The sequence below is a fragment of the Sphingomonas beigongshangi genome, from assembly GCF_016820445.1.
GTDB lineage: Bacteria > Pseudomonadota > Alphaproteobacteria > Sphingomonadales > Sphingomonadaceae > Sphingomonas > Sphingomonas beigongshangi.
In genome coordinates this window covers 278,081-333,039 of sequence record NZ_JADHDT010000005.1, presented here as the reverse complement: position 1 = coordinate 333,039, position 54,959 = coordinate 278,081, and the positions used below count along the sequence as shown (strand labels likewise).

Genomic DNA, 54,959 nt, shown 5'->3' with positions numbered 1-54,959 from the left:
GTTTGACTGCGTTGGCAGCGGTAGCCATGCCGGCATTGATAGCAGGCACAGCAGCGGCGCAGACCACGATGGCAGCCGCCGCAACACCCGTCCCCGTGCCCGACGCCACCTCGGCGCCGGCCGTTCCAGACGCTGCCGCCCAGTCCGCCGCGACCCGGCCGCAGGATCAGGCCACCACGCCGGCGCCGCTCGATGCCGGCGGCGACATCGTCGTCACCGCCCGCCTCCGCAAGGAAGGGCTGCTCGACGTGCCCGTCGCCGTCTCGGTGCTGTCCGCCGCCGACATCGGCAAATACAATGCGACCGACCTCACCAAGATCGGCGAACTGACGCCCACGGTGATCGTCAGCAACTATCGCACGATCGGCGGCGGTTCGATCGCGATCCGCGGCATCAGCTCGCCGCCGACGCAGGTCGGCTACGAACAACCCGTATCCGTGGCGATCGACGGTATCCAGTCGTCGTCGGGCCGCGTCGCGACCTTGGGTTTCTTCGACATTCAGCAGGTCGAGGTGCTGAAAGGTCCGCAGGCGCTGTTCTTCGGCAAGAACAGTCCGGCCGGCGTGATCTCGATCACCACCGCCGGCCCTACCGACCGGTTCGAGGTCGGCGGCCGCGTCGGCTACGAATTCGTCGCGGACGAGGTGTCGGGCGAAGGCCATGTGTCCGGTCCGATCACCGACACGCTGGGTGGCCGCGTCGCGATCAAGTATCGCGATGCCAAGGGCTGGCTATACAACAACGCGCAGGCCGCGCCGAACCCGTTCTTCCCCGCGGCGCTGCCCGCCTCGACCGGCACGCTGCCCGGCGCGCCCGACCGCCGTGTCGGCGATGACGAGACGATGGGCCGGGTGACGCTGGAATACAAACCGGTCAGCAATTTCTCGGCGACCGCCAAGCTGTTCGCGCTGCTCGCGCACGACCAGGGCGGCGGATCCTTCTCGCAGAATATCGGCCCGTGCAGCGACGGGCGGCCACGCTCGTTCGGGGTCGTCGATCCGTTCGGCGATTGCCGTGCCGACAACCAGACCAGCTTCAGCAACATCGTGCCCGCGATCGCTAACCGCATCCCGCAACTGCACGGCGACAACCGCTCGCGCGGCGTCAACGTCGCCTACACCGCGTCGCTGGTGATGAAATACGACTCCGACGCCTTCACGCTGTCGTCGCTGACCGGGCGCATCTTCAACCGCTATCGCAGCGTCTCAGGGTTGACCCACACCGTCGACAACGCGCTGACCACCTATGAAAATACAAGCTACGAGAGCTTCAGCCAGGAATTCCGCCTGCTGACCAAGTTCGACGGGCCGGTCAACTTCCTCTTCGGCGCCTTCTACGGCAGCACGCGCGACGCCTTGTTCAATAATACCAATTTCCGCGCCGACCTCAGCTACAATGCCGCAGCCGACCAGGTCACGACCTACATCAAGGACGCCTATCTCACCGGTAAGACCTATTCCGCCTTTGCGCAGGCAACCTGGCTGATCCTGCCGCGGCTCGAGCTCGCCGCCGGCGGCCGCTACACGTCGGAAAAAAAGCTGACCCGCAACCAGAACCTCTATGGCGTCAACACCGCGCTCGGCCGGTTCAACACGGCGAATACCGTGTTTCCGGGGTCGACCGACTCCACACCCGGCATCCTCGCGGGTCGGTTCAAGGACGACAATGTGTCGCCCGAGGCGACCTTGTCCTATCACCCCGTCGCCAATTCGACGCTCTACGTCGCATACAAGACCGGTTTCAAATCGGGTGGGTTCGGTATCACAAGTCCGATCCAGACCAGCACGACACTTGCCGATATCGACTTCGGTTCCGAAACGGTGAAGGGGGTCGAGGCGGGCGCGAAAGGCGAGCTGTTCAACCGCCGGCTGCGGCTCACCGCCTCGGCGTTCGACTACAACTTCCGTAACCTCCAGGTCACCCAATACGACGCCAGCACGATCCGCTTCCAGATCAGCAATGCCGGACAGGTGCGCCAGCGCGGCGCCGAGTTGGAGGCGTCGTTCGATGCCACGCGCATGCTGCGGCTGCACGGCGCGATCGCCTATGTCCACAACCGCTTCCGCGACTATACCGGCCAGTGCTACGGCTACACGATTCCTGCTGCGGTCGCGCTGACCGCCGCCGCGCCGCCGGGATGCTCGTTCGTCACCAATGCCGCCGGCAACCGCCAGCTCACCGCTGCGGGCACGCCGGTCCTGCAACAGGTGCTCGACGGTCGCGCGCCGGCCCGCTCGCCCGACGTCACTGGCAACGCCGGCTTCGAGCTGACCGTGCCGACGGGCCGCGACCTCGAATTCGGCGTCACCGGCGACACCTTCTACAGTTCGAGCTATTACGCCAGCGACGCCTTCGCGCCCGCGTCGCGCCAAGACGCGTTCTGGCGGTTCAACGCCAGCGCCCGCATCGGCGCCGACGACGGCCGGTGGCAACTGTCGCTGATCGGGCGCAACCTCACCAACAAATATTATCTGCTGTTCGCGGGCGATCGCACCGGCGGCACCAGCGTTCCGCTGACGCAGGGCGAACAGCGCGGCGTCGTGGCGCGTGGGCGCGAGGTCTTGCTACAGGCCAGCTTCCGCTACTGATCGGGGCGGCAACGGGAGAAACGCTTTGGCACCCATCTACATCGTCGCCGGCGTGCGCACCGCGATCGGCACGTTCGGCGGCAGCCTCAAGGATCACGCGCCCGCCGATCTCGGCGCCGCGGTGATCGGCGAGGCGGTTCACCGCGCCGGGCTGACACCCGACGATGTTGGCCATGTGGTGATGGGCCAGGTGATCCAGACGATGCCGAAGGACGCCTATCTCGCCCGCGTCGCCGCGCTGAAGGCCGGCGTCCCGGTGCGGGTGCCCGCGCTGACGCTCAACCGCCTGTGCGGATCGGGGCTGGAGGCGATCGTCGCGGCGGCCAAGATGATCGCACTCGACGAGGTCGACATCGCCGCCGCCGGTGGCGCCGAGGTGATGAGCCGCGCCCCCCATCACGTCACGGCGGCACGCTTCGGGCAGAAGATGGGACCGGTCGTGATGGCCGACGCGCTGATCGAGGTGCTGAGCGATCCGCTCGACGGCTATCACATGGGCATCACCGCAGAGAATGTCGCGCGCGACTATCACATCACCCGCGCCGATCAGGACGCCGCCGCCGTCGAGAGCCATCGCCGGGCTGCGCAGGCGCAGGCGGAGGGACGCTTCAATACGCAGATCCTGCCGATCGAGGTCAAACATGGTCGCGGCACCCGGCCCTTCGCGTTCGACGAGCATGTCCGCCCCGACGCGGACCTCTCCGCGATGGCTGCCCTTCGCCCCGCTTTCCAGAAGGAGGGCACCGTCACCGCAGGCAACGCGTCGGGCATCAACGACGGCGCCGCCGCCGTGATCCTCGCCTCGGCCGCTGCGGTGGCGGCGCGTGGCCTTACACCGATGGCGCGCATCCTCGGCTGGGGCCATGCCGGCGTCGCGCCCAGCCACATGGGCCTGGGGCCGATCGAGGCGGTGCCCATCGCCCTTAAGCGGGCCGGCCTCTCGCTCGACCAGATCGACGTCATCGAATCAAACGAAGCTTTTGCGGCACAGGCGTGCGCGGTTGCACGGTCGCTCGGCTTCGACCCGGCGAGGGTCAACCCCAACGGATCGGGCATTTCTCTCGGCCATCCCGTCGGCGCGACCGGCGCAGTCTTGACGGTCAAGGCGCTTTACGAACTTCAAAGGATGGACGGCCATTATGCCTTAGTCACTATGTGTATCGGAGGAGGGCAGGGCGTCGCAATGGTGATCGAACGTGAGGTCAATTAAACGAAGTGACGCGGTGTTGCAGCCTTATGACACTGACCGTTCATAACTCACGCGCACGATAGGGCTTTGCTGCCGAGTAAAATTTTGAGGCTTAGGCCATCGCTTTCAAAAGGCACACCGTCCACGATGATTTGTGGGTGACCGCATTCTATTCTATTAATCAAGAAGCCGTCAGGCCATTGGATAAGTCGCCCCGAAGCGAACAGGCGCCTTTTGTCTATTCTAGTCGTCAGCCACCTACCTGCCAGATCAACGAAATTGCGCTTTTTCAGGGCCGACGCCTGAAAGCAGCCATGCCGCTTAGTACCAACGGCCGGTGTCCGGGTGCCCCGCTCGACCGCGTGACCAAACGGGCGTTTAGATCGGCCGAAATCCTAAAGCTGATGGGGTGGACGCCCCCCGACGGCATCGATGTGCCAGAATGGAGGTGTTGAAGCACCACTGAGGGAGGCGTCCGTGTCGCAGGCTACCACAATCGGGCTGGATATCGCGAAGACCGTTTTTCATGCGCATGGCGCTGACGGGCGTGGCACCATGGTGTTCAGCCGCAAGCTGAGCCGGGCGAAGCTGCTCGACTTCTTCGTGAAGCAGCCGAGATGCCTGGTTGCGATGGAAGCGTGCAGCGGCGCACACCACTGGGCGCGTGAGCTGATGCAGATGGGCCACGAGGTGCGGCTAATCCCGCCGGCCTACGTCAAGCCGTTCGTGAAACGGCACAAGAACGACGCGGTCGATGCCGAGGCGATCTGCGAAGCGGTGCAGCGTCCGGGCATGCGCTTCGTGGCGATCAAGAGCGAGGAGCAGCAAGCGGCCGGCATGGTGTTCCGCACCCGCGACCTGGTGGTTCGGCAGCGCACGCAACTGGTCAACGCATTGCGTGGCCACCTCGCCGAATTCGGCTGGGTTGCACCGCGCGGCTTGGCGCAGGTCACAATGCTCGCCGACCTGCTCGACGAGGAGGAGATGGCATCGTCGCTACCCGAGGCGGCGCTGGCCATGCTGCGCGTCATGGCCGACATGCTCGCCGGACTCGATGACCGCATCGCCGACCTCGACAAGGAGATCGCCAAGCGCGCCCGCGAGGATGAGGTGGCACGCCGTCTGATGACCATCCCCGGCATCGGCCCGATTGCCGCCACCGCAATCGTCGCTCTCGCGCCGCCGGTCGAGACCTTCACCAAGGGCCGCGATTTCGCCGCCTGGCTCGGCCTCGCGCCGCTCCAGCACTCGACGGGAGGCAGGCAGAAGCTTGGCCGGATCTCGAAGATGGGAGAACGCACCATCCGGCGGTTGCTCATCATCGGCGGCAGCTCGGTCGTCAGACAGGCGGCTGTGCGCGGGGCGCCGGCAGGCTCGTGGCTGAAGCGGATGCTGGCACGCAAGCCGCGCATGCTCGTCGCGGTGGCGCTGGCCAACAAGATGGCGCGCACGGCGTGGGCGCTCATGACCAAGAGCGAGGATTACAGGGCTCCGGCAGCGGTCGCGGCATAAGCCGGGGCGGCGGTCAGAGGCGTCGGGGACGTAGGCGGTCGAAGGAGGGTATGGCACAACGGTCGGCGAGACGGGGCCGGAAGAACCAGGGAATGGCCGAGCGCTACCCAAGCGCGGAAAGCTGATGTGGTTCCGGTCCGCGAACTCCCATACTGGCCCGCAGCTATGGCGCTGCTCATCGAGGCCGGACAGATGACAGCATCCGACTACGTGCCGATCTACCCCGATTTACCGCTTGCATCCGACGGGGCGTCCACAGAGGCCATTCCGCTTTCCACCATCCACGGGCGTCCGAGACCCCCTGCCCTCATCCTGAACCAACGGCAGCTTACCGCGCCGGCTCGCCCAGAAGCGGACAGACCGCTTTCCCCCCATTACTGCCCGTTTACTCCCCTAATCTGGCGCCAGCGCAACGCAGGGCATGCCCCCACCTGCAGCGCAGTTCGCAGCGTTCCATGCAGGTCGGAAGCAAGACCTACAGCTGTCATCCTCGGTAACGCTGGTGCCAAGTGACAGTGGTCACGTGCGGCCGCGGGCACGAGGCTGCGGCGGTGAGCCAGGCGTGTTCGGCGGCTTCTTCTTTGGTGGCGACTTCGGTCCACCAAACCCGTTGTTCAACGTGCCAGCGATACCCCCTCGCCTTCAGGGCATTCTTGGCCTCGAAGGGCGCGTTCGTCGCCTCAATCCTGACGCTGGGTTGCTCAGCCTGACGAATAAGTTTGGCGAGCGCAGTCTCGCCATCGGGCATGACGCTGCTCAACAGGTTGATCGTTGCCCAAACGTCAGCTGCAGCGCGGTGACCATGGTGGAACATGCCTTGCTGCATGAGGAGATGCCCGAGCTTGCGCCCATCAAACCCAAGGTCGGGCCACGGCACCTCATTACACGAACAGGCCCAGCCATGGCCGGCGATGGCAGGGAGGCGCCGCTCGACCCGAGGTGCATCAAACGCCGCGTTGTGAGCAATCGCTAAGGTGGTGCTGGCGATCAGACTAACGGCCTGTTCCTCGTCGATCCGTTGGCCTGCGACATCTGCATCGGTGATGCCGGTCAACCGGACGATTTCTGCAGGCACCGGCATGCCGGGATCCTCGAACCATTGTCGGGGCTGGCCCACCCGAACAATCCTGCCACGCTCATCGAATGCGATACGCTGGATCGCCAGATCGATAATCGGATGCTCCGGGTCGAGGCCTACTGTCTCCACGTCGATGACGGCAGCGGTGCGGACGACGCCTTCAGGCTCAGCCAGGACGTAGTCTTCTGGCGAGGGCAAGGCACGCAACACCCGGTAGCCCGGGTGTTGCGACAACAAGTCAGCCGCCTGCGCATGAGCGGAAGGTTCGAAGCTCATCGACGGCTTGTCATCTTGCGCATTGGACCGCGTGTTTGACACCCAAGCTCGCGGCGCGAGGGCACAGGATGCCGCACACGATCAGGCGTTCAATGCGTCTTTAACCGCCTTCGCCGGGACGAAGGTCAGCTTGCGCGATGCTGCAATCTGCATGGTTTCGCCTGTGCGCGGATTACGGCCTTCGCGCGCCGGGTTATTCTTGGTCTTGAATTTGCCAAAGCCCGCGAGCGAAACCTCCTCGCCCTTGCCGGCGGCAGTGACAATCGCAGCCATGATGTCATCGACCACCTTGCGCGCATCGGCTTTGTTCATGCCATGATTGGCAACCAGGGTCTCAGCGAGTTGGGCGTTGTTCATAGATGCTTCTCCAGATTAAGCTCCCCCTTAGGGGCGGAGACGCTTGCCCGGCAATCGAAGCACGCAACGCCGGGCACGGTTGATGACGATCTCGCGTTGAGCGAGGCCACCGCGCCCGATCGCCACACCATGGATGTCAGCCCTCGGCTTTGTCCGCCTTTGCCGACGCTCCAGGCTTGGCAGCACTCTTCGGCTTCCCCTTCTGGCCCGGCTTACGGCCAAGACCAATTTTCTTCGCTGTAGCGCGACGTACCTCTGAATAGGCCTCGGAAACCATCGGGTAATCGGACTTCAGACCGTAGCGCTGACGATATTCGTCCGGTGTCAGTCCGTTGCTCGACAGATGGCGGCGCAGCGTCTTGTACGCCTTGCCGTCGATCATCGAAATGATGTGATCCTTCGACGCCAGCGACTTGCGCACCGAAACTGCCGGCACATAGGTAGGTGCTGCTTCCTCGCTCGTGGTCGCCCCCTCGCCGCCAATCAGCGAGACAACCTTCTGGTGGATCGATCTGAGGAACGGGGACACATCCTCTGCAGACACCCGGGTGTGGGGGTTACGCAGCCACGCGACCGTCACCTCCGCAGCTAGATTGATCGAATTCGCTCCGGTGCCGTCGGCCATCAAATCTTCGCCTCTTTTCAATCAAAACGCCCGCACGCGCTGGATGTGGGATCAGCCTACAAGCGGTATCCTGCCGGCTTGTCAATTGTGAGGAGCAATAAAGCTCAGTCCCGAAGGGGGTTCCGGGCAAATTCAAATTGCCAGCCTCGCCGGATATGACATACAGTGAACGCCGTCTCATCGCATTTATAGCAATGTACCTGAGAAAGAGCTTCGATACAGGTGCGAGACTTGTTTTTTGTAGAACATGCTCCTTCGCTGCACATTCCATTCGACTTCGCAGCGAAGCAGAGCAACAGCGGTGTCAGACGACGCGCAGGAGTTTTACCCCCTGCCCCCCGCCCCAGGTGAGCCGCTCACCGGGGCTCTGGCTGGTGGGGCAGCATCAGGGCTGCTCCCAAGCCGGAGTACAACCACCATGATCAAGCTCAGTGATACCCAGCGCATCCTCCTCGCTACTGCATGCCAGCGCGAGGACGGCAGCGTGCTACCGCTGCACGGCAGCGTCCCCCGCGGCGGCGGCGCTACAAAGGCGCTGGCGGCGCTCCTTCGACGAGCGATGCTGATCGAACGGCAGACGACGAATGCGGCCGCCATTCACCGTACCGACGGCGATCTGACCTACGGCCTCTTCATCACCAAAGCAGGGATGGCGGCGATCGGCGTCGATGACGACATCGATGCGGGAACATCAACGGCGATCGGTGAGCTGCCTGCGGTGATCGCTGTCGACAAGGCACCCACCAAGATCGCGCTGGTTATCGAACTTCTCGCTTCGGCCGAGGGGGTACCCGTGACCGAACTGATGGCAGCGACCGGATGGCAGCCGCATACAACACGGGCCGCACTGACGGGCTTGCGCAAGAAGGGGCACAGCATCCAGCGGATCAAACGCGACAGCATTACCTGTTACCGCCTGCTGGGGGCGGCATAATGGTGTCCGCCCCCGATCTCGCCGCACTGGAAACCTTGTCCTCCGCGACGCTGCGGGAACGCTGGCAAACGTTGGTCGGGACCACGGCGCCCAGCGTCAGCCCGAAGATGCTGCGGCTGGCGCTTGCCTGGGAGATGCAGGCGCGAGCCTCTGCCGGTCTCGCCCGCGCTGCCACCCAGACGCTCGACCAACTTGCCCGCGGGCAGACCCGTACACAGGCAGCCACGCCTGGCATGCGCCTGGTGCGCGAATGGCAGGGCCAGGTACATGTGGTCACGGTTGGTGAAGATCAGATCATTCGCTGGAATGACCGCGAATGGCGATCGCTCTCCGAGGTTGCACGCGCAATCACGGGGACGCGCTGGTCGGGTCCAGCGTTCTTCGGTCTCAAGAAGAAGGTGGCAGCATGAAGACGGTCCGCTGTGCGATCTACACGCGAAAATCCTCCGACGAGGGGCTGGAACAGAGCTTCAACAGCCTCGACGCGCAGCGCGAGGCGTGCGCCGCTTACATCCTCAGCCAGGCCAGCGAGGGCTGGACGGCAATGCCCGAGGTCTATGATGACGGCGGGCTATCTGGCGGCACGCTCGAGCGCCCTGCCCTCAAGCGGCTGCTTGCCGAAGTAGAGGCCGGTCGGATCGACATCATCGTCGTCTACAAGGTCGACCGCCTCACCCGCTCGCTCTTCGACTTCGCCAAGCTCGTCGAGACCTTCGATGCCGCGGGGACAAGCTTCGTCTCCGTCACTCAGTCGTTCAACACGACGACCAGCATGGGGCGCCTTACCCTCAACATGCTGCTGTCGTTTGCGCAGTTCGAGCGCGAGGTGACCGCCGAGCGTATCCGCGACAAGATCGCCGCATCCAAGGCACGCGGCATGTGGATGGGGGGCACCCCGCCGTTGGGCTATGCCCCGCACGACCGCAGCCTCGTCGTCGTCGAGGAGCATGCGATGCTCATCCGTCACATCTTCACCCGCTATCTTGCGCTGGGTTGTGTGCGGCGCCTGATGGAAGAGCTCGCCCGGAAGGGCATCACTGTGCCTGAGCGGGTCACGGTCGGTGGCAAACCGCTGGGAGGGGGCACCTTCACTCGCGGCCAGCTCTACCATATCCTCAAGAACGTCACTTACGCCGGCAAGATCGGTCATAAGGACAAGGTCTATGCCGGCCTTCACCCAGCCATCATTGATACGACGACCTTCGATGCCGTGCAGACGATGCTCGCCGACCATCGGCAGGGCCAGCGCAGCCGGGCGGTCACCGCCGAGAGCAGCCTGCTTGCTGGTCGTATCGTTGATGGGAACAACGCGCCGCTGGTCGCGACACACGCGAACAAGAACAAGGTGCGTCATCGCTATTACGTCAGCCGCGCCCTGCAATCGGGTGCGAGTGCTACCGGTCTGCGCATACCCGCACGAGAGATCGAGGGGCTGGTGATCGCGAAATTACAGGAACTCCTCCGCCAGCCGATCGAGCTTGCGGCACTGGCGGAGCTAGACGTCCGTGTTCATCAGATCACCGAATTTCACACACGCTGCGAGGCGCTTGCCGCGAGCAAGGGCACCGAACGCTACCGCGCGATGCTGGATACCGTGCGGCAAGTGCAAATTGGCGATGCCGCGATTACCCTCACCTGCGACGCTGCTGCCTTTGCCAACCTCCTTGCGCTTCCCCGACGGGATAAGGGGATGGCAACCTTCGAAGTAGGTTGCGCGGCACGACTGACCCGTTCGGGTCGCGCTTTGCGCCTCGTACGAGACGGTGGCCGTACCGCACAGGCAGCACCGGACAAGTCGCTCATCCGCCTGCTGGTTCAGGCCCGGCGCTGGTGGGGCATCCTGCGCGCGGGCGCGATCAGCACGACCGAGCTTGCCGTCCGCGAGGGCGTGACCAGATCTTATGTCTGCAGAGTGATCCGGCTGGCTTTTCTTGCACCGGCGGTCACCGAGGCGATCCTGGCGGGGCGACAGCGCGCCGGCGTGACCGTCGCAAGCCTCACCGCCGAAGGCGGCATCGCCGCCGACTGGCGAACGCAGATCGCGACGCTCCTGCCGACGTGACCCTCAGTCTAGGCGGGCGGAAAGGCTAGGCCCGACGGATACGGTCAACGACGTCGGCGATGGTGGAGAGGTCCCCGGCGAGCTCGCGCAGTTCCCGCGGGCGAGCGGGATGCAAGGGGTCAAGCACCACCTTTGCGGACAGATCCTCCATCAGCATGCCCGCGGCCGTCATCTGCACCCTGATCATCTCATCTGCAGTCATTGTCTGCCTCCTGCCCGCGACCAAAGCCGCGGAGAGGGCCTGAAGTCGAGACGCAGCTTTCCGCCGCTCCCGCAATCAGGCGATGAGGTCGCTCGCCGTCACGCCGAAAGGTACCGCAAGCTTCTCGACCAGCGATATCGTCGGGTTGCGAGCAGCACGCTCAAGGTCGCTTACATAGGTGCGATGGATGCCGGCGCGATCGGAATAATCCTCCTGGCTCCACCCGTGGTGGTTCCGCAAACGACGAAGGTTTGTGGCAAGGCGCTGTCGGACATCCACGGGCCTGGAAAGACGCCGCTGTCGACGATTAATCTACAGACGATCAGTGACATTCCAGTTGCTTTGTCCCGTGCGTCGAGCATGACGCGTGTCACTGATTGTCGACATTCCGTCGTAGAGCGAGGGGGAATAATGAGCGTTTTGAGCTATAAACATGTCACTGACATACGTGCCCGTAAGGCGCCGACGTGGAAGCATGCCGGGCGGCCTGGCGCGGTCGCGTTGCTACTGAGTGCGGCCGGTTGTGCGACATCCCCGTGGGGGTTTCCGGTGCCAACCATGATCGGCAACGAGCAAGGCGTCGCGATGACCGGCGTCGTCAAGGCGCGCGACGAAGACGATGTTCGCCGCAAGCTCGCGCAAAGGCTTGGATGCCCCGACAGCATCCATTTCGCCAGCCTCGCAACAGAACGCGCCGACAGCAACATCGGCACAAGGATGATGCTCTACAAGGCAGTGATGAAGTGCGACCGCACGGGCCAGCGTGCCACGTCTGCAAGTGCGCAATAAGATGCGCTGCTATCCTTGCCGCGCCATCGCGCCCGCAATCGAGGCCAACTGCCTAGTGGAGCCAGCCCTGCATCGTGCCACCACGCCCACGCGGAAGGATGTTCTATGGAACCGCTGATTGGCCTCATCGTCATCATCGCCTGGGCAGCCCTAAATGCCGTCATCGCATCCAAGCGAAATCGGTCTGGCCTGGCGCTGTTTGCGCTTTCTACCGTTCCTGTGTTGCCATTGATCATACTGGTGTCAGTTGGCACCGGTGGCAACAGCGAGAGCATGGCCTGGGCGGCGTTTGCGAGCCCATTGGTTGGATTTATCGTCTCATTGACGATGGCAGGCGGAAAAGAAGCCGCGGTTCGCCGCGGTCAGCACGGCGACTATGTGCGCTGCCCCTCCTGTGCCGAGCCAGTACGCAAGCTGGCGACCAAATGCCGCTATTGCGCGAGCGCGCTGTAAGCGGGCAACAGCGCGCCGGCTTCGGGTCCGCCCGCAAGCCATCAGGGCGCCCATCCATGCGATGAAAGAGGACCGGCGGACGCGATCACCCACGGGCGCGTCCGGCCGGTCGCGGTGGATCCCGCCGGCCGTCAGGGCGCGATTGTACCGATGCCCCTCCCCCGCTGGCTACCCGGCCCTGTCGCTGTTTAACCCAAAGAAGGAATTGGGACACGCTGTCGACTTGATCGTCATGGACAAGGTTCGGGAAGCCCATCATCTCCCGTTTAAGCTCTGCAAGCCAGCGTGCCTTCTGGGGGAACTTGGCAAGGCCCGAGTAAAGGCGCTCCACGCCGACAACCAGCCGCTCCTCCTTGCTCATTACTGGTTGAGAGGCGTAGCGATTGCACTGCGGCGCGTGGTGTTCAGGCTCGCTGAGACAGCGGTGATCGCGGGAAAGGTCTTCAAGCAGTGCGTGTCCTGTCGCTGCCTTTTCGATGATGATGGTGTCGGCCTGCCATTTCATCCGCTGGCGCCGTACGCGCGCCAGCAAGTCCGGATACGACAAGCGGACGCGCTGGAGATCGAGCAGCAGCCAAGCCCCGTCGTGAAAGCCCCAGGTTGTGCCCACTGAAAAATCGGCCTTCGGACCATCTGTGAATGCGGTATCCCAGCTCTGGACGACGTACTGGAGGCGTTCACGCGCGGGTGCCTCGCTATAGGTTTGGATCCGCGACCATTCGATAAGCGCGCTGTCGGGTGGTGTCGGGTTCTGCTGATATTGCGCTTCGAAGTCGGAGCCCCCCATCGCCTGCCTGAACTCGTCCAGGATCGGACGCGGCTCGGTGCGAGGTTTCAGAAGGTCACCAGGTTCGCGCACATGGACGCGACCCGTCGTAAGCACGAACTGCTGCCGCTCTTCGGCGATCGCGGGAAGGTTGAGGTGGGCGTAGCCCATGGTCTGGAGATGCGCGGCGAGGTCGTCTTCGTGCAGTCGCTGTTGCACGGCGATAATGATGCCTTGCGATTTGTCGTTAAGACGGCTGACCAGGCTGTTGCCGTAGAAGTGGCGTACGTTGTCCCGTTGCACCGGGGAACGTGCATCTCCGGCCTTCATCAGGTCGTCGATGATAATGACATCAGCACCGAAACCCGTCAGCGACCCGCCGAACGAGGCGCCGCGACGAAATCCGTTTTGCCTCGTGCGGACTTCCGAGATCGTATTGCGCGCAAGGCTCCTCGCCGTCTCCGGGAAGGTATGGGCATACCAGCCAGAGCTGACGACGCGTTGGAAATTACGGGAGTGCTCCTTGGTGAGATCGTTCGAATAGCTGACCGTGAGGATGCGCCGGGTTGGATCACGCCCTAGCATCCATGCAGGTAATGCCACGGAGGTCGCGATCGACTTGAGGTGTCGAGGCGGGATCGTGATCAACAGACGACGGACCTCGCCTCGCTCGGTACGAGCGAGGTAGTCGCTAAGGATCTCGAGATAGGGAGCACGCTCCAGCTCGGCAGCAGGATCAAGCGTCGCGAACACCCGCTCGACGAACACCTGAAAATCCCGCCGACAAAGCTCGCTTAGCGCTGAAGAGATGTCGGCGGGCGGAGTCATGCTGTCCCCCCTGACGGAAACCGGGCGAGGTATGCCGCCAAGATGGCGGCGTCCCGGGCCGGATCGGTGTCCATGGGGGGCAGCGCCTGTGTACTCGCCGCGGTTTCCCCGGCGTATTGCAGCACGGCATCGATGGCTTTCAGGTTCCCGCGCATCGCCTCGCCGACGAGCCGGACGGCCATCGCTTCGCGCTTGGTCATCCGGACCGCGCGACCATTGCTGGTCCCAGTGATCTGCCGGTCGAGCTCGCGCTGGAGGAGCGTCTTGAAGTTCAGCGACCCTTTCGGTCTGCCGGACGGATTGCCCGATTTGCCGGGCTTGAACTGATGCTCGCGCGGCGGCTTGCCGCGCGTGACGACATAGCCGTCGGCAGGTTCGGTCGAGCGCGGAGAGCCACTGGTGGCCTGATGTTCAGACATAGCATCCTCCTCAAGCCGCGCGGCGCGTGCGAACGCGGGCCGGAGGCGCCGCCTGGGTCAAGTCGCTTGTCTGTCGCGCAGTAGCATTACACGCCACGCGGGCAGCACGCTCGGCTCGCACCTCGCGGAAGGTCCGTCCGCTCGATGCCAGAACCGCTTCTTTCCCGCTGTGCTCCTGCCACCGCAATATGGTCGTGTCGGTGTAAATCGGGTCGAGCTCCATTGCCGCGCCCCTGCGTCCAGTATCATCCGCAGCAAGTATCGTAGTGCCGCTTCCGGAGAAGAGATCGAGCACAAGATCCCCGCGCTTGGTCGAATCGAGAATGGCATCCTTGACCAACGCCAGCGGCTTGACGGTCGGATGGAGTTCGCGTGCGCGCTTTTGTTCGTGACCCGAGCCATGCATGCCGCGATAGGTCCAGACGTTGCTGCGGTCGCGGCCATGCTTACCGAGCTGAACGCGATTGAGGTGCGTCGCCCCCTCGTGCGCGAACAGGAAGATGAGCTCGTGCCGGGATCGGTAAAAGCTTCCCATGCCGCCGAGCCCCTTGTCCCATACGATGAGGTTCAAAAGCTTCAGCGGGTTCTTGTCTGCCGCGTCCAGCATGTGCCGCATGTGACGGAAATCCATGCACATATAGGCAAGGCCGCCGGGCATCAGGCTCTCGCATGCGCGGGCAAATACCTTGTTCAGGAAATCGGTGAACTCGTCGTCCGACATCTCGCCGGATGCCATGACGAACTCGCGACTGTCTTTCGACGATGTGACGTTGCCTGCAATGCCTACATTATAGGGAAGATCGCTAAACGTGATTCTGGCTTCCTGACCGTCCAGTAACCGGGCCACTGATGCCTTATCGGTGGAGTCGCCACACAGGAGCCGATGGCGGTCAAGCAGCCACAGGTCACCGATCTGGCTGGTTGCAGTCGTAGGCGGTACGATTTTTGGCGAGCGTTCCGGCTCTTCCTGGCACAACACCAGGGCGTCGATCTCAGGATCCACAAAGCCGGTGACGTCGAGATCGAAATCCGGGGCGATCTCAAGAAGCTCCTTGAACTCAAGGCTCAGCACCGCGCGGTCCCAGCCGCCAGCGGTCGCAAGCTTGTTCTCAGCCAGCACGAAGGCGCGCTTCTTCTCAGTTGTCAGATGCGAGATGGTGATGACAGGCACCTCAGCAAGACCGAGCTGAATGGCCGCTTCGAGCCGGGCATTACCGGCTATGATCTTATTTTGCTCATCGACAAGCAGGGGAACCGAAAAGCCAAATGTTTCGATGCTCTTTGCTATCTGCGTAATCTGATCTTTAGAATGCGTGCGTGCACGCCGACCAAATGCAGCCAACGACGAAGGAGTGACAAAGCGGATTTCGGACGATAGACCGGAAAGGAGGTCGAGCTTCCCCGCCTCCACGAACTGTGGATTGTTCATCATGACGATGACCCCCAAATGAGGAGTCACCTTTGCTATGCTCTGGTTTCGAAAGCGAAAATGTGAGCCACGGCAAGGTGACGGGATTATGGCATGGACTCCGCGCTTTGGCGGGACACTGCCATTATTTTGAGTTGAACCTGAAGCTGGTTCGACTTCCCGTCACGCCATAGGCATACCGCACTTTTGTTGTTGACAACCGCAATGTATGCCCGTGAAGCAGTCCTTCAACCCTGCATACGCTCTTTTCCACGCTGCTGCGGAACTTTTCTATCCCTGGTGTAAATTGGCCATTTGACGATGCAATGGCCCGTCGCACGAGGGCGGGCAGCGGGCTTGCCGCATCAGCGCCATGCTCCAGAGCTTACCCCAACCCTGTTTAATTCTGTATTTTGAGCATGAAGCGTCGCGAATGATGGGCAGATCGCAGTTCGGTACTGCGCCCTCATGGACCGGAGAATATCTCCCGATTGGCCTGTAGAAACCTCATCCACCAGGTTTCTCTGCTACGCAATTCACGCGCGGCGCTACGCGAAACTCGCGGGAACGCGGGCACTATCGGGCGCGCTCCCCAGATGACTACGGATACAGAGGACTGTGTGGCGGAGAGGGTGGGATTCGAACCCACGGTACCGTTGCCGGCACGCCGCATTTCGAGTGCGGTGCATTCGACCACTCTGCCACCTCTCCGCGAGGACGATCCGTTGACGTGCGAAAACGCCTGCGGGGCCGGTCGAGGGCGCGCCTCTAACCGCTTCGTTCCGGGCATGCAAGCACTCACGTGCGCTTGTGCGACGCGCAAACAGCATTAAATTGCCGTTATGCCGCGTCACGACATCGTCAATTCCGCCACCGCCCAGGACATCGTCGCGCCGCCGATCGCGCACGCGCGCTTTTCCATCGGCGACGTCGTGCGCCATCGCCTGTTCGACTTCCGCGGCGTGATCTTCGACGTCGATCCGGTCTTCGCCAATACCGAGGAATGGTATGAGGCGATCCCCGAAAGCGTGCGGCCGCGCAAGGACCAGCCCTTCTACCACCTGCTCGCCGAGAATATCGAATCGAGCTACGTCGCCTATGTCAGCCAGCAGAATCTGGTACCCGACGAAAGCGACGAGCCGGTCGACCATCCCGCCATCTCGGGCCTGTTCACCGACTATGCCGACGGTCGCTACGCGCTGCGTCGCGAGCATCGTCACTAAGGCCGCCGCCGCGGCGCCAAAATAGCGGTTGGCGGTTGACAGCCGCGCCGTTCTTGCCTAGCTGCCGCGCTTCATCCCGCCGGGCTATGCTCTGCGCGGGCACATATTTCTTGGGAAGTGATAAGAGCCATGTTCGCAGTCGTGCGCACGGGCGGCAAGCAGTATCGCGTCGCCGCCGGAGACAAGATCGTCGTCGAGAAGCTGGACGGCGAAGCCGGCGCGTCGATCACGCTGGGTGACGTCCTGCTCGCGGGCGAGGGCTCCGAGCTGAAGAGCGTCGAGGGCCTGACCGTCGCCGCCGAGATCGTCGCGCAGGCGAAGGGCGAGAAGGTCATCGTCTTCAAGAAGCGCCGCCGTCACAATTATCGCCGCCGCAACGGCCATCGCCAGAACCACACGATCCTCAAGATCGTGTCGGTCGGCTGATCCCCGACGCGCGAACACAGGAGTAGAGCAGCATGGCACATAAGAAAGCAGGCGGTTCGTCGCGCAACGGTCGTGATTCGGCCGGCCGTCGCCTTGGCGTGAAGAAGTTCGGCGGTCAGGAAGCGATCGCGGGCAACATCCTCGTGCGTCAGCGTGGCACGAAGTTCTACCCGGGCCGCAATGTCGGCATGGGCAAGGACCACACGCTCTTCGCGCTCGTCGATGGCCGCGTGGCGTTCCACGAGGGCAAGCTCGGCCGCAAATTCTGCTCGGTCGAGATTATGGCCGAGGCGGCTGAATAACATCGGGCGACCAACCGGGTTGCCCACCAGGGTGACCCGGTCGCACCGCCCAGGCGGTGCCAACCAGACAAGGGAGGCGGGTCACCCGGCTCCCTTTTTTTCGTGCTCCCTCAACCCTGTCGCGCCCGCGTCACAGACGCGTGGCAGCGGCGCGCACGAGGAGAGCGACGAGACATGTTCGCCAGAACACAAAGATTGACGCTGCGGCCCGGCTGGCCGGAAGACGCGGCATCGCTGGCCCAGGCGATCGGCCATGACGCGGTCGCGCGGATGCTGACCCGGGTCCCCCTTCCCTATCGTACCGACGACGCCGCGGCCTTTCTGGCCCTGCCACGCGGCCCGCACGAGCCGCGCTTCCTGATATTCGCGCACGATAGCGGCGAGCGCCCCGCCCTTGTCGGCGGAATCGGCATCACGCCCTACGACGCGGGTCCCGAACTCGGCTACTGGCTGGCACCCGATGCCTGGGGTCGGGGCTATGCGACCGAAGCCGGACGTGCAGTGGTCGCGATGGCGCGGCACAGCCTCCCGATCACGCGGCTCGGCGCATGGCATTTCATCGACAATCCCGCCTCGGGCCGCGTGCTGCGCAAGCTCGGCTTCCAGCCGACCGGACGCGCGATCACGAAGCGGTCCGCCGCGCGCCCGGACGCGGTCGAATCGGTGGAATATGCGCTCGACCTTGCCGAGGAGCAGCGAAGCCCGCTGCCGATCGCCGCCTGATGTGCGATCCAGCAAGGCTGGATCGAGGCGGTGTGCCCCTCACCCCACCCTGCCGCCATCGGGAGCCGGCCGGTCGGCGGTGAGGGCCACTGCGCTTCCACGCCTGTGGATCAGCCTCTGCTGCGCGGCGCGCAAAGGAAACCGCCGCCCGTTCGACCATCAGGGATGCTGCGGTGTCACATCGGCAAGCACCGCGGCATCCTCTCTTCTAAATCACCGTCCGCCTCGCTACCCGCGGACGGGTGACCACGCGCAAACGCCTGTCCCCGGATGAATCCCGCGACCTCGCCCTCGAGGCCGCGAGACGCCTGCTCGTCGAGGAGGGGCCGCAGGCCCTGACCCTGAAGGCGGTCGCGGCGGCGATCGGCCGGACGCACGCCAATCTTCTCCACCATTTCGGCTCGGCGGCGGGGCTGCAGCGCGCGCTGATCGCGCGGATGGCCGGCGGAGTCACGGCGACGATCCGGGACGCCGTATTGCGCAACCGCGGCGGCGAGCCAGACCCGGGCCATATCGTCGATCTGGTCTTCGACGCGTTCGACTCGGGTGGCGGCGGCGCGCTTGCGGGCTGGATGATCCTGTCGGGCAATCGCGACGCGCTCGATCCGATCCTGTCGGCGATCCACGATCTGGTCGATGAACTGGCGGTCGGCGCCCCGCCATCGAAGCGCTCGATTCAGGAGGAGACGCTGCACCTCGTGCTCATGGCGCTTGGCGATGCGATGCTGGGGGCACCGATGGCGCGGGCGCTAGACCTGCCGCGCGGCAAGGCGCGTGCGCTGGCGGTCGCGATGCTGACCGCCGATCGCGAAGGCTGCCATGGCGACACGTCGGATGCGCCGCACCACGGACTCGAGGCATGACGCATCGTCCGTGAAGGCAGGTCGCTGCCATCGCTCCTAAGTCTCCGACGAGTGCCAAGCCGATCCCCATCGCTCCACCGGGGTGGTGGCGTCCGCCGCGATGCGACGGCGGCGCTTCATTGAAGGATCGCGGCAAGGCCGGTCATGGACGGGTGAGGCACCCCCCGTACGGGGCTGGTCGTTCGCCGTCATCGCGCTAAAGAGCCATCATGCATTTCCTCGACCAAGCCAAGATCTTCGTTCGCTCCGGCGCGGGCGGCCCCGGTGCCGTCAGCTTCCGCCGCGAAAAATACATCGAATACGGCGGCCCGGACGGCGGCAACGGCGGCAAGGGGGGCGATATCGTCTTCGAGGCGGTCGCCGGGCTGAACACGCTGATCGACTTCCGCTACACGCAGCACTTCCGCGCGGCGCGGGGCCACGGTGGATCGGGCAGCAACCGCACGGGCGGCGGCGGCGACGACTTGATCATCAAGGTTCCCGTCGGCACGCAGGTCCTCTCGGAGGACAAGGAGGAGGTGCTGATCGACTTCACCAGGGTCGGTCAGCGCGAGGTATTCCTGCGCGGCGGCGACGGCGGTCGCGGCAATGCCAGCTACAAGACGTCGACCAACCGCGCTCCGCGCCAGCACGGCACCGGCTGGCCCCATCAGGAGGCGTGGGTCTGGCTGCGCCTGAAGCTGCTCGCCGATGCCGGGCTCGTCGGCCTGCCCAACGCGGGCAAGTCCACCTTCATCAACGCGGTGACGAATGCACAGGCGAAGGTCGGCGCCTATGCCTTCACGACGACGCGTCCGCAGCTGGGCGTCGTGCGCCATCGCAACCGCGAGTTCGTCGTCGCCGACATTCCCGGCCTGATCGAGGGCGCAGCCGATGGCGCGGGGATCGGCGACCGGTTCCTGGGTCATATCGAACGTTGCCGCGTGCTGCTCCATCTCGTCGACGCCAATGACGCGGACGTGACCGAGAGCTATCGTGTCGTCCGCGAGGAGCTGGAGGCCTATGGCGCCGGGCTGGTCGACAAGCCGCATGTCGTCGCGCTCAACAAGATCGACACGCTCGACGACGAACTGATCGAGGCGCTGTCCGCTGAACTCACCGAGGCGAGCGGCGCAGAGGTGATCCCCCTGTCGGGCGCCGCGGGTACGGGCGTCGACTGGGTGCTCGACCGGTTGCTGGACGCGATCGGCCCGGCGGCCGAGGCGCCGGTCAGCGACGATGGCGAGGAGGACACCGTCGAATGGTCGCCCGTCTGACAAAGGGGAAGTTCCGGCCGGTCGGGCGGCGTACGTCGCCCATCGGTACGGTTTCGGTCGATTATCAACGAAATTATTGATCGAGATTGGATACGATCGTATCGTGATGCTGTAGGGAGCTACCCATAATGGGGCCGGAGAGTAAGCGCGTGATCGATACGGAAGCCCGTCGCCTCATCCGCCTTCATCTCGACCAGGCCTTGTCGCTCGCGGTCATGCTCGAGGAAACGCTCCTGGTGGCGCTGATCACCGAGGCGTCCGAATATTGCGACTCGCGCGGTTTCGCCGCCTCTTCGGTCACTGGCACCCACGCCTCGATGCAATAGCGCGGACCGACCGTCGCAAGACGGCGTCTAGCCGGTTCACGCGCCGACGGTTGCCATGCCGCTCAAGCCCTCTCCAGGTCGTCCCGGTCGGAGCGCCGGCTGGTAAGCGTGTCACCGCGACCAGATGCATCCGGATCGGAGCGGCTAACCGATAGAGAAAAGACACCGGTACAAACCATTGCCGTGCCAGCCGTCCGCCGCCGTCAAAATGCCACGGGATCGGAGACGACCCTGCTTCGGCTCGAAGGAGGATTCTGGCGGCTTCGTCTCGGGATCGTCATGACGATGACCCGAAGGAGGAGGCGAACATCATGGTTGATACTTCGCAGGACTCCCTTGCCACGGCAGCCGAGGAACTGCCGCAGTTGCTTGGCGAACGCATTCCCACCGAAGCGATCGACAGCGCGGTCGCGCATCTCGACGCCGCCGCTAGCGGGACGGGCGCAAACCGGTATCCGGCCAGGGGCAGCATCGCATCGGCGGTAATCCTGACCAAGTGCCAGTGTACGGTGACCAACGGCAAGACCTTCAAAGGCGACGTATGGGGCCTTGCCACGCCCGGCGGCGGCGCACTGATCGGCGATGTCTATACCGACAATATCGACGCGTTATATGCGAACACGACGGCGTTCACGCTCATCGCCACGCCGGTCTACACGACCTTCATCTTTCAAGACCGCAATGGCGCCACCTTGGGGTCGTTCCAGGCTGGCTCGATCTCGACCGTCATCCACCCCCCCGGCGGCGGTGCGGGATCCTGGCACTGATCGGCTGACGATCGATCCGCGATCGCAATGGAGTTGTCGCGCGCTGGTCGCTACAGCGAGGCGATGTCCCTCTTCGCCCCCCTCGTCTGCCAGCGTATCGTCGTAAAGGTCGGCTCGGCGCTGCTCGTCGCGCCGGACGGGTCGGTCCGGCGCGACTGGCTGGCGACGCTCGTCGCGGATATCGCGGAGCGCATCGCGGCGGGGCAGCAGATAGCGATCGTCTCGTCGGGCGCGATCGCGCTCGGCGCGCGGCGGCTCGGCCTGGCGAAGGGCGGTCGCGCCAGCCTCGAAGACGCGCAGGCTGCCGCCGCCACCGGCCAGATCGCGCTCAGCCAGACTTGGGCCGAGCTGCTCGGCGCCCATGGGCTGACGGCCGCACAGATGCTCGTGACGCTCGGCGATCTCGAGGACCGGCGGCGCTATCTCAACGCTGCCGCGACGCTGGGCCGGCTGCTGGGCCTCGGCGTCGTTCCCGTCATCAACGAGAATGACAGCGTCGCGACGGAGGAGATCCGGTTCGGCGACAATGACCGTCTCGCCGCGCGGATCGCCCAGGCGGCGGGTGCGAGCGGCGTGGTTTTGCTGTCGGACGTCGACGGTCTCTACGACGCCAATCCGCATACCCACCCCAACGCATGCCACATAGCGCGCGTCGAGCGGATCGAGGCGGTCGCGGGCATGGCGGACGCCGGCTCCGCCTCCGGCATGGGGTCCGGCGGCATGGTGTCGAAGGTCGAGGCCGCGCGGATCGCCACGGCTGCGGGCGCCGCGCTCGCCATCGCCTCCGGGCGGATCGATCATCCGTTGCGGGGCGATGTTCGCCATACGCTGTTCGTCGCCGAGCGGTCCGCCTCCGCCCGCAAGGCGTGGCTCGCTGGCGGGCTGACCGCGCGCGGCAGCATCCATGTCGACGCTGGCGCCGCGGAGGCGCTGCTGCACGGCGGCAGTCTGCTGGCCGCGGGGGCGACGCGGGTGGAGGGGCAGTTCGCGCGCGGCGACCTGGTGACCATCGATGGGCCGGCCGGACGGCTGGCACGGGGGCTGGCGGAATATGACGCGACCGAGACCGCGCGGCTGCTCGGCCGCCGCACGGAGGAACAGGCGGACATTCTCGGCTATGCGCCGCGCGCCGCCCTCGTCCACCGCAATCATCTCGCGCTGCTCTGATGCATCGGGACTATCCCTCGTCCGCGCCGTCGCATCCGTTCCGCGTGCTGACGCTCGCGATCACCGGCGCGACCGGATTCGTCGGAAAGGCGCTGCTGGACCGTGCGGCGGCGGCGGGTCATCACGTCCGGGCGCTGACCCGCCGGGCGCAGCCGCCGCGTGAGACCATCACCTGGATAGAGGGCGCGCTCGATCGCCCCGCCGCGCTCGAGTCGCTCGTCGCCGGCGCGGATGCCGTGATCCACGTCGCCGGCGTGGTGAACGCACCGAACCGCGCGGGCTTCGTCGCGGGCAATGTCGAGGGAACACGCGCGATGCTCGCTGCGGCGCAGGCGGCGGGCGTGCGCCGCTTCGTCCACGTCTCGTCGCTGTCGGCGCGCGAGCCGCACCTGTCCGACTATGGCTGGTCCAAGCGCGAGAGCGAGGCGGTGGTCGAGGCGGCGCCGCTGGACTGGACGATCGTGCGGCCGACCGGCGTCTACGGCCCCGCCGACATGGAGATGCGCGACATGTTCCGGCTCGCGCGCTACGGGCTCGCGTTGCTGCCGCCACCGGGCAAGGTGTCGTTGATCGCGGTGGACGATCTCGCGCGGCTGCTGCTCGCGCTTGCCGAGGCGGACGGGCCGCGCGCCGTGCTGGAGGCGGACGACGGCCAGGTGCTGACGCATGCCGAGATGGCGCGGCTGATCGGGCGCGCCGTGGGGCGGCGCGTGCTGCCGATTCACCTGCCGGCCGCCGCGCTCCGCCTCGGCGCCAGGCTCGACCGCGCCCTGCGCGGCACGGAAGCGAAGCTGACGGCGGATCGCGTCGGCTATCTGTGCCATGACGACTGGACCGCCGACCCGGCGCGGCGTCCGCCGTCGGACCTGTGGACGGCGGCGACGCCCACCGCACGCGGACTTGCCGATACCGCACGGTGGTATCGCGCCAATCGGCTGCTATAGCGCCGCAACCCTGCCGCAATTGCCTGCCAACGGAATCGCCATCATGACCGACCGCACCCAGATCCTCGACACGATCAAGGCCCAGATCGAACCCTTCAACAAGAAGGGCGTCGCGCTGACCGAGGCCACGACCTTCCAGGGCGACCTGGAGTGGGACAGCCTGACCGTCATGGATTTCGTCGCCGCGATCGAGGACGAATTCGACATCATCATCACGATGAACATGCAGGCGGAGATCGAGACCGTCGGGCAGCTCGCCGACGCCGTCGCCAAGCTGAAGGCCGGCGACGCATGACCGAGACGGGCCTGCAGCCGGAGGCACCGGCACCGCTCGCCGCCGAGGGCGGCCGCGACCTGATGAGCAAGTTCGACGGCCTGATCGCGGAGCGTCAGGCGCTGATCGACACCGGCGTCACCGACCCGTTCGCGATCGTCATGGAGCAGGTGAAGTCGCCGACCGAGGCGGTGATCGCGGGTCGCGATACGATCCTGCTCGGCACGTACAATTACATGGGCATGACGTTCGACGCGGACGTGCTCGCCGCCGGCCATGCCGCGCTCGACCAGTTCGGCTCGGGCACCAACGGCAGCCGCATGCTCAACGGCACGTTCCGCGACCATATGGCCGTGGAACAGGCGCTGCGTGACTTCTACGGCGTTTCCGGCGCGATCGTCTTCTCGACCGGCTACATGGCCAATCTCGGCATGATCTCGACGCTGGCGGGCAAGGGCGACTATGTCATCCTCGACGCGGACAGCCACGCCTCGATCTACGACGGCTGCAAGCAGGGTTATGCGGAGATCGTCCGCTTCCGCCACAACGACGTCGCCGATCTCGACAAGCGGCTGGGTCGCCTGCCGAAGGACGCGGGCAAGCTCGTCGTGCTGGAGGGCGTCTATTCGATGCTCGGCGACATCGCGCCGTTGAAGGACATGGTCGCCGTCGCGAAGAAGCATGGCGCTATGGTGCTCAGCGACGAAGCCCATTCGATGGGTTTCTTCGGCCCCAACGGCCGCGGCGTCTACGAGGATCAGGGGCTGGAGGGCGAGGTCGACTTCGTCGTCGGCACCTTCTCCAAGTCGGTCGGCACGGTCGGCGGGTTCTGCGTCTCGAACCATCCGAAGTTCGAGGCGATCCGCCTCGCCTGCCGGCCCTATATCTTTACCGCTTCGCTGCCGCCTTCGGTCGTCGCGACCGCGGAAGCGTCGATCCGCAAGCTGATGACCGCGCATGCCAAGCGCACGCAGCTGTGGTCGAACGCGCGCCGCCTGCACGGCGGGCTGAAGGCGATGGGCTTCCGCCTCGGCACGGAAAATCCCGACAGCGCGATCGTCGCTGTGATCCTCGACGACCAGAATCAGGCGGTCGCGATGTGGCAGGGGCTGCTGGAGGCCGGCGTCTACGTCAACATGGCGCGGCCGCCCGCGACACCGGCCGGGACGTTCCTGCTCCGCTGCTCGCTGTGCGCCGAGCATAGCGACGCGCAGATCGACACCGTGCTCGCGAAATTCGAGGCGGCGGGCCGGACCGTGGGCGCGATCGGCTAAACGCCCTGCGCCCGCTTTTCACCGCGACACGAACAGGATAGCATCGCTGACGTGACGCGGGACGAGGCCGAACCGGCGGCCCGGGGGGGCCAAGCCGCCTGGCGCACCATCATGCTCGTCGTGATGGGGCTTGCGGGTGCTGCCGTGCTCGTCGCGCTGGTCATCACGCTCGGCAACGCGAATCGACAACGCGATCGCGCGCTGCGGCTGCAGGCGCACAGCTATGACGTGATGATCCTCGCGCGTACGCTCGCCGGATCGATCGCCCAGTCGGAGGCGGCGCTCAGCCGGTACGTGATCAGCGGCGATTCGAAGCTGGGGCAGATCTATTACGACAAATGGCGTCTGGCGGGGACGCAGCTCGATCGGCTCGACGATCTGGTTGCCGCCAACCGCACCCAGGCGGGCCGCGTCGCGCACCTGCGCGACGCCTATCAAGCGCGCGGCAGCGAATTGTCGCTGATCGCGCTCAGCACGACCTACAAGAAGAACGCGCAGGCGCTCGCCCGCTTCTACAAGGCACGCCAGTCACCGAGCCTCGACGATATCGATCGCACGCTCGACCGCCTGATCACGGGTGAACGGACGTTGCTCGATGCCCGCACGACGGAGGCGATGCGCACGGTCCAGCGCGCCAACGGCTATGCCGCCGTGCTGGCAGTGTTCGGCGGCCTGATCGCGCTGGGTGCGCTGCTGCTCGGCTGGTTGATCATCCGCACGATCGGCGAGCGCGCGGTGGCACGGGCCGAGGCGGAAGCGGCGCAGGCCCGCGCGAACGATCTCGCCGATGCGGTCGCGCGCGCCACCGACGACCTGCGCGTGCAGGAGGCGAAACTGCGGCAGGTGCAGAAGATGGACGCCGTGGGGCAGCTGACCGGCGGCATCGCGCACGACTTCAACAACATGCTCGCGGTCGTCCTGGGCGGCCTCGAACTCGCGCGGCGTCACGTCGATAGCGACGCCGTCGCCTGCGCCCGCCATATCGACAATGCGTCGGAAGGCGCCAACCGCGCGGCCGCGCTGACCCGCCGCCTCCTGGCGTTCAGTCGCGAGGAGTCGCTGAAGCCGGAGGCGCTCGACGCCGCGGGGCTGGTGGCCGGCATGTCCGAATTGCTGGATCGCACGCTGGGCGACGCGGTCACGGTGGTGACGCGGGACGCGGCGCGCGGCTGGCGGGTTCACGCCGATCGGGTCCAGCTCGAAAACGCGATCCTCAATCTTGCCGTCAACGCACGCGATGCGATGAACGGCCGGGGTACGCTGACGATCGAGACCGGCGCGCGGACGCTGGCGGCGCTGGAGGTCGGCGAATGCACCGCCGGCGACCATGTCTCGATCGCGGTGACCGACACGGGGTGTGGCATCCCGGCGGCGATCATCGATCGCGTCTACGAGCCCTTCTTCACGACCAAGGAAGCGGGCAAGGGCACCGGCCTCGGCCTCAGCCAGATCTTTGGATTGGTCCGGCAATCGGGCGGCGCGATGGCGATCGACAGCGTGGTCGGCGCGGGGACGACCGTGACGATGTACCTGCCGCGCGACACCGCCGGTCAGGTCGAGTCGACGTCCGCGTCGGACCCCGACGCGCCGCACCATGGCGAGCGGCCGCCGCTGCAGGTCCTTGTCGTCGAGGACGATCCGCGCGTGCTCAACGCCACCATCGGCGCGCTCGAGGAACTGGGCCATGGCTCCATCGCCTGTGACGGCCCCGGCAAGGCTGCGGCACTGCTCGACGCCAATCCCGACATCGATCTGATCATCTCCGACGTGCTGATGCCTGGCCAGACCGGGCCGGAACTGATCGCCGCGCTCGCGCCCGCGATTCCGCACGTCGCCGTTCTGTTCGTCACCGGCTTCGCCGGCGAAGCGAATGCCGCCGAATTCGGCGATCACCACGTCTTGCGCAAACCCTTCACCCTCGCCGGTCTCGAGCGCGCGATCGCCCAGGCGATGGCACGCGAGCGCCCCGCCCCGCCCCACCAGATCGCGGCGGAATAGCCGTCGGGTCCATCCGCCGGCAGCGAATCGCACGTCCCGCGCCGAAAGGCAGGGCCGGCTTCGCGGCCCGCCGGCGCGTCGGTTTCCTTGCTCCGCACCGGCCGGCGAGAACGACGCTCCGCCCCTGACGCCACGCGGCGTCCGGCGAAGCGGCAGCGTGCGCGCCTCGGCCCAGACCGGTGAAGCTCAATGCCTTCTCTCCGGCCGTTGATCCGCGCCGGTATTTTTAGCTGGCGCGGCCGCCCTGCCATCCTATACGCCTCGCTTTCCCGTTCCGGCCGAGCAGCCTTCATCGTATGACATCCATCGACCGCTACATGGCACGGCTGATCGCGTTGCCGCTGATCTCGACCCTGACCATCGCGGCCATGCTGCTGGTGCTCGACCGTATCCGTCGGCTGTTCGATTTCGTGGCGACGCAGGGTGGGCCGATCAGCGTGGTCTGGCGGATGCTCGCCAACCTGCTGCCCGAATATCTCGGCCTCGGCATCCCGATCGGGCTGCTGCTCGGAATCCTGCTGGCGTTCCGCCGCCTCGCCGCCAATTCGGAACTCGACGTGCTGCGGGCCGTCGGGGTCAGCTATACGCGGCTGCTGCGCGTCCCCTATATGTACGCGATCGTGCTGGCGGTGCTGAACATCGCGATCGTCGGCTTCGTCCAGCCCAAGGCCCGCTATTATTACGAGCAATTGCGGTTCGAGCTGCGCACCGGCGCGCTGGGCGCGTCGATCAAGGTTGGCGAGTTCACCCATTTCGGCAAGCAGATGACGCTGCGCATCGAGCAGAGCCACGATCGCGGCCGGCAGCTCGAGGGGATTTTCGTTCATTTCGAGAACAAGGGCACGAGCTATTCGGTGACGGCGCAGAGCGGCCAGTTCCTCGCCACCGATGATCCCAACACGATCATCTTCCGCCTGACCAACGGCACGCTCATCCACAAGGCCCCCGACTTCAAGGTGCCGCGCGTGCTCACCTTCACCTCGCACGACCTGCCGATCCCGCTGCCCAAATACGAAAGCTTCCGGCGGAGGGGCGGCCGCAACCTGGAATTCACGCTGCCCGAACTTGCCAAGCTGGGCCATCGTGCCGCCAGCGAGGAACAGCGCGACAGCAGTCGCAGCGAATTCCATTTCCGCCTGGTCGAGGTGGCGACGATGTTCCTGCTGCCGTTGCTGGCCATCGCACTGGGCGTGCCGCCGAAACGCTCCACGTCGGGCGTCGGCGTCTTTCTCGCCATCGTGATGATCGTCGCCTATCATAAGGTGAACGAATATGCCGCGTCGATCGGCGAACTGGGGAGGATCGATCCGCTGATCGCACTATGGGCGCCCTTCTGCGTCTTCGCGGGGATCATCCTCTGGATGTACTATACGATCGCCTATGTACCGGGGGGCCAGCCGATCGGCGCGATCGAGCGCGCGTTCGGCAAGGTCGGCAAGCTTCTTGTCCGCTACATTCCCGGCCGCGGCCGCAAGAAGGGTGTGGCATGAGCGCGCTGTTCCCCTCTCGCGTCGTGTCCTGGTACATGGCGCGGCTGTTCCTGACGCGGACGTTCGGATTGCTCGCGGCGCTGGTCCTGATCCTGCAGACGCTCGACCTGCTCGGCGAGTCGGGGGCGATCCTTGCCCATCCCGGCAACACGCAGGACCAGGTCTGGACCTACGTGACGCTGCGCGCGCCGCAGATCATCGCCTTCCTGCTGCCCTTCTCCGTGCTGCTGGGCGCGATCGCCACCTTCTTCACGATGAACCAGAACAGCGAGATCATCGCGTTGAAGGCGGCGGGCCTGTCCGCGCATCAGGTGCTCGCGCCCCTGCTGGTCGCCAGCCTGGGCGTCGCCGTCGTCAGCTTCACGTTCAACGAACGCGTCGTCACCCGGGCCACCGCGACGCTCGACCAGTGGAAGGCGGTGGATTACGGCGTGATGCCGATCGACCGCGGCGACCGGTCGAACGTCTGGGTGCGCGACGGGGACGACCTGATCGCCGTCGACCAGGTGCGCGGCAAGGGCAAGGCGGTGCAGCTTGGCGGCATCACGGTCTATGACCGTGTCGGCGGCAGCCTGGTCGCGATAACCACCGCACCGCGCGGCCGTTTCGTGGGCAATGGCTGGCAGATCGGTCCCGCGTTGCGCTTCGACGTCGCGACCGCCCGGCAACAGGCGATCGGGAATGCCGTCGTCGCGCCAGGCGTTCGCCCGGATCAGTTCACGCTCGGCGAAGTCAATCCGGACGGGCTCTCCTTCACCGCATTGGACGCTGCGATCGGCGATTTGCGCGACGCCGGCCGCCCGACCAAGTCGCTGGAAAGCACGCTCTGGCACAAACTGTCCGGTCCGCTGTCGGCGGTGCTGATGCCGTTGCTCGGCGCGGTGGCGGCGTTCGGCATCGCGCGTTCGGGCCAGTTGTTCGTCCGCGCGGTGATCGGCATGGCGCTCGGCTTCGCCTATTTCGTCGCCGACAATTTCGCGCTCGCGATGGGCAACCTCGGCGCCTATCCGCCCTTCCTGGCCGCCTGGGCACCCTTCCTGCTCTTCCTCCTCATCGGCGAAGCGGTGCTGATCCGGACGGAGGAATAGCCGCCGTTCACGGCACCGATACGGTGCCGTCGACGGGTTCGGGATAGCGCGACATCAGCGCCCGCCCCAGCGACCGACCGAGCGCGGCAGGCGCATCGGCCGCACTGCCGTCGACCTGCGCGGTCAGCGCGCTGCCGGTCCATAGCCTGCGCCCGTCGCTGCGCGACACGATGCTGACCGTCATCGTGGTCATGATCAGCGCATGCACGCCCTGCTTACGCGTCGGCAGCGTGACCCGCGCGCTCGCCCCCCAGTTGCCGAGACCGCCGCTGGTGGCGGCCACCGCGGACCCGGGTGCGGTCACCGATCCCTGCTCGTGGCGCTCGAGGGTGACGATCGCGGTATAGCGGCCGACGTCGCGGCCGGGCAGGATCAGGAACTGCCGCTCCGTCAGGGCATCGCCCACGCCCTCCGCCAGCGCCGCCGCGGCGGGCACGGGAAGGCCGCTGTCGGGGGAGACCGCGACGGTGATCGTGCCGGCGCCGCTGGGCGCCACATCGGCCTGGGCCAGAAGCGCCAAAGCCATCCATGCCATCGCACCCGCCATCCGCCTGCCCTTCTGCCCGATCCCTGTCCCCGACGACGGGGGTGCAGCTTAGAGGCGGATCAACACGGCGGCTATCGCCTGACGAGCGTGCTGCGGAAAATCTTGTTCACCAGCCCCGGCAGCCCCGCATAGCTCGCCTTGTGATAGGGCGAGCCCTCCTCGAGCGCGGCGGTGATGCGGCGGTGCGCCTCGCCCAGGGAATGATAGGGCAGCGCGGGAATGAGGTGGTGCAGCGCATGGTAGCGCAGGCCGACCGGCGCCCACAGCGCGGGCAGCAGCGCGGGCGGCGGTACGTTGACCGAATCGAGATACTGGCCGGTGACGCTCATCGCCTCGCCGTCATTCTCCCACAGATGCGCGACCAGCGTGCGCACCTGGTTGACCACGGCGACACCCGAGCCGACCGCCAGCGCGATCAGCACGCCGCGCAGCGAAAACACGCCCGTCGCGGTCAGCACGACGATCGTGATCGCCCACAGGCTCGCCGCCGTCTCGATCCGGTTCCAGAGCAAACGCGCCTCCCCCTCCGGCGCGCGCCGGCGGAATTGCGGGTTGATCGCGAGCGCCGAATAGCGCTCCATGACGATCGTGCGCAGCCGCGGCGACAGCAACGACAGAGGCGACAGGATGGCGTAGCGGATGAGAAGCCCGATCGGCGCGAGCGCGGAGATCAGCACGAACGCGGGCAGCGTCCAGGGCTTCATCAGCGCGAGCGGCAGATATTCGGGATCCTCGACGGTGCCATAGCGCGTGCGCGCATGGTGGAGATTGTGCACCCCCTCGTACATGAAGCTGGGCGTCAGCATCGGCACGCCGACCAGCGCATTCCAGCCCTCGCGGAAGCGCGGCAAGGCGCTGTGCTTCATGTGACTGACTTCGTGGATGAAGCTGAGCGCGCGATAGAGGGCGAACGCAGACACGACCGCGAACAGCACGACCCAGCCCGTCCCCGCGACGGTCACCGCCGCCGCCAGCGCGGCATAACCGATCGCGGCAGAAGCCACCATGTCCGCCCAATAGATGGCCGGGCGCGGCGCGATCAGGTCGCGCGTCAATTCAGCCGCGGTCCGCAGCATCGTCTTGTCGTCGGCGATGCGGATCGTCGTCGCACGCGCTGCCGCCGTCGGGGCGGTGCCGCGCGAAAGGGAGATGCTGCTGTCCATGGCTCGGTCCATTGCCCCCAGATAGTGGCGACAGCATGGCATTTACAGGCGTGGCACGGACCGGATCGGGCGAGTTTTCCAATCACTGATGACGGAATAGTCACTCGTCAAATCGCCGCCCGATGGTAGAGGCTGGAGCGCCGGAGGGAGGACATAGATGGCAAGCGACTTCACGATCAGGCCCGTAACGACGAAGAGGGACCGCAAGGCCTTCGTCGATCTGCCCTTTCGTCTGTACAGGGACGATCCCAATTGGGTGCCGCCGCTGAAGGGCGAGGCGCTCGGCCTGATCACGCCGGAAAAGAACGGCTGGTACAGCCATGCCAAGGCGCAGTTGTTCCTCGCGGAACAGGATGGCCGCGTCGTCGGGCGCATCTCCGCCCATATCGACACGCTCGCGTTGACCATGCCGGCGGTGCAGGGGTTCGGCCCCGGCGTCGGCCAATGGGGGCTGATGGATGCGGAGCATGAGGATATCTTCGTCGCGCTGCTCGCCAAGGCCGAAGCCTGGCTGCGCGAACAGGGCATGACGCGGGCGCTCGGTCCGATCTCCCAGTCGATCTGGGAAGAGCCCGGCCTGCTGGTCCAGGGCTTCGACCATCCGCCGACGATCATGATGGGCCATGCCCGCCCCGAATATCAGGGGTGGATCGAGCGGGCCGGCTATGCCGCGGTCAAGACGCTCTACACCTACGAGCTCGACATCACCCAGGAATTCCCGCCGATCGTCAAGCGGATCATCAAGTCGGGCGAGAACAATCCGCGCATCCGGGTCCGCGAGGTCGACAAGACCAAGTTCGAAGCGGAAGCCGCGATCATCCTGTCGATCCTCAACGATGCCTGGAGCGACAATTGGGGGTTCGTCCCCCTGACCCCGCCGGAGATCAAGGATGTCGGCGTCAAGCTGAAGCCGATCGTGTTCAACGACTTGATCCGCATCGCCGAACTGGACGGCAAGCCGGTCGCGTTCATGATCACCCTGCCCGACCTCAACGAGCCGCTCAAACCCCTGAACGGCAGCCTGCTGCCTTTCGGCTGGGCCAAGCTGCTGCTGTGGCTGCGTAAGCCCAAGGTCCGCACGATGCGCGTGCCGCTGATGGGCGTGGTCAAGGAGCTGCAGGCGTCGCGGCTGGCCAGCCAGCTCGCCTTCATGATGATCGAATATATCCGCCGCGCCTCCGTCGCCCATTATGGCGCGAGCCGCGGCGAGATCGGCTGGATCCTGGAGGACAACCAGGGCATGCGCTCGATCGCCGAGACGATCCAGAGCCGGGTCAACAAGACCTATGTGATCTACGAGAAGGCGCTGTAACGACGCCTGCCCTCACCCTTAGCTGCCTGCGGCAGCTTTTCCCTCTCCCAACGGGAGAGGGAGGGAGGCGCGCAGCGCCGGAAGGGTGAGGACAGCAAGGCCGTTCAGACCGTGAAGCTCTCCCCGCAGCCGCACGCGCCCTTGGCATTGGGATTGTTGAACACGAAGCCGGCGGTGAAATCGTCCTCGACCCAGTCCATCGTCGAGCCGACCAGGTAGAGGATGGACCCGCCGTCGACATAGAGCGTGCCGCCGGGCGTCTCGATCATCTCGTCGAACGGCTTCGCCTCGGTGACGTAATCGACCGAATAGGCGAGCCCCGAACAGCCGCGCCGCGGCGTCGACAGCTTGACGCCCGTCGCGCCCTCCGGCGCGCGCCCCATCAGCTCGGCGATCCGTGCCTCGGCACTCGGGGTGAGGATGAGCGGCGCAGGCCGCTGGCGTAAGGTGGTCATCTCGTCTCTTCTCCCCCCTCCCGCAAGCGGGAGGGGCGTTCTACAGCATCCCCAATTCCAGCTTCGCCTCGTCCGACATCTTCTGCGGGTCCCAAGGCGGATCCCACACGAGATTGACGTCGGCGACGGCGATCCCGGGCACGGAGCCGACGCGCAGCTCGACCTCGCCCGGCATCGATTCCGCCACCGGGCAATGCGGCGTCGTCAGCGTCATCGTCACCGCGGCATGGCCGTCCTCGGTCACCTCGACGCCGTAAATCAGGCCCAGGTCATAGATGTTCACCGGTATTTCCGGATCGTAGATTTCCTTCAGCGCCTCGATCACGCTCTCGTACAAGGCCCCGCCCGGCTCGTGCGTCGCCTCGCCCTGCGGTTTCTGCTGCAGGAATCCGCTGAGATAGTCGCGCTCGCGCGCCTGCCCCTCGGGCGCATCCTCGACGCGCGCGCGGGGCGGCGGCGTCACCGCCTCGACCTCTTCGACCCGGATCATGTCGCTCATCCGAAAATCCTTACCCAAATATCCGCGTCACGCGTTCGATACCGCGCACCAGCGCCTCGATATCCCGTGGCCCGTTGTAGACGCCGAAGCTCGCCCGCGCGGTCGCGTCGACGCCCAGCGTCTCCATCAACGGCTGCGCGCAATGATGGCCGGCGCGGATCGCCACCTGGCCTTCGTCCAATATGGTGCCGACGTCGTGCGGATGCACCCCTTCCACCGCGAAGGAGACGATGCCGGCGGAATCCTCCGGCCCGAACAGCCGCACCGAATTGATCGTCGACAACGCCGCGCGGCAGTCGCGCACCAGCGCGGCCTCATGCGCATGGATGCGATCGAGCCCGATGCCTTCGACATAGTCGATCGCCGCCGCCAGTCCCAGCGCACCGACGATATGAGGCGTGCCCGCCTCGAACCGCCCAGGCGGCGGGGCGTAGGTCGTCTTCGCGAAGGTCACGCGGTCAATCATCGACCCACCACCCTGATAGGGCGGCATCGCGTCGAGCAGGTCGGGCCGCGCCCACAGCACGCCGATCCCGGTCGGGCCATAGAGCTTGTGACCGGAGAAGACGTAAAAGTCGCAACCGGTCGCCGCGACGTCGACCGCCACCCTCGGCACCGCCTGGCATCCGTCGAGCAGGATCTTGGCGCCGACACCATGGGCGAGCTCGACGGCCCGACGGACGTCGAGCACCGAGCCGAGCACGTTGGAGACATGCGCCAGCGCGACCAGCTTGTGCGCCGGCGTCAGCATCGCGGCCATGGCGTCCAGATCGATGCGGTGATCCGGGGTCAGCGGCACGACATCGATGCCGGCACCGACGCGCTCCGCGACCATCTGCCACGGCACGATGTTGCTGTGATGCTCCAGCGCGGACAGCAGGATGCGGTCGCCTGCCTTCAGCTGCGTTCCCGCCCAGCATTGCGCGACGAGGTTGATCGCCTCGGTCGCGCCGCGCACGAACACGATCTCGTCCGCCGAGCCCGCGCCGATGAACCGCGCCACCGTCCGCCGCGCTGCCTCATAGGCGAGCGTCATGTCGGCGGATCGCTGGTACACGCCGCGGTGCACGGTGGCATAGGTCTCGCCGTATGCACGTGCGATCGCGTCGACGACGACCTGCGGCTTCTGTGCGGTCGCCGCGGTATCGAGATAGGCCCAGCCGGACGGGATCGCGGGGAAGTCGGCGAGCGTATCGAGCGGCTGTTCGGTCGTGCTCATGCGAACGCTCCGGGCGCGCGCCGGTGGAGGGTACGTAGCCCTCTCAAATCCTCCCCGGCACGGGGAGGGGGACCGCGACGCGCAGCGGCGTGGTGGAGGGGCAGCCCCGAGCTGTGGCACCGCTTGGCTGCCCCTCCGCCGCCGGCTCCGCCGTCAGTCCCCAGCATCGGGTATGGGAGGATCGGCGTGCCCACCATCACAACGCCCGCTCCAACCAGGCATCCGCATCGGCGACGAACGCCTCGCGCACCCTTTCGTCACCGATCCGGTCGAGCGCATCGGCGACGAAGGCGCGGGTCAGTAGCGCCTGCGCCCGTGCCGGGGGAATGCCGCGGCTCTGCATGTAGAAGAGCGCGCGCGCGTCGAGCTCGCCCACCGTCGCGCCATGCGCGCATTTCACGTCGTCGGCAAAAATCTCCAGCTCCGGCTTCAGGTTGACCGTCGCGGAGCGCTGCAACAGCAGGCCGCGCAGGCTCTGCTCGCCATCGGTCTTCTGCGCATGCCGCGCCACCTCGACCGCCGCCGCGAGGCTGGCGACCGAACGATCCGCCGCGACCGCGCGCCACAATTGGTGGCTCTGCCCATTGGGCGCGGCATGGCGCACGCGCACCGCGCATTCCTGGCGCTGCTCCGCACGGGTCAGCAAGGCGCCGCCGAACTCGGCATAGCCGCCCTCGCCCGCCAGCGTCACGGCGCCGTCGATCCGCGTGCCGGCATCGCCGGCGCCGAGCACCGTCGTGACCAGGCTCGCGCCCTCGCCCAGCGTCGCTTCCTCGCGCAGCGAGGTGAACCCCGCCGCCTGCAGCAGCCGGACCGAGCGCATCAGCCGCGCCGCCTTGCCTAAGGTGATCCGCGCCAGACGGTTGGACCAGCCGGCCCCCACGTAGGTCTCGACCACCTGCACGGCGGCGTCGTCGGCGAGTTCGATCGCGGCGGCGACATGGTTTTCGCGACCGGTCGCGACGTGCACGACCTGCACGGGATCCGCCGCCGCATCGGCGGCGAGGCGCAGCGTCCAGCCGTGCGACGCGCGCCGCCCGAGCGGGTGATCGCCCGCGTCGACCGCGCCCAGCGTCACCGGGCCCAGCGTCACCGGGCCCAGGTCGCTGCGCGCCTCATCCAGCACGCCGTCGACGAACAACAGCTTCGCGCCCGGCAGGTCGAGGAACTCCGCGTCCGGTGCTGCGACCGGGGCGAGCGCCGCCGCCGCCGCGATGCCGCCGAGGTCGGCCCAGCGCCATGCCTCGTCGCGGTTCGACGGCAGGTCGAGCAGCTGCGTCACGCCGCCACCCCCGCATAGCCCTCGCGCTCCAGCGCCAGCGCCAGTTCGGGACCGCCCGAGCGGACGATCCGCCCGTCCGCGAGCACATGGACGCGATCCGGCTGCACGTAATCGAGCAGGCGCTGATAGTGCGTGATCAGCAGCACCGCCTTGTCGGCTTTCCGCATGATCCGGTTGATGCCGTCGCCGACGATCCGCAGCGCGTCGATGTCGAGGCCGCTGTCGGTCTCGTCGAGGATCGCGAACTTGGGGTCGATGATGCCCATCTGCACCATCTCGTTGCGCTTCTTCTCGCCGCCGGAAAAGCCGACGTTGACGGGGCGCTTCAGCATCTCCTGGTCGAGGCCGAGCCCCGCCGCCTGCTCGCGCGCAAGCTTCAGGAATTCGCCGCCCGACAGCGGCTTCTCGCCGCGCCCGACGCGCTGCGCGTTGAGGCTCTCGCGCAGGAACTGGACGTTGCTGACGCCGGGGATCTCGACCGGATATTGGAAGCCCAGGAACACGCCCGCCGCGGCGCGCTCGTGCGGTTCGAGTTCGAGCAGGTCCTGGCCGTCGAACGTGACCGATCCTTGCGTCACCTCATAGCCGGGCCGCCCGCCGAGCACATAGCCGAGGGTGGACTTGCCCGCGCCGTTCGGCCCCATGATCGCATGCACCTCGCCCGCGTTCACCTCGAGGGTCAGGCCCTTGAGGATCGCCTTGCCATCGATCTCGGCGTGCAGGTCTTCAATTTTAAGCATCATCCACCTTGGATTAATTTGCAGCTCGTGCCGCGCGATCGCGACGAATCTTGGCAAGCATCACCATGAAATTCGGTTTGGCCGTCGCATCCATTTGCTTGATGAAGGCGCTTGCCTGCGGCGCGGGCACCTGTGCGTTGATTGCGGCCTTGAACTGTTCGTTCAACTGCACACACCCGCGTGTCGCCTCCGCGAAGATCGTCTCATCGGACGCGTCAGTTTTTGTCATCCGCACGGCATATGTCGCCATGCACCGATCGAGTGCTTGCGCGATGACCTGGGGATTTGCCTGTGGCTCCGGCGCGGCCGCGGATTGCGCAGCCAACGCTATCAAAGCACCAGCGAACATCACCATCACCCCACGCTCCCCTCAAGCGAAATACCCAGCAACTTCTGCGCCTCTACGGCAAACTCCATCGGCAGCTGCTGCAGCACTTCGCGGGCGAAGCCGTTGACGATCAGCGCCACCGCCGCTTCCTGATCGAGCCCGCGCGACATGGCGTAGAACAGCTGATCCTCGCTGATCTTGCTGGTCGTCGCCTCATGCTCGATCTGCGCGCTCGGGTTCTTCACCTCGATGTACGGCACCGTATGCGCGCCGCACTGGTCGCCGAGCAGCAGGCTGTCGCACTGGGTGAAGTTGCGCACGCCCTCCGCCGTCGGCGCCACGCGGACGAGGCCGCGATAGGTGTTGTCGGAGCGACCGGCGCTGATCCCCTTCGACACGATGGTCGAGCGGGTGTTCCGCCCCAGGTGGATCATCTTGGTGCCGGTATCCGCCTGCTGGCGGTTGTTGGTCACCGCGACCGAGTAGAATTCGCCGACCGACCCGTCGCCGGCGAGCACGCAGGACGGATATTTCCAGGTGATCGCGCTGCCGGTTTCGACCTGGGTCCACGACACCTTGCTGTTCCTGCCCTGGCACAGCGCGCGCTTGGTGACGAAATTATAGATGCCGCCCTTGCCGTTCTCGTCGCCCGGATACCAGTTCTGGACGGTCGAATATTTGATCTCGGCATCGTCGAGCGCGACCAGCTCGACCACTGCGGCGTGGAGCTGGTTCTCGTCGCGCATCGGGGCGGTGCAGCCCTCGAGATAGCTGACGTAGGCGCCCTTGTCGGCGACGATCAGCGTGCGTTCGAACTGGCCGGTGTTCTCCGCGTTGATGCGGAAATAGGTACTGAGCTCCATCGGGCAGCGCACGCCCTCCGGAATGTAGACGAAGGTGCCGTCACTGAACACCGCGCTGTTGAGCGTCGCGAAGTAATTGTCGCGCTGCGGCACGACCTTGCCCAGCCACTTCTTGACCAGATCGGGATATTCGCGGATCGCCTCGCTGATCGAGCGGAAGATGACGCCCGCCTCCTCCAGCTCCTTGCGGAAGGTGGTGGCGACGGAGACGCTGTCGAACACCGCGTCCACCGCGACCTTGCGCGCGCCCTCGACGCCGGCGAGCACCTTCTGCTCCTCGATCGGGATGCCGAGCTTTTCATAGGTGCGCCGGATTTCCGGATCGAGCTCGTCGAGCGAGGCGATCGTCGCCTTCGCCTTGGGCTCGGCGTAATAATAGGCGTCCTGGTAATCGATCGGCGGCACGTTGAGCTTGGCCCAGTCCGGCGCCTCCAGCGTCTGCCACAGCCGGAACGCCTTGAGCCGCCGGTCGAGCATCCATTCGGGCTCGTTCTTCTTGGCGCTGATGTAGCGGACGGTGTCCTCGCTCAGCCCCTTGGGCGCGAAGTCCTGCTCGACCTCGGTCGCGAAGCCCCACTCATACTTCTTCGAAACGGCCTCATAGGCCTCGGCATTCTTGGTCGCCATATCACTCATCCGCCCCGGCGAGCGCCGGGGTCCTGCTGGAGGCCGAAACTGATGGGGCGCCGCACAGCGACGCCAGCGAGACGTTCGCGAGCGCGCCGCGCACCGCGGCATTCACCACGCCCCAATGCGGCTTGACGTGGCATTGGTGGTCGATCGCGCAATCCAGCGCCGCGCCGTCGACGCAGCTGGTCATCTGGATCGGCCCCTCCACCGCCTCGACGATGTCGGCAAGGCTGATCGCGCTCGCCGGCCGCGCCAGCGCGACGCCGCCGCCGGTACCACGCGCGCTGTCGAGCAGGCCGGCCGCCGACAGGCGGCTGACCAGCTTCTGCGCGGTCGGCAGCGGCACGCCCGTCTCCTCCGCCAGGCGCGTGGCGTTGAGCCGCCCCGCATCCGCGAGGCGTGCCGCGGCGGTCATCATCACGACCGCATAATCGGCGAGGCTGGAGAGCCGCATGGTTCCTTTCCACTTGCGAACGCTTCGCAAATCGGACGAAATCGTTCCGATTGGGCAGATAGGCCTTCGCGGGCGGACGTCAACCGCGGAAAAGCCGATCAGCGTCAGTGGATTTCCCGCCGCCCCTTGAACCCGCCCCCCGCGCGATGCGAAGGCGGCGGGCATGACCTATGCCGCGCGCCCGTTGCTGTTCACCCTCGATCCCGAGACCGCGCATACGCTGACGATCCGCGCGCTCAGGCTGCGTGGCGCGGTGCCAGGCGGCACCGGGGCGGACACCCGCCCCCGCCTCGCCACCACGGTCGCGGGGCTCGCCTTCGCCAATCCGGTCGGGCTCGCCGCCGGGCTCGACAAGAACGGCGAGGCGATCGACGGCCTGTTCGCGCTGGGCTTCGGCAGCGTCGAGATCGGCACGCTCACCCCCCTGCCCCAGCCGGGCAACCCGCGCCCGCGCCTGTTCCGCCTCGCCGCGGACCGCGCGGTGATCAACCGCATGGGCTTCAACAATCACGGCCTCGCCGCCGGGCTCGCACATGCCCGCGCCGCGAAGCGAAAGGGCAAGGGCCTGCTCGGCATCAACGTGGGCGCCAACAAGGACGCAAGCGACCGCGTCGCCGACTATGTCGCGGGCGTCACCGCCGCCGCACCGCTCGCGGATTATGTCACGATCAACATCTCCAGCCCGAACACGCCCGGGCTGCGCGACCTGCAGCACGGCGCCGCGCTGGCGGAGCTGCTCGCCGCCTGCGCCGAGGCGCGCGGCGCGACCCCGCTCTTCCTAAAGGTCGCGCCCGATCTCGACCCCACCGGAATCGACGGCGTCGCGCGCGCGGCGATCGACCATCGCATCGACGCGATCATCATCGGCAACACGACGATCAGCCGCCCGCCGCTCGCATCCCGCGATGGCGGAGAAACGGGCGGCCTTTCCGGCGCGCCGCTCGCCCCGCTCGCCCGCCAGCGGCTCGCCGACTTCCGCCGCGCGACCGGCGCCGCGCTGCCGCTGATCGCGGCCGGCGGCATCGACAGCGGCGCGGAGGCCTATGCCCGCATCCGCGCGGGCGCCAGCCTGGTGCAGGTGTACAGCGCCCTCGTCTACGAAGGGCCGGGGCTGCCCGCACGCATGCTACGCGACCTCGACGCACTGCTCGCCCGGGACGGCTTCGCCAGCGTGACGGCTGCGGTTGGCACGGGAGTCTGAACAAGCCCAGCCGTCATGCCCGCGCAGGCGGGCATCCAGACGCGCGGGTCCCGCGGATCATGAGCCACGGCGTACCTGGATCCCCGCCTTCGCGGGGATGACGGTCGAGGGTGACGGCGACGGCGGCTGACGGACACAGCGCCTTCGACCCTTGCCCTCCCCCGTCATGCCGCTACGATTCATGCCGATGAAGACGTTCCTGACCGTGCTCGCCGCCTCCGCCGCGCTGCTCCCGGCCCCCATCCCCGCCAAGCCCGCCCCCGCGAAGACCGCCGCCACCGCCCAGGGCATGGTCAGCGCCGCCGATCCGCGCGCCGCCGCCGCGGGAGCGGAGATTCTGAAAGCGGGCGGCACCGCCACCGACGCGGCGATCGCGACGATGCTCGCGCTCGGCGTCGTCGAACCGCAAAGTTCGGGCCTCGGCGGGGGCAGCTATTGGGTACGCCACGCCGCGCGCACCGGCCGGATCGACGCGATCGACGCGCGGGAGACCGCACCCGCCGCCGCCGGCCCCACCTGGTTCTATGCCGCCGACGGCACGCCGCTCAGCCATGCAGATGCCGTGCCGGGTGGCCGCAGCGTCGGCGTACCCGGCGCGATCCGCGGCATGGCGCTGGCCCATCGCAGCGGCGGCAAGCTGCCTTGGGCAAAGCTGTTCGAACCCGCGATCCGCCTCGCCCGCGACGGCTTCCGGGCCAGCCCCCGCTACGTCAATGCCGTGGCCTCTTATGGCGCGCACCTGACGCCGGAAAGCCGCGCGCTGGTCACCCGGCCGGACGGCAGCGCCTATGCCGTTGGCGATCTCGTCAGGAATCCCGCCCAGGCCGCGCTGCTCCAGCGCCTGGCGGCACGCGGCCCGGACAGTTTCTACGTCGGACCGGAAGCGCAGAAGCTCGTCGCCACCGTCAACGGCGCGGCGCGCAATCCGTCGAAGATGACGACGGGCGACCTTGCCAGCTACGATGCAAAGCCGCGCACGCCCGTCTGCATCGCCTATCGCGCGAACCGCGTGTGCAGCATGGCGCCCTCGTCCTCCGGCGGCCTCACCGTGCTGATGATCCTGAAGCAGCTCGAGCGCTTCGACATGACCGGGCTGGGGAAGGACAATCCGACCGCCTGGCATCTGTTCGCCGAAAGCAGCCGCCTCGCCTATGCCGACCGCAACATGTACGTCGGCGACCCGGACTTCGTGAAGGTGCCCGTCGCCGGTCTGCTGGACGCCGCCTATCTGCGCAGCCGTTCCATGCTGATCTCGCCCACCGCGACCATGCCGAGCGTTTCCGCCGGAACGCCGCCCGGCGCGCCGCCGCGGATCGAGGCGCCGGTCAGCGAGGTCGCGGGTACCACCGACCTCGCCGTCGCCGATCGCGCCGGCAACGTCGTCGAGGTGACGACGACCGTCGAGGGACCGTGGGGCAGCGGCCTCGCGCTCGACGGCGCCGTCCTCAACAACCAGCTGACCGACTTCGACATCGTTCCCGTCGCCAAGGGCGCGGACGGTACCGGCTATCTCGTCGCCAACCGCGTCGAGGGTGGCAAGCGCCCGCGTTCGTCGATGGCCCCGACGATCGTCTATGGCCCCGACGGCAAGGTGCGGCTCGCGGTCGGCGCGGCCGGCGGCTCGACCATCATCGCACAGGTCGCCAAGGCGATCGTCGGCGTCGTCGACTGGCACCTCCCCGCGCAGGATGCGATCGGCCTCGGGCTCGTCTATGCGCCCGGCCCGGTCGCGACGCTGGAGGCGGACACCGCAGTCGCCGCGATGCAGCCGGCGCTCGCCGCGCTGGGCGAGCGTACGGAGATCGCGCCGCTGGGGCTCAAGGCGAATGCCATCGAGTGGAAGGGCGGCCGCTGGGTCGGCGCGGCCGATCCGCGCAGCGAGGGCGTCGCGATCGCGGAGGACGGCACCGTCACGCGCCCGGCGAGGATCGGCGCCGCAGCCAACCGCCCGTCCGAATAGTTATCCGCCACAGGCGGCCGCCATGCAGCGCCGCCCGGCGTCAGGAGAGCCATGATGCGCAAGCTGGAATATTTCCCCAATCTCGTCGCGATGTTCTTCGCGCGCGCGCGCGAGAAGGGCGACGCCCCGTTCCTCTGGGCGAAACAGCGCGGCAGCTGGGTTTCGACCAGCTGGTCCGACGCGGCGGAACAGGTCGCCAGCCTCGCCGCCGGGCTCAAGGCGATCGGCCTCAAACCGGGCGACCGCGTCATGCTGGTCAGCGAGAACCGGCCCGAATGGTGTATCAGCGACCTCGCGATCATGGCGGCGGGCTGCGTCACCGTGCCGACCTACATCACCAACACCGAACGCGATCACGCCCATATCATTGCCGATTCGGGCGCCTGCGCGATCATCGTCTCGACCGACAAGCTCGCCAAGACGCTGTTGCCCGCCGTGCTGCGATCCAACCAGGGGCAGATCGTCATCGGCATCGACGAGATGCGCGCGCCGTCCGCCAGCATCGATTTCCACGACTGGCGCAAGCTGATCGCCGATCATCCGACCAGCGCGGATCGTGCCGCGGGCCAGGCGACGTTCGCGCGCGACGACCTTGCCTGCATCATCTACACCAGCGGCACCGGCGGCGCCCCGCGCGGCGTCATGCAGCACCACGGCGCGATCCTGCACAACGTCAACGGCTGCTGCACCGTCATCTCCGAGGATTTCGGCTGGGACGACGAGGTGTTCCTGTCGTTCCTGCCGCTCAGCCACGCCTATGAGCATACCGGCGGCCAGCATTTCCCGATCGGGCTCGGCGCGCAGATCTATTATGCGGAGGGGCTCGACAAGCTGGCGAGCAACATCGAGGAGGTGCGACCGACGATCATGGTCGTCGTGCCCCGCCTGTTCGAGGTGCTCCGCACCCGGATCAGCAAGGCGATCGAGAAACAGGGCGGCCTGGGCCAGAAGCTGCTCGGTCAGGCGCTGGCGATCGGCGCGCGGCAGTATGAGGGCAGGCTGCGCCTGATCGACCGGCCGACGCAGCTCGCGGTCAACACGCTGTTCAAGCCGAAGATCGCGAAGAAGTTCGGCGGCCGGCTGAAGGCGATGGTGTCGGGCGGTGCGCCGCTCAACCCGGAGATCGGCATCTTCTTCCAGAGCCTCGGCCTCACCTTCCTGCAGGGCTATGGCCAGACGGAGGCGGCGCCGGTCATCTCGTGCAACCGGCCCTCCGCCGGCTTGCGGATGGAGACGGTCGGGCCGCCGCTGGTCGAGACCGAAGTGCGGATCGCCGAGGATGGCGAGATCCTGGTGCGGGGCGAACTCGTCATGCACGGCTATTGGCGCAACGAGGCGGAGACCGCCCGCGTGCTGAAGGACGGCTGGCTGCACACCGGCGACATCGGCGAATTCGACGCGGGCGGCCGCATCAAGATCACCGACCGCAAGAAGGACCTGATCATCAACGACAAGGGCGACAATGTCGCGCCGCAGAAGATCGAGGGCATGCTGACGCTGCAGCCGGAGATCGTGCAGGCAATGATCTACGGTGATCGCAAACCCTATATGGTCGCGCTGATCGTGCCCGATCCCGAATGGACGCAGGAATGGTGCGCCGCCAACGGCGATGCCTGCAACTTCAAGCGCCTGCACGAGAACAGCGAGTATCGCACGGCGATTGGCCACGCCATCGAGCGGGTGAACAAGGATCTGTCCGTCACCGAGCGTGTCCGCCGCTTCATCCTCGCCGACGAAGGCTTCACCATCGAGAACGAGCAGCTTACACCCAGCCTGAAGATCCGCCGGCACGTCATCCGCCACACCTATGGGGATCGGCTCGACGCGCTGTATCGCGGCTGAGGTGCGATCCGGCGAGGCTGGATCGGGGCGGTGCCGACCCGGCGCGACAATGTCCGGGTGAATGCCGGGTCGGCACGGCGGCCGACCGGCATTGGCACCGAACCGGCGGCCAATGCAGCGACGGGTTTCATGAGGACAAGGCTGCAAGCCCCTGCGCTGCATGGAAAAATAAAATCATATCGGGCAAAAATAGACCCATAATTTAAGCAGACCTTAGTCCCGCTGCGGCCAGAGCACGACCATGGCGCGTGCTTCCTCCCTTGGCCCTGTTTCGACGTTTCGCCGTCTGCGCGTGACGGTGCGCGCGCTGGGTGGTGATCGGCGCGGCGTGTCGGTGATCGAATTCGCGATGATCGCCGGTCCGCTGATCGCGCTGATCCTCGCGAGCCTGCAGACCAGCCTCATCTACTTCGCGCAGCAGGGGCTCGAGACGGCGGTCGAGGCCGCCGCGCGCACGGTCGTGACCGGCAAGGCGCAGGCGAGCGACGCACAGGCGACCGGCATGACGCAGCAACAGCTCGCCGAGCGCTTCCGCCAGGCGGCCTGCGCGCGCATTCCGCGCTTCCTCAAATGCCCGAACCTGTATGTCGAGGTGACGAGCGCGTCGAACTGGAGCGGCATGTCGACCGACGTGCCGACCCTGACGTTCGATTCGAGCGGCAACGTCTCCAACGTCTTCCGCTACGATCTCGGCAGCCAGGGATCGGTCGTGATGGTGCGGCTGATGTACCTTTGGCCGATCCAGACCGGTCCGCTCGGCCTCAATTTCAGCAACCTCGCCGGGGGGCGGCAGGGGCGGCTGCTCGTCGCGACGTCGGTCGCGAAGACGGAAAACTTCTGATGCCGATGCGGTTCTCTCGACGTCCCGCGCGGCTGCGTCGCGATCGACGCGGGACGGTGCTGGTCGAATTCGCGGTCATCCTGCCGGTCGTTCTGGTCCTGTGGCTGGGCAGCCTGCAGGTGGAGGACGCGATCGCCTGCAACCGAAAGGTGACGATTGCGACGCGCGCGATCGCCGACCTCGTCGCGCAGAACGTCAGCGGGACGGTCGCGGCCAGCGACCTCGACAGCAACCTGGCCGCCTCGACGCAGGTGCTGGCGCCCTATGCGGCCGGCGCGGCGGGCATCCGCATCACCGAGGTCTCGACCGACAACAACTATCGCACGACGGTGCAGTGGAGCCGCGGCTACAATGTCGCGGCCGCGGTGCCGGGACAGGTCGTCACCATCCCGGCCGCGATGCGCGTGCCCGGCGCCTATTTCCTCTTCGCCGAGGTCACCTACGCCTACCGGCCGCCGATGAACTTCGGCTTCGTCGGCCCGCTGAAGCTGGGCGATTCGCTCTACATGCTGCCGCGCAATTCCAACAAGATCGACTGTACGGGATGCTGACCCGCATGACCTTCCTGCGCCCGCTTTTCGCACGCCTGCGCGCCGACCGCCGGGGCGCGGCGTTCATGATCTTCGCCTTCGCGCTGGTCCCGCTGTCCTTCGCGGTCGGCATGGGCATCGACTATGCGCGCGCGATGAAGGCGCAGACGAAGCTCAATGCGATCGCCGATGCCGCGGCGCTGTCGGCGGTCAGCAAGCCCGTGATGCCGCTGAACGACGCGACCGCCGCCTATGTCGCCACGACGATGTTCAACACCCAGGCCGCGCCCCTGCTGACCGCGAGCCAGATCCAGATCACCTCGCTGAGCGCGTCCGCGCCGACCGATGCCAACGGCCGGCGGACCGCGACGGTGACCTATACCGCGACGTCGCACAACCTCTTCTCGCGGCTGCTCGGCATGGGCGTGCTGCGGATCGGCGGCACCTCGCAGACGACGAACGCCACCGCGCCGAACATCGATTTCTACATGCTCCTCGACGTCTCCGGCTCGATGGCGCTGCCGACGACGACGGCCGGGCTGGCGCAGATCGCGGCGAGCAATTCGAGCCAATGCCAGTTCGCCTGTCATTCGGTGAACGACATCAAGGGCACGGATGCCAACGGCAACCAGACCGACCTCTACGGCGTCGCCAAATCCTATGGCCTGACGCTGCGCATCGACGACGAGGGCGCGGCGGTTTCAAAGCTGGTCTCGGACGCGGTCAGCACGTCCAGCAAGAACGGCGCGACCTATCGCATGGGAATCGCGAGCTTCCGCGGCGACGGCGGTTTCCAGAAGCTGTACGATATCGCCGATTCGCGCGGCCTGCAGGGCGCCTCGACTGTCACCACAAACCTGACGCCGTCGCTCTACTGGTCCAACGGCTGCCCGACCCAGGCATGCGCGAAGACCGACGTGGGATGGAACGACCAGGACACCGGGAGCAGCGACGCGTTCAACAACATCAACACGGTGATCCCGACGCCGGGCAGCGGCCTGAACGGCGCGCCGGCGCAGGCGACGATGTTCGTCATCACCGACGGCATGCGCGACGAGCAACGTCCCGGCGGCCGTCCCGAAATCGCCTTCGACACGACCAAGTGCGACATGATCAAGGCGCGCGGCATCCGCATCGCGGTCCTCTACACCGAATATCTGCCGGAATCGCTCGCCAACAATCCCTGGTCGCAGGCGAACGTCGCCCCCTATCTCTACCAGGTCGAACCCGCGCTCAAGGCGTGCGCATCGCCCGGCCTCTATACCAAGGTGACGACCAACCAGGACATCTACACGGCGCTCGACGCGCTGTTCCAGAATGCGGTGGCGACGGCCCGTATCTCGGGCTGATCGCCGGGCCGGACGCTAGAGCGCGCGGCGATAGGTGTGCGCGTCGAACGTCTCGCCGTTGCGCCCGCGATAATAGCCGCGGCGTTCGCCCACCTTGGCGAAGCCGTTCTGCTCGTACAGCCGCACGGCTTCGTTGCCGGCGCGCACCTCGAGATGCAGGTCCGCAATTCCCGCCCCGCCCGCCTCGGCGATGACCGCGCGCAGCAACGCCCCCGCCACGCCGCGGCGGCGATAGGGCGGCGCAACCGCCAGCAGCAGCAGTTCGGCCTCGTCCGCCACGGTACGGACCAGCGCGAATCCGGCGGGCACGTCGTCGATCTGTGCGATGGTCAGCCGCACGCCGGGCATCGCCATCACGCCGAGGCACTGACTGCGCGTCCACGCCTCTCCGAACCGCGGATCGAACGCCGCCGTCATCAGCGCGTCGACCGTCGCGACGTCGCGCGTGTCGCCCGTGCGCAACGTCACCGTTCGCGTCGCCATCACGCGGCGACCGGCGGCGTGATCCCGCCGGGCAGTTTGGCATCGGGCGCGCGGCCGTAGAGGGGCTTGGCCGGCAGCGCGACAAGGTCCGGCGGCAACAGGATCGCGTCCGCGGCACGCGGCAGCGCGGGCCGTCCGGTCACCGACGGATCGACCCGCTGCAGCCACGCCAGGCCGTTGCCGACGATCGCCCGGTTGCCGATCCGATCGATCGCGGCCTGCGGCGACAGCGAAGCCAGTGCGTCGAGCGCCCCCTCGCCGCGCGCGAACGGCTGCATGAAGACTTCGCCATGCCCCCCCTCGAGCACGACCGCCACCTGATCCTCTTCGCCATCGGCAAAGGCGCGCTGGGCGATGAGCGCGAGGCTGGAATATCCCACGACCGCCGCGCCCCAGCCGAGTGCCAGCCCACGGGCGGCGGCGATACCGACGCGCACGCCGGTGAAGCTGCCCGGTCCGACGTCGACGGCGATCCGTGCCGCGCGGCCGCCATCGGGCAGGTCCGCAATCATCGGCACCAGCCTTTCGGCATGACCACGACCGACTTCGGCATGCTCCGCCGCGATCACCTGCCCGTCGGCGATCAGTGCGACCGAACAGGCGGCGGTCGCGGTATCGATCACGAGCGTGCGGAAGGTGGCGTCCATCGCGTCCCGCTTTGTCGCAGGCATTCGATCACGACAAGTCCCCGCGACGTTCGGCGTCGACGTCACGCGATGCGGTTGAACTTCGCAAATTCGGGGCGCGGCGAGCGCGGATGGACGGACGCGGGGTCCCCATAGCCGAGCGTCGCGATGAAGTTCGTGCGCACCCCGGGCTGGTCGGCGAAGAACACCTTGTCGACCGCGCCCTGATCGAAGCCCGACATCGGCCCGGTATCGAGTCCCAGCGCGCGCGCGGCGATGATCAGATAGGCACCCTGCAGCGACGAGTTGCGGAAGGCCGACGCCTCGCGCAACTCGGTGTTGCCGTCGAACCAGGATTTGGCGTCGACGTGCGGAAACAGCTCCGGCAGATGCTCGTGGAATTCGACATCCATCGCCACGATCGCGGTGACCGGCGCCTGCAGGATTTTGGAGCGGTTGCCCTCGGACGCACAGGCCGCGAGCTTTGCCTTGGCCTCGTCGCTGACGCACCAGACCAGGCGCGCGGGCAACTGGTTCGCGGAGGTCGGGCCCCATTTCATCAGGTCCCAGATCGCGTGCAGCTGCGCCTCGCTGACCGGCTTGTCCAGATAGCCGTTGTAGCTGCGCGCCGTCCGGAAGATCGTGTCGAGCGCGGTATCGGACAGGATCTCGGACATCAGACGGCCCTCACTTCGGTGACTTCGGGGACATAATATTTGAGCAACTGCTCGATGCCGTTCTTCAGCGTCGCGGTCGACGACGGGCAGCCGGCACACGCACCGTGCATGCGCAGGAAAACCTTGCCCTTGTCGAACCCGCGATAGACGATGTCCCCGCCGTCGTTCGCCACCGCCGGGCGCACGCGCGTGTCGATCAACTCACGGATCTGCGCGACGATGTCGGCATCGGCGGGATCGTCGGCGATCTCCTCTTCCGCCGCCGGCACGCTGAAGCCCGCGCGGGCCTCGCGGAACAGCGGCATGTTGGCGGAGAAATGGTCCAGCAGGATGGCGAGCACGTCGGGCTTCAGACCGGTCCAGTCGACGCCCGGCGCCGCGGTGACCGACACGAAGTCGCGCCCCAGGAACACGCCGGTGACGTCGCCGAGCGCGAACAGCGCCTCCGCCAGGGGGCTTGCCTCCGCTTCCTCGGGGGTGGCGAAGTCGCGCGTGCCGGTGTCCATCACGGTCCGGCCGGGCAGGAACTTGAGCGTCGCCGGGTTCGGCGTGGCTTCGGTCTCGATCAGCATGCGCGCCATGTGGCGCGGCGCGGCCGGTGGATCAAGCGGCCAGCGGGAAAGGCTTTGTTTCGTGTCTTCAAAGGATACCGCATCGGCCGCGCCCATAGACCTGCGCCGCGCGCGCGTGGCCGGCAACGGGCGCGATCGCGCCAGCGTTTTGATCCACGTACGGGGAAGCGGTACCGAGCCGATCCAGCCTTGCCGGATCGCACGCTAGCGCCGGTCGGGCCGGCCCTTCGTCCGCAGGACCATGTCCGCGATCCATCGTCCCGGTTGGCGCAGCGGCCGCCTGAAGCGGACCAGCAGCACCATGCGCGTCGCCGCGGCATCGTTCCACACCTCATGATCGTACGTGTCGTCGAACACGACCGTCTCGCCCTCCGCCCAGCGCAGGTAGCGATCGCCGATCCGCATGCGGACGTCGCCGTCGCGCGGCACGATCAGGCCGAGATGACAGGTGACCAGCCCCTTGGTCGCGCCGCGATGCGCGGCAATGTGTGCGCCCGGGGCGAGGGTTGCGAAGCACGCGCGTTCGGCCCCCGGAATGCAGGCGACGGCGGCGGCGGTGACCGGGCATTGCGCCAGCGTCTCCCCGACGGGCTCGCCATGCCGCCAGAGCGCGACCGAGTCCGCGCCGCCCTTCGGGGACATGGCGACGCGAATCGCCTCGTCCCGGATTGCCTGCCACCGGTCGCGCAACACCGCCGTCCATCCGAAGTCACGCACGTCGAGCACGGGTGCGTTCGAGACGAGCGACGACGCCGCGATCACCCGGTCGAGCGCGGCACGCCACCATCCGCCCTCCGGCGGGCCCGCGGCGCGACCATGCGCCCGCCGCGACGCCTCGCTGCCGAAATTCTGCCGCATTGCCCGATCGTGTCGAGGCATGCCGATATTGCTTCCGCCGGCCGTCATCCTTGCACCGTCCCGTCGTCCACCCGTGCGGTTTTCCGCTGTGGGGCGGCGTGGCGCGCCGATGCGCGCCGCTCCTGTCGACAGTGGCGACTATCGGCGCACGGGGGCGAAAACATGGCGATGGCGCGGTGTCTTCTGGGTCGCGGAACCTCCGCCGGCACCACCGCTGCGCCGTCGCTTGGGGGGTGCAAGGCGCCCAGCTAGCCCTTGCACGTGCCACACGCTAAAAGGCCGGCATGGCGTTCTTCTCCCGCGCATTCGCGCCCGTACTGCTTCTCGGCCCCATCCTCGGTCTCGCCAATCCACTTGTAGGCCAGACCGCGCCTGCCACGGCCCCCTCGGTCAAGGTCGACACCTCCGCCTGGCTCTACAAGGGCAGCGACCTGCCGCCCGATCCGGCGTGGAGCTTCGGCACGCTGCCGAACGGCCTGCGCTATGCGGTGCGCAAGAACGGCGTGCCGCCGGGACAGGTGTCGATCCGCGTGCGCATCGACGCCGGCTCGCTCAACGAGACCGACACGCAGCGCGGCTATGCCCATTTCATCGAGCATCTGTCGTTCCGCGGCTCGGAATATGTCCCCGACGGCGAGGCGAAACGGGTGTGGCAGCGGTTCGGCGCCACCTTCGGTTCCGATTCCAACGCATCGACCACGCCGACGCAGACGCTCTACAAGCTCGACCTGCCCTCGGCGACGCCGCAGACGCTCGACGAAAGCCTCAAGATCCTGTCGGGCATGATGGAAAAGCCGACGCTGACCGACGCGGCGGTGGCCGCCGAGCGGCCGATCGTGCTCGCCGAACGTCGCGAGCAGCCGGGGCCGCAGGTCCGCCTCTCCGATGCGATGAACGCCTTGTTCTTCGCCGGCCAGCCGCTGGCCGACCGTTCGCCCATCGGCACGCTGAAGACGCTCGAGGCGGCGACCGGCGACAGCATCAAGGCGTTCCACGACAAATGGTACCGCCCCGAACGCGCCGTCGTCATCATCTCCGGCGACGTCGACGCCGCGACGCTCGGCCAGCTCGTCGTCAAGCATTTCGCGGATTGGAAGGGCAACGGCCCCGCCCCCGCCGATCCGGACTTCGGCCAGCCCGATCCGAAACAGCCGACCAGCGCCACGCTGGTCGAGCCGGGCCTGCCGCCGCTGGTGATGATGGGCGTCGTGCGTCCCTGGCACTTCAACAACGACACCAAGATCTTCAATCAGAAGAGGATGGTCGACACGATCGCCGCCAAGGTGATCAGCCGCCGCCTGGAACGCCGTGCGCGTGCCGGCGCCAGCTTCGTCCAGGCGAGCGTCGACCTGGACGATCGCTCCCGCTCGGCGAACATGACGACGGTGCTGATCCTGCCCGTCGGTGACAAATGGGAACAGGCGCTCAAGGACGTCCGCGCGGAGATCGCCGATGCCGAAAAGGCGCCGCCGACGCAGGCGGAGATCGACCGCGAATATGCCGATTACGAGGTCGCGATCCGCAACGGCGTCGAGACCGCCCGCGTCGAGGCGAGCGCCAAGCAGGCCGACGACATGGCCGGCGCGCTCGACATCCGCGAGACGGTGACCGCGCCTCAGAACCAGTATGACATCCTCGCCGACGCGAAGAAGGCCGGCATGTTCAATCCCGCCGCGGTCCTCGCCTCGACCAGGAAGATCTTCACCGGCGTGGCGACGCGCGCCCTCGTCAACACCCGCACCGCGGAGAAGGGCACGGCAGAAAAGCTGGCGGCCGCGCTGAAGGCGGATGTCTCGCAGCTGACCGTCAAGCGCGCCACGCAGGGGTCCGTGGATTTCAGCAAGCTGCCAGCGCTCGGCACGCCGGGGACGGTCGCGTCGCGCGAGCAGGTGCAGGGCCTGCCGCTGGAAAAGGTGACCTTCGCCAACGGCGTGCGCATGCTGCTCTTCGCCAATCCCGACGATACCGGCCGGGTGTTCGTGCGCGTGCGCTTCGGGCGCGGGTACAACGCGCTGCCCGCGGACCGCCAGTCGCTCGGCTGGTCGGGTGATCTTGCGCTGATGGAGAGCGGCATCGGCAACCTGGGCCAGGACGATCTCGACCAGTTGACCGCCGGGCGGCAGCTCGGCCTCGACTTCGATATCGACGAGGACGCCTTCTCGGTGGCCGCGCTGTCGAGCCCGAAGGATTATGCCGACGAACTGACGCTGATCGCCGCCAAGCTCGCCGCGCCGCGCTGGGACGCGGCGCCGGTGATGCGTGCCAAGGAAGCGGCGCTGACCGCGATCCCGGGCTATCAGTCGAGTGCCGACGGCGTCCTGTCGCGCGACCTGGAGGGATTGCTGCACGATGGCGATCCGCGCTGGCGGACGCCCGATGCCAAGGCGATCGAGGCGCTGACGCCCGCCGCGTTCAAGGCGTTCTGGGGCCCCCTGCTCGCCAGCGGCCCGATCGAGGTCGACGTCTTCGGCCAGATCGACCCCGACGCGGCGATCGCCGCGGTCGCGAAGAGTTTCGGCGCGCTGCCGCCGCGCACGCCGTCGACCGCCGCGACGCCGCCCGTCCGCTTCCCGGCGCACGTGGCGACGCCGGTGCTGCGCCTGCACGACGGGCCGGAGACGCAGGCGGCGGCGGTGATCGCGTGGCCGACCGGCGCCGGCATGGCCGACAGCGCCACCGCGCGGCAGCTCGAGGTGCTGGCGCAGGTGTTCAGCGACCGCCTGTTCGAGAAGATGCGTCAGGCGGCGGGCGCGAGCTACAGCCCCGGTGTGGCGAGCAGCTGGCCAAAGGGGCTGCCGGGTGGCGGCCGGTTGATGGCGATGAGTCAGGTCGCCCCCGCCAACGTGCCGCTCTTCTTCCGCCTGGCCCGCGACATCGCCGCCGACCTTGCGGCGCATCCGATCTCCGACGACGAGCTCGCGCGCGTCAAGGGACCGTTGCAGCAGCTGTACCAGCGCGCCGCGACGAGCAGCCTGTTCTGGATGCGCGAGCTGTCGGGCAGCGCCTACGACACGACGCGGCTGGACGCGACGCAGCGGATCGGGCGCGACTTCGGCGCGGTGACCCCCGCGTCGCTGCAGCAGACCGCCGCGAAATATCTGGTCCCGTCGAAGGACTGGACGCTCGCGGTGCTGCCGCGCAAGGCGGGCGGGGCCGCAGCGACGGGCAAATAGCGTCCGATCCAGCCAGGCCATGGCGGGGGCGGTGTCGGCCCTCCCCCGCCGCGGGACCATGCGATCGAGGCGTTATTGCGAGTCGGTTTCGCTTTTCGCAATTAGCGCTTCGCGATAGGGTGTGCGCATGCCTCGCAAAATCGATCTCGAAGCCCTGTGCGCGCAAAAGGGCCTGCGCATCACCGAGCAGCGCCGCGTCATCGCGCGCGTGCTGTCGGAGGCGGAGGATCATCCGGACGTGGAAAAGGTCTACGAGCGGGCCTCCGCGATCGATCCCGGCATCTCGATCGCCACCGTCTATCGCACCGTGCGTCTGTTCGAAGAGGCGGGGATCCTCGACCGCCATGACTTCGGCGACGGCCGCGCCCGCTACGAGCCCGCGCCCGAGGCGCATCACGATCATCTGATCGACGTCGAAACCGGCCGGGTGATCGAGTTCGTCGACCCCGAGGTCGAACAGCTGCAAAAGGCGATCGCGGAGCGCCTCGGCTTCCGGCTCGTCGACCATCGCATGGAACTGTACGGCGTCAGCCTCGACCGCAAGAACTGAGCCGCGGTGATGGGCGGCAACCTGCGCCTCGCCGCCCGGCTCCTCGCCCTCGTCGCCGCCCTCGCCGGGGCGCTCCTCCTGCACGGCCTCTGGCGCCTCCTCCGCCTGCCCTCGCCCTGGCCCCGGCTGTTCCTCGGCGCCAGCGCGCGCATCGTCGGCGCGCGGCTGCACGTCATCGGCACGCCCCTGCGCAGGAACGTCGTATTCCTGTCCAACCACCTCAGCTGGATAGACATACTCCTACTAGCCGCCGCAACCGGCACCACCTTCGTCGCCAAGGGTGAGCTTGCCCGTGTCCCGTTGATCGGCTGGCTATGCACGCTCAATCGCACTATCTTCGTCGCGCGGGAGGACAGGCTCGGCATCGCCGGTCAGATCGAGCGGCTCCGCCTCGCCCTCCGCCGGGGCTGGGCGGTGACGATCTTTCCCGAGGGGACGACGGGCGACGGGCGGACCCTGCTGCCGTTCAAAGCTTCGCTGCTCGCCGCGCTCGATCCGCCGCCCGCAGGCACGCGGGTCCAGCCGATCAGAATCGACTATGGCACCGCGACGGACGAACTAGCGTGGGTTGGTGACGAGCCCGGCCAATCGCACGCGCTACGGGTACTGCGTCGACGCGGCGGCTTCGACGCGACGCTGCACTGCCTGGCGGTGTTCGATCCAACAACGTGCGGCGGACGCAAGGCAATCGCTGCCGCGGCCCAAGCCGCCATCGCGGCCTCCGAATGACAGGAAAACATTCAAGATAAGGTCAAATTGATCCATTGTGGCCCAATTTTACCGATTGATAACGTTCCGCCCGTAAAACACTCCACATGCAGGCTTCTTTTTCTTTCCAACTAGCGCCGGACCGGGATCTGATCCGCATCACCATGGTCGGTTTCTTCGAAGCAGCCGATATCGCACGGTTCATGCGCGAGCGGAACGAGGCCATGACCGGCCTGGCCTGCGCGCCCAATCAGCATCTTACGCTGGTCGATATCCGCGGCATGAACATTCAATCGCAAGAGGCGGTCGCGATGTTCGCCGAGGTGTTGCGCAACCCGCAATCGCTTTCGCGCCGCATCGCTTTTGTCGTTGGGCGTTCGCTTGCCCGGTCACAGGTGATCCGTGCAGCCGGAAGTCGCGGCCGACTGTTCTTCGATATCGCACAGGCCGAAGCCTGGCTGTTCCAGGATGCGGACGCCGCCGCCGCCTG

General features: G+C 66.8%; 57 protein-coding genes and 1 tRNA gene (1 of these 58 cut by a window edge). 34 read left to right on the top strand and 24 right to left on the bottom strand.

The annotated features are described in order from the left end of the window. The first annotated feature begins 68 nt into the window (after window positions 1–68). From IQ292_RS11325 to IQ292_RS11315, 3 genes are all read left to right on the top strand, one after another. Window positions 69–2,588 carry a TonB-dependent receptor domain-containing protein gene (locus IQ292_RS11325; RefSeq protein ID WP_238940999.1) on the top strand — a complete coding sequence of 840 codons (2,520 nt, stop codon included), beginning with the start codon at window positions 69–71 and terminating at the stop codon, window positions 2,586–2,588. Window positions 2,589–2,613: 25 nt separating this feature from the next. After that, window positions 2,614–3,798, top strand: a complete 1,185-nt coding sequence (gene bktB / locus IQ292_RS11320) for a beta-ketothiolase BktB (protein WP_203310404.1) — start codon at window positions 2,614–2,616, stop codon at window positions 3,796–3,798. Between the two features lie 456 nt (window positions 3,799–4,254). Continuing rightward, the gene (locus IQ292_RS11315) at window positions 4,255–5,289 is read left to right on the top strand and encodes an IS110 family RNA-guided transposase (protein ID WP_203310403.1); all 1,035 of its coding nucleotides are present in this window, start codon (window positions 4,255–4,257) and stop codon (window positions 5,287–5,289) included. Window positions 5,290–5,773: 484 nt separating this feature from the next. On the opposite strand, the gene IQ292_RS11310 is transcribed toward IQ292_RS11315, so the two are convergent. The 3 genes from IQ292_RS11310 to IQ292_RS11300 all read right to left on the bottom strand — a co-directional run bounded on the left by IQ292_RS11310 (window position 5,774) and on the right by IQ292_RS11300 (window position 7,625). Beyond that, window positions 5,774–6,643, bottom strand: a complete 870-nt coding sequence (locus IQ292_RS11310) for a 3'-5' exonuclease (protein WP_203310402.1) — start codon at window positions 6,641–6,643, stop codon at window positions 5,774–5,776. An 81-nt stretch (window positions 6,644–6,724) separates the two neighbouring features. Continuing rightward, window positions 6,725–7,000 (bottom strand): HU family DNA-binding protein, encoded by a 276-nt coding sequence (locus tag IQ292_RS11305; RefSeq protein ID WP_203310401.1) that lies wholly within the window; start codon window positions 6,998–7,000, stop codon window positions 6,725–6,727. Window positions 7,001–7,136: 136 nt separating this feature from the next. Continuing rightward, complete coding sequence (locus IQ292_RS11300; protein ID WP_203310400.1) at window positions 7,137–7,625, bottom strand: Ros/MucR family transcriptional regulator; 489 nt, start codon at window positions 7,623–7,625, stop codon at window positions 7,137–7,139. A gap of 418 nt (window positions 7,626–8,043) precedes the next feature. On the opposite strand from IQ292_RS11300, the gene IQ292_RS11295 reads away from it, so the two are divergent. Genes IQ292_RS11295 through IQ292_RS11285 form a run of 3 tightly spaced genes read left to right on the top strand, consistent with a single transcriptional unit; the run spans window position 8,044 to window position 10,621 of the window. Next, window positions 8,044–8,559, top strand: coding sequence for a DUF3489 domain-containing protein (locus IQ292_RS11295; protein ID WP_203310399.1), 516 nt, complete (start codon window positions 8,044–8,046; stop codon window positions 8,557–8,559). Continuing rightward, window positions 8,559–8,969 (top strand): DUF2924 domain-containing protein, encoded by a 411-nt coding sequence (locus IQ292_RS11290; protein ID WP_203310398.1) that lies wholly within the window; start codon window positions 8,559–8,561, stop codon window positions 8,967–8,969. The genes IQ292_RS11295 and IQ292_RS11290 overlap by 1 nt, the downstream gene beginning before the upstream one ends. Then, window positions 8,876–10,621 (top strand): recombinase family protein, encoded by a 1,746-nt coding sequence (locus IQ292_RS11285; protein ID WP_238940998.1) that lies wholly within the window; start codon window positions 8,876–8,878, stop codon window positions 10,619–10,621. Before IQ292_RS11290 ends, IQ292_RS11285 begins: the two co-directional genes overlap by 94 nt. 25 nt (window positions 10,622–10,646) lie before the next feature. Here IQ292_RS11285 and IQ292_RS11280 read toward each other — a convergent pair whose 3' ends face one another. After that, window positions 10,647–10,823, bottom strand: a complete 177-nt coding sequence (locus IQ292_RS11280; protein WP_203310397.1) for a hypothetical protein — start codon at window positions 10,821–10,823, stop codon at window positions 10,647–10,649. A 75-nt stretch (window positions 10,824–10,898) separates the two neighbouring features. Continuing rightward, window positions 10,899–11,063, bottom strand: coding sequence for a helix-turn-helix transcriptional regulator (locus IQ292_RS11275; RefSeq protein ID WP_238940997.1), 165 nt, complete (start codon window positions 11,061–11,063; stop codon window positions 10,899–10,901). 318 nt (window positions 11,064–11,381) lie between these two features. Here IQ292_RS11275 and IQ292_RS11270 point away from each other — a divergent pair, with 318 nt between their 5' ends. Both IQ292_RS11270 and IQ292_RS11265 read left to right on the top strand, forming a co-directional pair. Beyond that, complete coding sequence (locus IQ292_RS11270; RefSeq protein ID WP_203310395.1) at window positions 11,382–11,612, top strand: hypothetical protein; 231 nt, start codon at window positions 11,382–11,384, stop codon at window positions 11,610–11,612. A 105-nt stretch (window positions 11,613–11,717) separates the two neighbouring features. Next, window positions 11,718–12,065 (top strand): zinc ribbon domain-containing protein, encoded by a 348-nt coding sequence (locus tag IQ292_RS11265; protein WP_203310394.1) that lies wholly within the window; start codon window positions 11,718–11,720, stop codon window positions 12,063–12,065. A gap of 85 nt (window positions 12,066–12,150) precedes the next feature. Here IQ292_RS11265 and IQ292_RS11260 read toward each other — a convergent pair whose 3' ends face one another. The 4 genes from IQ292_RS11260 to IQ292_RS11245 all read right to left on the bottom strand — a co-directional run bounded on the left by IQ292_RS11260 (window position 12,151) and on the right by IQ292_RS11245 (window position 16,197). Further along, the gene (locus tag IQ292_RS11260; protein ID WP_203310393.1) at window positions 12,151–13,659 is read right to left on the bottom strand and encodes a phage terminase large subunit family protein; all 1,509 of its coding nucleotides are present in this window, start codon (window positions 13,657–13,659) and stop codon (window positions 12,151–12,153) included. Next, on the bottom strand, window positions 13,656–14,078 hold the full coding sequence (locus tag IQ292_RS11255; protein ID WP_203310392.1) for a DUF5681 domain-containing protein: 423 nt from the start codon (window positions 14,076–14,078) through the stop codon (window positions 13,656–13,658). Before IQ292_RS11255 ends, IQ292_RS11260 begins: the two co-directional genes overlap by 4 nt. A gap of 10 nt (window positions 14,079–14,088) precedes the next feature. Then, a complete protein-coding gene (locus IQ292_RS11250; protein WP_203310391.1) occupies window positions 14,089–15,510 on the bottom strand; it encodes a site-specific DNA-methyltransferase in 1,422 nt (473 codons plus the stop codon). Between the two features lie 597 nt (window positions 15,511–16,107). Then, a tRNA-Ser gene (locus IQ292_RS11245) sits at window positions 16,108–16,197 on the bottom strand. Window positions 16,198–16,328: 131 nt separating this feature from the next. Between IQ292_RS11245 and hspQ the strand changes: the two genes are divergently transcribed. The 15 genes from hspQ to lptG all read left to right on the top strand — a co-directional run bounded on the left by hspQ (window position 16,329) and on the right by lptG (window position 29,607). Next, the gene (gene hspQ / locus IQ292_RS11240) at window positions 16,329–16,709 is read left to right on the top strand and encodes a heat shock protein HspQ (protein WP_203310390.1); all 381 of its coding nucleotides are present in this window, start codon (window positions 16,329–16,331) and stop codon (window positions 16,707–16,709) included. Between the two features lie 129 nt (window positions 16,710–16,838). Continuing rightward, window positions 16,839–17,135: a 50S ribosomal protein L21 gene (gene rplU, locus IQ292_RS11235; RefSeq protein WP_115379003.1), complete on the top strand. Its 297-nt coding sequence runs from the start codon at window positions 16,839–16,841 to the stop codon at window positions 17,133–17,135. Between the two features lie 32 nt (window positions 17,136–17,167). Further along, on the top strand, window positions 17,168–17,437 hold the full coding sequence (rpmA, locus tag IQ292_RS11230; RefSeq protein WP_198354592.1) for a 50S ribosomal protein L27: 270 nt from the start codon (window positions 17,168–17,170) through the stop codon (window positions 17,435–17,437). A gap of 174 nt (window positions 17,438–17,611) precedes the next feature. Continuing rightward, complete coding sequence (locus IQ292_RS11225; RefSeq protein WP_203310389.1) at window positions 17,612–18,160, top strand: GNAT family N-acetyltransferase; 549 nt, start codon at window positions 17,612–17,614, stop codon at window positions 18,158–18,160. Between the two features lie 242 nt (window positions 18,161–18,402). Then, complete coding sequence (locus tag IQ292_RS11220) at window positions 18,403–19,023, top strand: TetR family transcriptional regulator (protein ID WP_203310388.1); 621 nt, start codon at window positions 18,403–18,405, stop codon at window positions 19,021–19,023. Window positions 19,024–19,232: 209 nt separating this feature from the next. After that, window positions 19,233–20,279, top strand: a complete 1,047-nt coding sequence (obgE, locus tag IQ292_RS11215; protein ID WP_203310387.1) for a GTPase ObgE — start codon at window positions 19,233–19,235, stop codon at window positions 20,277–20,279. A gap of 128 nt (window positions 20,280–20,407) precedes the next feature. After that, complete coding sequence (locus tag IQ292_RS11210) at window positions 20,408–20,605, top strand: hypothetical protein (protein ID WP_203310386.1); 198 nt, start codon at window positions 20,408–20,410, stop codon at window positions 20,603–20,605. A gap of 311 nt (window positions 20,606–20,916) precedes the next feature. Continuing rightward, entirely contained in the window at window positions 20,917–21,372 is a 456-nt protein-coding gene (locus IQ292_RS11205) for a VapA/VapB family virulence-associated protein (protein ID WP_203310385.1), read from the top strand. A 63-nt stretch (window positions 21,373–21,435) separates the two neighbouring features. Further along, the gene (gene proB, locus IQ292_RS11200; protein WP_203310384.1) at window positions 21,436–22,539 is read left to right on the top strand and encodes a glutamate 5-kinase; all 1,104 of its coding nucleotides are present in this window, start codon (window positions 21,436–21,438) and stop codon (window positions 22,537–22,539) included. Beyond that, complete coding sequence (locus IQ292_RS11195) at window positions 22,539–23,483, top strand: NAD-dependent epimerase/dehydratase family protein (protein ID WP_203310383.1); 945 nt, start codon at window positions 22,539–22,541, stop codon at window positions 23,481–23,483. Before proB ends, IQ292_RS11195 begins: the two co-directional genes overlap by 1 nt. 43 nt (window positions 23,484–23,526) lie before the next feature. Further along, window positions 23,527–23,778: an acyl carrier protein gene (locus IQ292_RS11190; protein WP_203310382.1), complete on the top strand. Its 252-nt coding sequence runs from the start codon at window positions 23,527–23,529 to the stop codon at window positions 23,776–23,778. Beyond that, window positions 23,775–25,031 carry a serine palmitoyltransferase gene (gene spt / locus IQ292_RS11185; RefSeq protein WP_203310381.1) on the top strand — a complete coding sequence of 419 codons (1,257 nt, stop codon included), beginning with the start codon at window positions 23,775–23,777 and terminating at the stop codon, window positions 25,029–25,031. Before IQ292_RS11190 ends, spt begins: the two co-directional genes overlap by 4 nt. A 111-nt stretch (window positions 25,032–25,142) precedes the next feature. Beyond that, window positions 25,143–27,029, top strand: a complete 1,887-nt coding sequence (locus IQ292_RS11180; RefSeq protein WP_203310451.1) for an ATP-binding protein — start codon at window positions 25,143–25,145, stop codon at window positions 27,027–27,029. A gap of 296 nt (window positions 27,030–27,325) precedes the next feature. Beyond that, complete coding sequence (gene lptF / locus IQ292_RS11175) at window positions 27,326–28,519, top strand: LPS export ABC transporter permease LptF (RefSeq protein ID WP_203310380.1); 1,194 nt, start codon at window positions 27,326–27,328, stop codon at window positions 28,517–28,519. Continuing rightward, window positions 28,516–29,607: an LPS export ABC transporter permease LptG gene (gene lptG, locus IQ292_RS11170; RefSeq protein ID WP_203310379.1), complete on the top strand. Its 1,092-nt coding sequence runs from the start codon at window positions 28,516–28,518 to the stop codon at window positions 29,605–29,607. The genes lptF and lptG overlap by 4 nt, the downstream gene beginning before the upstream one ends. Before the next feature lie 7 nt (window positions 29,608–29,614). Here the strand turns inward: lptG and IQ292_RS11165 are convergent, their stop codons facing one another. After that, on the bottom strand, window positions 29,615–30,142 hold the full coding sequence (locus IQ292_RS11165; RefSeq protein WP_203310378.1) for a hypothetical protein: 528 nt from the start codon (window positions 30,140–30,142) through the stop codon (window positions 29,615–29,617). Window positions 30,143–30,225: 83 nt separating this feature from the next. Further along, window positions 30,226–31,317: a fatty acid desaturase family protein gene (locus tag IQ292_RS11160; protein ID WP_203310377.1), complete on the bottom strand. Its 1,092-nt coding sequence runs from the start codon at window positions 31,315–31,317 to the stop codon at window positions 30,226–30,228. Window positions 31,318–31,474: 157 nt separating this feature from the next. Between IQ292_RS11160 and IQ292_RS11155 the strand changes: the two genes are divergently transcribed. After that, on the top strand, window positions 31,475–32,629 hold the full coding sequence (locus IQ292_RS11155; protein ID WP_203310376.1) for an N-acetyltransferase: 1,155 nt from the start codon (window positions 31,475–31,477) through the stop codon (window positions 32,627–32,629). A 104-nt stretch (window positions 32,630–32,733) separates the two neighbouring features. Here the strand turns inward: IQ292_RS11155 and IQ292_RS11150 are convergent, their stop codons facing one another. The 8 genes from IQ292_RS11150 to IQ292_RS11115 all read right to left on the bottom strand — a co-directional run bounded on the left by IQ292_RS11150 (window position 32,734) and on the right by IQ292_RS11115 (window position 39,099). Then, window positions 32,734–33,084 carry a HesB/IscA family protein gene (locus IQ292_RS11150; RefSeq protein ID WP_203310375.1) on the bottom strand — a complete coding sequence of 117 codons (351 nt, stop codon included), beginning with the start codon at window positions 33,082–33,084 and terminating at the stop codon, window positions 32,734–32,736. A 40-nt stretch (window positions 33,085–33,124) separates the two neighbouring features. Beyond that, window positions 33,125–33,583, bottom strand: a complete 459-nt coding sequence (locus IQ292_RS11145; RefSeq protein WP_203310374.1) for an SUF system Fe-S cluster assembly protein — start codon at window positions 33,581–33,583, stop codon at window positions 33,125–33,127. A gap of 10 nt (window positions 33,584–33,593) precedes the next feature. Then, window positions 33,594–34,802 carry a cysteine desulfurase gene (locus IQ292_RS11140; RefSeq protein WP_203310373.1) on the bottom strand — a complete coding sequence of 403 codons (1,209 nt, stop codon included), beginning with the start codon at window positions 34,800–34,802 and terminating at the stop codon, window positions 33,594–33,596. Window positions 34,803–34,998: 196 nt separating this feature from the next. After that, window positions 34,999–36,084, bottom strand: a complete 1,086-nt coding sequence (locus tag IQ292_RS11135) for a SufD family Fe-S cluster assembly protein (protein ID WP_203310372.1) — start codon at window positions 36,082–36,084, stop codon at window positions 34,999–35,001. Next, complete coding sequence (gene sufC / locus IQ292_RS11130) at window positions 36,081–36,824, bottom strand: Fe-S cluster assembly ATPase SufC (RefSeq protein ID WP_203310450.1); 744 nt, start codon at window positions 36,822–36,824, stop codon at window positions 36,081–36,083. The genes IQ292_RS11135 and sufC overlap by 4 nt, the downstream gene beginning before the upstream one ends. Window positions 36,825–36,837: 13 nt before the next feature. Next, window positions 36,838–37,179 carry a hypothetical protein gene (locus tag IQ292_RS11125; protein WP_203310371.1) on the bottom strand — a complete coding sequence of 114 codons (342 nt, stop codon included), beginning with the start codon at window positions 37,177–37,179 and terminating at the stop codon, window positions 36,838–36,840. Beyond that, window positions 37,179–38,642 (bottom strand): Fe-S cluster assembly protein SufB, encoded by a 1,464-nt coding sequence (gene sufB / locus IQ292_RS11120; protein ID WP_420853685.1) that lies wholly within the window; start codon window positions 38,640–38,642, stop codon window positions 37,179–37,181. Before sufB ends, IQ292_RS11125 begins: the two co-directional genes overlap by 1 nt. Before the next feature lies 1 nt (window position 38,643). Further along, window positions 38,644–39,099: an SUF system Fe-S cluster assembly regulator gene (locus tag IQ292_RS11115; protein ID WP_203310369.1), complete on the bottom strand. Its 456-nt coding sequence runs from the start codon at window positions 39,097–39,099 to the stop codon at window positions 38,644–38,646. A 163-nt stretch (window positions 39,100–39,262) separates the two neighbouring features. On the opposite strand from IQ292_RS11115, the gene IQ292_RS11110 reads away from it, so the two are divergent. From IQ292_RS11110 to IQ292_RS11085, 6 genes are all read left to right on the top strand, one after another. Then, complete coding sequence (locus tag IQ292_RS11110) at window positions 39,263–40,300, top strand: quinone-dependent dihydroorotate dehydrogenase (RefSeq protein WP_203310368.1); 1,038 nt, start codon at window positions 39,263–39,265, stop codon at window positions 40,298–40,300. A gap of 187 nt (window positions 40,301–40,487) precedes the next feature. Then, window positions 40,488–42,260, top strand: a complete 1,773-nt coding sequence (gene ggt / locus IQ292_RS11105) for a gamma-glutamyltransferase (protein ID WP_420853684.1) — start codon at window positions 40,488–40,490, stop codon at window positions 42,258–42,260. A 54-nt stretch (window positions 42,261–42,314) separates the two neighbouring features. Continuing rightward, window positions 42,315–44,102 carry an AMP-dependent synthetase/ligase gene (locus tag IQ292_RS11100; RefSeq protein WP_203310448.1) on the top strand — a complete coding sequence of 596 codons (1,788 nt, stop codon included), beginning with the start codon at window positions 42,315–42,317 and terminating at the stop codon, window positions 44,100–44,102. Between the two features lie 241 nt (window positions 44,103–44,343). Beyond that, the gene (locus IQ292_RS11095; protein ID WP_203310367.1) at window positions 44,344–44,943 is read left to right on the top strand and encodes a TadE/TadG family type IV pilus assembly protein; all 600 of its coding nucleotides are present in this window, start codon (window positions 44,344–44,346) and stop codon (window positions 44,941–44,943) included. Beyond that, on the top strand, window positions 44,943–45,494 hold the full coding sequence (locus IQ292_RS11090; protein WP_203310366.1) for a TadE/TadG family type IV pilus assembly protein: 552 nt from the start codon (window positions 44,943–44,945) through the stop codon (window positions 45,492–45,494). The genes IQ292_RS11095 and IQ292_RS11090 overlap by 1 nt, the downstream gene beginning before the upstream one ends. Window positions 45,495–45,499: 5 nt before the next feature. After that, the gene (locus tag IQ292_RS11085; protein ID WP_203310365.1) at window positions 45,500–46,822 is read left to right on the top strand and encodes a TadE/TadG family type IV pilus assembly protein; all 1,323 of its coding nucleotides are present in this window, start codon (window positions 45,500–45,502) and stop codon (window positions 46,820–46,822) included. A gap of 15 nt (window positions 46,823–46,837) precedes the next feature. Here IQ292_RS11085 and IQ292_RS11080 read toward each other — a convergent pair whose 3' ends face one another. From IQ292_RS11080 to IQ292_RS11060, 5 genes are all read right to left on the bottom strand, one after another. After that, a complete protein-coding gene (locus tag IQ292_RS11080; protein ID WP_203310364.1) occupies window positions 46,838–47,305 on the bottom strand; it encodes a GNAT family N-acetyltransferase in 468 nt (155 codons plus the stop codon). After that, window positions 47,305–47,952, bottom strand: coding sequence for a tRNA (adenosine(37)-N6)-threonylcarbamoyltransferase complex dimerization subunit type 1 TsaB (gene tsaB / locus IQ292_RS11075; protein ID WP_203310363.1), 648 nt, complete (start codon window positions 47,950–47,952; stop codon window positions 47,305–47,307). The genes IQ292_RS11080 and tsaB overlap by 1 nt, the downstream gene beginning before the upstream one ends. 62 nt (window positions 47,953–48,014) lie before the next feature. Then, window positions 48,015–48,608, bottom strand: coding sequence for a malonic semialdehyde reductase (locus IQ292_RS11070; RefSeq protein WP_203310362.1), 594 nt, complete (start codon window positions 48,606–48,608; stop codon window positions 48,015–48,017). Further along, window positions 48,608–49,180: a NifU family protein gene (locus tag IQ292_RS11065; protein WP_203310447.1), complete on the bottom strand. Its 573-nt coding sequence runs from the start codon at window positions 49,178–49,180 to the stop codon at window positions 48,608–48,610. The genes IQ292_RS11070 and IQ292_RS11065 overlap by 1 nt, the downstream gene beginning before the upstream one ends. Window positions 49,181–49,384: 204 nt before the next feature. After that, a complete protein-coding gene (locus tag IQ292_RS11060; RefSeq protein ID WP_203310361.1) occupies window positions 49,385–50,059 on the bottom strand; it encodes an aspartyl/asparaginyl beta-hydroxylase domain-containing protein in 675 nt (224 codons plus the stop codon). A gap of 263 nt (window positions 50,060–50,322) precedes the next feature. Between IQ292_RS11060 and IQ292_RS11055 the strand changes: the two genes are divergently transcribed. The 4 genes from IQ292_RS11055 to IQ292_RS11040 all read left to right on the top strand — a co-directional run. Further along, entirely contained in the window at window positions 50,323–53,211 is a 2,889-nt protein-coding gene (locus IQ292_RS11055) for a M16 family metallopeptidase (protein ID WP_203310360.1), read from the top strand. 127 nt (window positions 53,212–53,338) lie between these two features. Further along, complete coding sequence (locus IQ292_RS11050; protein ID WP_203310359.1) at window positions 53,339–53,761, top strand: Fur family transcriptional regulator; 423 nt, start codon at window positions 53,339–53,341, stop codon at window positions 53,759–53,761. Between the two features lie 9 nt (window positions 53,762–53,770). Beyond that, window positions 53,771–54,490 carry a lysophospholipid acyltransferase family protein gene (locus IQ292_RS11045; protein WP_203310358.1) on the top strand — a complete coding sequence of 240 codons (720 nt, stop codon included), beginning with the start codon at window positions 53,771–53,773 and terminating at the stop codon, window positions 54,488–54,490. 86 nt (window positions 54,491–54,576) lie between these two features. Next, window positions 54,577–54,959, top strand: partial view of a hypothetical protein gene (locus IQ292_RS11040; protein ID WP_203310357.1) — the 5' portion only. 1 nt of this gene lie beyond the right edge of the window; only the first 383 of its 384 coding nucleotides appear in the window; its start codon is at window positions 54,577–54,579; only part of the stop codon is in view: it crosses the right edge, with 2 bases visible at window positions 54,958–54,959.

Excerpts from the sequence above, each read along its gene's own strand:
- IQ292_RS11325 (WP_238940999.1), top strand. The coding sequence starts at position 69 with ATGGCAGCCGCCGCAACACCCGTCCCCGTGCCCGACGCCACCTCGGCG.
- IQ292_RS11310 (WP_203310402.1), bottom strand. The coding sequence starts at position 6,643 with ATGAGCTTCGAACCTTCCGCTCATGCGCAGGCGGCTGACTTGTTGTCG.
- IQ292_RS11305 (WP_203310401.1), bottom strand. The coding sequence starts at position 7,000 with ATGAACAACGCCCAACTCGCTGAGACCCTGGTTGCCAATCATGGCATG.
- IQ292_RS11300 (WP_203310400.1), bottom strand. The coding sequence starts at position 7,625 with ATGGCCGACGGCACCGGAGCGAATTCGATCAATCTAGCTGCGGAGGTG.
- IQ292_RS11295 (WP_203310399.1), top strand. The coding sequence starts at position 8,044 with ATGATCAAGCTCAGTGATACCCAGCGCATCCTCCTCGCTACTGCATGC.
- IQ292_RS11290 (WP_203310398.1), top strand. The coding sequence starts at position 8,559 with ATGGTGTCCGCCCCCGATCTCGCCGCACTGGAAACCTTGTCCTCCGCG.
- IQ292_RS11285 (WP_238940998.1), top strand. The coding sequence starts at position 8,876 with ATGGCGATCGCTCTCCGAGGTTGCACGCGCAATCACGGGGACGCGCTG.
- IQ292_RS11280 (WP_203310397.1), bottom strand. The coding sequence starts at position 10,823 with ATGACTGCAGATGAGATGATCAGGGTGCAGATGACGGCCGCGGGCATG.
- IQ292_RS11270 (WP_203310395.1), top strand. The coding sequence starts at position 11,382 with ATGATCGGCAACGAGCAAGGCGTCGCGATGACCGGCGTCGTCAAGGCG.
- IQ292_RS11265 (WP_203310394.1), top strand. The coding sequence starts at position 11,718 with ATGGAACCGCTGATTGGCCTCATCGTCATCATCGCCTGGGCAGCCCTA.
- IQ292_RS11260 (WP_203310393.1), bottom strand. The coding sequence starts at position 13,659 with ATGACTCCGCCCGCCGACATCTCTTCAGCGCTAAGCGAGCTTTGTCGG.
- IQ292_RS11255 (WP_203310392.1), bottom strand. The coding sequence starts at position 14,078 with ATGTCTGAACATCAGGCCACCAGTGGCTCTCCGCGCTCGACCGAACCT.
- IQ292_RS11250 (WP_203310391.1), bottom strand. The coding sequence starts at position 15,510 with ATGATGAACAATCCACAGTTCGTGGAGGCGGGGAAGCTCGACCTCCTT.
- hspQ (WP_203310390.1), top strand. The coding sequence starts at position 16,329 with ATGCCGCGTCACGACATCGTCAATTCCGCCACCGCCCAGGACATCGTC.
- rplU (WP_115379003.1), top strand. The coding sequence starts at position 16,839 with ATGTTCGCAGTCGTGCGCACGGGCGGCAAGCAGTATCGCGTCGCCGCC.
- rpmA (WP_198354592.1), top strand. The coding sequence starts at position 17,168 with ATGGCACATAAGAAAGCAGGCGGTTCGTCGCGCAACGGTCGTGATTCG.
- IQ292_RS11225 (WP_203310389.1), top strand. The coding sequence starts at position 17,612 with ATGTTCGCCAGAACACAAAGATTGACGCTGCGGCCCGGCTGGCCGGAA.
- obgE (WP_203310387.1), top strand. The coding sequence starts at position 19,233 with ATGCATTTCCTCGACCAAGCCAAGATCTTCGTTCGCTCCGGCGCGGGC.
- IQ292_RS11210 (WP_203310386.1), top strand. The coding sequence starts at position 20,408 with ATGGGGCCGGAGAGTAAGCGCGTGATCGATACGGAAGCCCGTCGCCTC.
- IQ292_RS11205 (WP_203310385.1), top strand. The coding sequence starts at position 20,917 with ATGGTTGATACTTCGCAGGACTCCCTTGCCACGGCAGCCGAGGAACTG.
- proB (WP_203310384.1), top strand. The coding sequence starts at position 21,436 with ATGTCCCTCTTCGCCCCCCTCGTCTGCCAGCGTATCGTCGTAAAGGTC.
- IQ292_RS11195 (WP_203310383.1), top strand. The coding sequence starts at position 22,539 with ATGCATCGGGACTATCCCTCGTCCGCGCCGTCGCATCCGTTCCGCGTG.
- IQ292_RS11190 (WP_203310382.1), top strand. The coding sequence starts at position 23,527 with ATGACCGACCGCACCCAGATCCTCGACACGATCAAGGCCCAGATCGAA.
- spt (WP_203310381.1), top strand. The coding sequence starts at position 23,775 with ATGACCGAGACGGGCCTGCAGCCGGAGGCACCGGCACCGCTCGCCGCC.
- IQ292_RS11180 (WP_203310451.1), top strand. The coding sequence starts at position 25,143 with ATGCTCGTCGTGATGGGGCTTGCGGGTGCTGCCGTGCTCGTCGCGCTG.
- lptF (WP_203310380.1), top strand. The coding sequence starts at position 27,326 with ATGACATCCATCGACCGCTACATGGCACGGCTGATCGCGTTGCCGCTG.
- lptG (WP_203310379.1), top strand. The coding sequence starts at position 28,516 with ATGAGCGCGCTGTTCCCCTCTCGCGTCGTGTCCTGGTACATGGCGCGG.
- IQ292_RS11165 (WP_203310378.1), bottom strand. The coding sequence starts at position 30,142 with ATGGCATGGATGGCTTTGGCGCTTCTGGCCCAGGCCGATGTGGCGCCC.
- IQ292_RS11160 (WP_203310377.1), bottom strand. The coding sequence starts at position 31,317 with ATGGACAGCAGCATCTCCCTTTCGCGCGGCACCGCCCCGACGGCGGCA.
- IQ292_RS11155 (WP_203310376.1), top strand. The coding sequence starts at position 31,475 with ATGGCAAGCGACTTCACGATCAGGCCCGTAACGACGAAGAGGGACCGC.
- IQ292_RS11150 (WP_203310375.1), bottom strand. The coding sequence starts at position 33,084 with ATGACCACCTTACGCCAGCGGCCTGCGCCGCTCATCCTCACCCCGAGT.
- IQ292_RS11145 (WP_203310374.1), bottom strand. The coding sequence starts at position 33,583 with ATGAGCGACATGATCCGGGTCGAAGAGGTCGAGGCGGTGACGCCGCCG.
- IQ292_RS11140 (WP_203310373.1), bottom strand. The coding sequence starts at position 34,802 with ATGAGCACGACCGAACAGCCGCTCGATACGCTCGCCGACTTCCCCGCG.
- sufC (WP_203310450.1), bottom strand. The coding sequence starts at position 36,824 with ATGCTTAAAATTGAAGACCTGCACGCCGAGATCGATGGCAAGGCGATC.
- IQ292_RS11125 (WP_203310371.1), bottom strand. The coding sequence starts at position 37,179 with ATGGTGATGTTCGCTGGTGCTTTGATAGCGTTGGCTGCGCAATCCGCG.
- sufB (WP_420853685.1), bottom strand. The coding sequence starts at position 38,642 with ATGGCGACCAAGAATGCCGAGGCCTATGAGGCCGTTTCGAAGAAGTAT.
- IQ292_RS11115 (WP_203310369.1), bottom strand. The coding sequence starts at position 39,099 with ATGCGGCTCTCCAGCCTCGCCGATTATGCGGTCGTGATGATGACCGCC.
- IQ292_RS11110 (WP_203310368.1), top strand. The coding sequence starts at position 39,263 with ATGACCTATGCCGCGCGCCCGTTGCTGTTCACCCTCGATCCCGAGACC.
- ggt (WP_420853684.1), top strand. The coding sequence starts at position 40,488 with ATGAAGACGTTCCTGACCGTGCTCGCCGCCTCCGCCGCGCTGCTCCCG.
- IQ292_RS11100 (WP_203310448.1), top strand. The coding sequence starts at position 42,315 with ATGCGCAAGCTGGAATATTTCCCCAATCTCGTCGCGATGTTCTTCGCG.
- IQ292_RS11095 (WP_203310367.1), top strand. The coding sequence starts at position 44,344 with ATGGCGCGTGCTTCCTCCCTTGGCCCTGTTTCGACGTTTCGCCGTCTG.
- IQ292_RS11090 (WP_203310366.1), top strand. The coding sequence starts at position 44,943 with ATGCCGATGCGGTTCTCTCGACGTCCCGCGCGGCTGCGTCGCGATCGA.
- IQ292_RS11085 (WP_203310365.1), top strand. The coding sequence starts at position 45,500 with ATGACCTTCCTGCGCCCGCTTTTCGCACGCCTGCGCGCCGACCGCCGG.
- IQ292_RS11080 (WP_203310364.1), bottom strand. The coding sequence starts at position 47,305 with ATGGCGACGCGAACGGTGACGTTGCGCACGGGCGACACGCGCGACGTC.
- tsaB (WP_203310363.1), bottom strand. The coding sequence starts at position 47,952 with ATGGACGCCACCTTCCGCACGCTCGTGATCGATACCGCGACCGCCGCC.
- IQ292_RS11070 (WP_203310362.1), bottom strand. The coding sequence starts at position 48,608 with ATGTCCGAGATCCTGTCCGATACCGCGCTCGACACGATCTTCCGGACG.
- IQ292_RS11065 (WP_203310447.1), bottom strand. The coding sequence starts at position 49,180 with ATGCTGATCGAGACCGAAGCCACGCCGAACCCGGCGACGCTCAAGTTC.
- IQ292_RS11060 (WP_203310361.1), bottom strand. The coding sequence starts at position 50,059 with ATGCCTCGACACGATCGGGCAATGCGGCAGAATTTCGGCAGCGAGGCG.
- IQ292_RS11055 (WP_203310360.1), top strand. The coding sequence starts at position 50,323 with ATGGCGTTCTTCTCCCGCGCATTCGCGCCCGTACTGCTTCTCGGCCCC.
- IQ292_RS11050 (WP_203310359.1), top strand. The coding sequence starts at position 53,339 with ATGCCTCGCAAAATCGATCTCGAAGCCCTGTGCGCGCAAAAGGGCCTG.
- IQ292_RS11045 (WP_203310358.1), top strand. The coding sequence starts at position 53,771 with ATGGGCGGCAACCTGCGCCTCGCCGCCCGGCTCCTCGCCCTCGTCGCC.